Source organism: Escherichia sp. MOD1-EC5189, assembly GCF_002966045.1.
Classification (GTDB): Bacteria; Pseudomonadota; Gammaproteobacteria; order Enterobacterales; family Enterobacteriaceae; genus Escherichia; species Escherichia coli_F.
Genome location: NZ_PTRX01000006.1, coordinates 1 through 56216, shown reverse-complemented (window position 1 = coordinate 56216; position 56216 = coordinate 1). Strand labels below are relative to the sequence as shown.

63 protein-coding genes, 1 other RNA gene and 1 pseudogene (1 of these 65 running past the window's edge) are annotated in these 56216 nt (G+C 50.5%); 41 read left to right on the top strand and 24 right to left on the bottom strand.

The features are described 5' to 3' along the window. The 12 genes from exuR to ATB02_RS06735 form a co-directional block, all read left to right on the top strand. Nucleotides 1-368, top strand: partial view of a transcriptional regulator ExuR gene (gene exuR, locus ATB02_RS06785; protein ID WP_000406496.1) — the final stretch only. 409 nt of this gene lie to the left of the window's left edge; only the last 368 of its 777 coding nucleotides appear in the window; its start codon lies beyond the left edge, outside the window; it ends in the stop codon at nucleotides 366-368. A gap of 239 nt (nucleotides 369-607) precedes the next feature. Next, nucleotides 608-691 carry a protein YqiM gene (yqiM, locus tag ATB02_RS26630; protein ID WP_211180508.1) on the top strand — a complete coding sequence of 28 codons (84 nt, stop codon included), beginning with the start codon at nucleotides 608-610 and terminating at the stop codon, nucleotides 689-691. Nucleotides 692-712: 21 nt separating this feature from the next. Further along, entirely contained in the window at nucleotides 713-1375 is a 663-nt protein-coding gene (gene yqjA, locus ATB02_RS06780) for a DedA family general envelope maintenance protein YqjA (protein ID WP_000422149.1), read from the top strand. A 3-nt stretch (nucleotides 1376-1378) separates the two neighbouring features. Then, nucleotides 1379-1762, top strand: a complete 384-nt coding sequence (gene mzrA, locus ATB02_RS06775; RefSeq protein WP_001166773.1) for an EnvZ/OmpR regulon moderator MzrA — start codon at nucleotides 1379-1381, stop codon at nucleotides 1760-1762. 146 nt (nucleotides 1763-1908) lie between these two features. After that, nucleotides 1909-2277, top strand: a complete 369-nt coding sequence (gene yqjC, locus ATB02_RS06770; RefSeq protein WP_001352920.1) for a DUF1090 family protein YqjC — start codon at nucleotides 1909-1911, stop codon at nucleotides 2275-2277. 37 nt (nucleotides 2278-2314) lie between these two features. Continuing rightward, complete coding sequence (locus ATB02_RS06765) at nucleotides 2315-2620, top strand: DUF883 family protein (RefSeq protein WP_000031415.1); 306 nt, start codon at nucleotides 2315-2317, stop codon at nucleotides 2618-2620. A 2-nt stretch (nucleotides 2621-2622) separates the two neighbouring features. Next, on the top strand, nucleotides 2623-3027 hold the full coding sequence (locus ATB02_RS06760) for a phage holin family protein (RefSeq protein ID WP_000785722.1): 405 nt from the start codon (nucleotides 2623-2625) through the stop codon (nucleotides 3025-3027). Continuing rightward, nucleotides 3017-3316, top strand: a complete 300-nt coding sequence (locus ATB02_RS06755; protein ID WP_000096086.1) for a YqjK-like family protein — start codon at nucleotides 3017-3019, stop codon at nucleotides 3314-3316. The genes ATB02_RS06760 and ATB02_RS06755 overlap by 11 nt, the downstream gene beginning before the upstream one ends. Before the next feature lie 186 nt (nucleotides 3317-3502). Beyond that, nucleotides 3503-3895 (top strand): DoxX family protein, encoded by a 393-nt coding sequence (locus tag ATB02_RS06750; RefSeq protein WP_000732238.1) that lies wholly within the window; start codon nucleotides 3503-3505, stop codon nucleotides 3893-3895. A 247-nt stretch (nucleotides 3896-4142) separates the two neighbouring features. After that, nucleotides 4143-5129: a glutathionyl-hydroquinone reductase YqjG gene (gene yqjG, locus ATB02_RS06745; protein WP_000531180.1), complete on the top strand. Its 987-nt coding sequence runs from the start codon at nucleotides 4143-4145 to the stop codon at nucleotides 5127-5129. A 282-nt stretch (nucleotides 5130-5411) separates the two neighbouring features. Then, a complete protein-coding gene (locus tag ATB02_RS06740; protein WP_000384145.1) occupies nucleotides 5412-5777 on the top strand; it encodes a DUF805 domain-containing protein in 366 nt (121 codons plus the stop codon). Nucleotides 5778-6018: 241 nt separating this feature from the next. After that, nucleotides 6019-6375 carry a DUF805 domain-containing protein gene (locus ATB02_RS06735; RefSeq protein ID WP_001198783.1) on the top strand — a complete coding sequence of 119 codons (357 nt, stop codon included), beginning with the start codon at nucleotides 6019-6021 and terminating at the stop codon, nucleotides 6373-6375. Between the two features lie 50 nt (nucleotides 6376-6425). Here ATB02_RS06735 and yhaJ read toward each other — a convergent pair whose 3' ends face one another. Beyond that, nucleotides 6426-7322, bottom strand: coding sequence for a DNA-binding transcriptional regulator YhaJ (gene yhaJ / locus ATB02_RS06725; RefSeq protein WP_001041010.1), 897 nt, complete (start codon nucleotides 7320-7322; stop codon nucleotides 6426-6428). Nucleotides 7323-7426: 104 nt separating this feature from the next. Between yhaJ and ATB02_RS06720 the strand changes: the two genes are divergently transcribed. Together ATB02_RS06720 and yhaL are read left to right on the top strand one after the other, a co-directional pair. Continuing rightward, entirely contained in the window at nucleotides 7427-8128 is a 702-nt protein-coding gene (locus ATB02_RS06720; protein WP_000633563.1) for a pirin family protein, read from the top strand. A 22-nt stretch (nucleotides 8129-8150) separates the two neighbouring features. Further along, a complete protein-coding gene (gene yhaL, locus ATB02_RS06715) occupies nucleotides 8151-8315 on the top strand; it encodes a protein YhaL (RefSeq protein WP_001306007.1) in 165 nt (54 codons plus the stop codon). A 132-nt stretch (nucleotides 8316-8447) separates the two neighbouring features. On the opposite strand, the gene cyuA is transcribed toward yhaL, so the two are convergent. The 9 genes from cyuA to tdcA form a co-directional block, all read right to left on the bottom strand. Continuing rightward, complete coding sequence (gene cyuA / locus ATB02_RS06710; RefSeq protein WP_105271283.1) at nucleotides 8448-9758, bottom strand: cysteine desulfidase; 1311 nt, start codon at nucleotides 9756-9758, stop codon at nucleotides 8448-8450. 27 nt (nucleotides 9759-9785) lie between these two features. Further along, complete coding sequence (locus ATB02_RS06705; protein WP_000401598.1) at nucleotides 9786-11117, bottom strand: amino acid permease; 1332 nt, start codon at nucleotides 11115-11117, stop codon at nucleotides 9786-9788. Nucleotides 11118-11391: 274 nt separating this feature from the next. Next, a complete protein-coding gene (gene tdcG / locus ATB02_RS06700; protein WP_000622095.1) occupies nucleotides 11392-12756 on the bottom strand; it encodes an L-serine ammonia-lyase in 1365 nt (454 codons plus the stop codon). 71 nt (nucleotides 12757-12827) lie between these two features. Continuing rightward, nucleotides 12828-13217 (bottom strand): enamine/imine deaminase, encoded by a 390-nt coding sequence (locus ATB02_RS06695; protein WP_000719990.1) that lies wholly within the window; start codon nucleotides 13215-13217, stop codon nucleotides 12828-12830. A 13-nt stretch (nucleotides 13218-13230) separates the two neighbouring features. Next, nucleotides 13231-15525: a 2-ketobutyrate formate-lyase/pyruvate formate-lyase gene (gene tdcE / locus ATB02_RS06690; protein WP_105271282.1), complete on the bottom strand. Its 2295-nt coding sequence runs from the start codon at nucleotides 15523-15525 to the stop codon at nucleotides 13231-13233. A 33-nt stretch (nucleotides 15526-15558) separates the two neighbouring features. Continuing rightward, a complete protein-coding gene (gene tdcD / locus ATB02_RS06685) occupies nucleotides 15559-16767 on the bottom strand; it encodes a propionate kinase (protein WP_105271281.1) in 1209 nt (402 codons plus the stop codon). 25 nt (nucleotides 16768-16792) lie between these two features. Then, nucleotides 16793-18124 carry a threonine/serine transporter TdcC gene (gene tdcC, locus ATB02_RS06680; protein WP_000107721.1) on the bottom strand — a complete coding sequence of 444 codons (1332 nt, stop codon included), beginning with the start codon at nucleotides 18122-18124 and terminating at the stop codon, nucleotides 16793-16795. A gap of 21 nt (nucleotides 18125-18145) precedes the next feature. After that, on the bottom strand, nucleotides 18146-19135 hold the full coding sequence (gene tdcB / locus ATB02_RS06675) for a bifunctional threonine ammonia-lyase/L-serine ammonia-lyase TdcB (protein WP_000548345.1): 990 nt from the start codon (nucleotides 19133-19135) through the stop codon (nucleotides 18146-18148). A 96-nt stretch (nucleotides 19136-19231) separates the two neighbouring features. Further along, nucleotides 19232-20170 (bottom strand): transcriptional regulator TdcA, encoded by a 939-nt coding sequence (gene tdcA, locus ATB02_RS06665; protein ID WP_000104211.1) that lies wholly within the window; start codon nucleotides 20168-20170, stop codon nucleotides 19232-19234. A 314-nt stretch (nucleotides 20171-20484) separates the two neighbouring features. Here tdcA and tdcR point away from each other — a divergent pair, with 314 nt between their 5' ends. The 3 genes from tdcR to ATB02_RS06650 all read left to right on the top strand — a co-directional run bounded on the left by tdcR (nucleotide 20485) and on the right by ATB02_RS06650 (nucleotide 22690). Beyond that, on the top strand, nucleotides 20485-20721 hold the full coding sequence (tdcR, locus tag ATB02_RS06660; protein WP_050009867.1) for a transcriptional activator TdcR: 237 nt from the start codon (nucleotides 20485-20487) through the stop codon (nucleotides 20719-20721). Between the two features lie 238 nt (nucleotides 20722-20959). After that, complete coding sequence (locus ATB02_RS06655; RefSeq protein ID WP_001352916.1) at nucleotides 20960-21499, top strand: hypothetical protein; 540 nt, start codon at nucleotides 20960-20962, stop codon at nucleotides 21497-21499. A 21-nt stretch (nucleotides 21500-21520) separates the two neighbouring features. Continuing rightward, nucleotides 21521-22690, top strand: a complete 1170-nt coding sequence (locus tag ATB02_RS06650) for a hypothetical protein (RefSeq protein ID WP_105271280.1) — start codon at nucleotides 21521-21523, stop codon at nucleotides 22688-22690. A 272-nt stretch (nucleotides 22691-22962) separates the two neighbouring features. On the opposite strand, the gene rnpB is transcribed toward ATB02_RS06650, so the two are convergent. The 5 genes from rnpB to garP form a co-directional block, all read right to left on the bottom strand. Further along, nucleotides 22963-23339: RNase P RNA component class A (rnpB, locus tag ATB02_RS06645), an RNA gene on the bottom strand. A 32-nt stretch (nucleotides 23340-23371) separates the two neighbouring features. Then, the gene (gene garK, locus ATB02_RS06640; RefSeq protein WP_001352915.1) at nucleotides 23372-24517 is read right to left on the bottom strand and encodes a glycerate 2-kinase; all 1146 of its coding nucleotides are present in this window, start codon (nucleotides 24515-24517) and stop codon (nucleotides 23372-23374) included. Nucleotides 24518-24613: 96 nt separating this feature from the next. Then, on the bottom strand, nucleotides 24614-25504 hold the full coding sequence (garR, locus tag ATB02_RS06635) for a 2-hydroxy-3-oxopropionate reductase (RefSeq protein ID WP_088541784.1): 891 nt from the start codon (nucleotides 25502-25504) through the stop codon (nucleotides 24614-24616). Nucleotides 25505-25533: 29 nt separating this feature from the next. Then, nucleotides 25534-26304 (bottom strand): 2-dehydro-3-deoxyglucarate aldolase, encoded by a 771-nt coding sequence (garL, locus tag ATB02_RS06630; RefSeq protein ID WP_001058227.1) that lies wholly within the window; start codon nucleotides 26302-26304, stop codon nucleotides 25534-25536. Nucleotides 26305-26319: 15 nt separating this feature from the next. Further along, nucleotides 26320-27654 (bottom strand): galactarate/glucarate/glycerate transporter GarP, encoded by a 1335-nt coding sequence (gene garP / locus ATB02_RS06625; protein WP_000599651.1) that lies wholly within the window; start codon nucleotides 27652-27654, stop codon nucleotides 26320-26322. Nucleotides 27655-28028: 374 nt separating this feature from the next. Between garP and garD the strand changes: the two genes are divergently transcribed. The 3 genes from garD to yhaV all read left to right on the top strand — a co-directional run bounded on the left by garD (nucleotide 28029) and on the right by yhaV (nucleotide 30548). Continuing rightward, nucleotides 28029-29600, top strand: coding sequence for a galactarate dehydratase (gene garD, locus ATB02_RS06620; RefSeq protein WP_001273763.1), 1572 nt, complete (start codon nucleotides 28029-28031; stop codon nucleotides 29598-29600). Nucleotides 29601-29748: 148 nt separating this feature from the next. Then, nucleotides 29749-30084, top strand: coding sequence for a type II toxin-antitoxin system antitoxin PrlF (gene prlF, locus ATB02_RS06615; RefSeq protein ID WP_015953962.1), 336 nt, complete (start codon nucleotides 29749-29751; stop codon nucleotides 30082-30084). Beyond that, complete coding sequence (gene yhaV, locus ATB02_RS06610) at nucleotides 30084-30548, top strand: type II toxin-antitoxin system ribonuclease toxin YhaV (RefSeq protein ID WP_000347270.1); 465 nt, start codon at nucleotides 30084-30086, stop codon at nucleotides 30546-30548. Before prlF ends, yhaV begins: the two co-directional genes overlap by 1 nt. A 54-nt stretch (nucleotides 30549-30602) precedes the next feature. Here yhaV and agaR read toward each other — a convergent pair whose 3' ends face one another. Continuing rightward, nucleotides 30603-31412, bottom strand: a complete 810-nt coding sequence (gene agaR, locus ATB02_RS06605; RefSeq protein ID WP_000072187.1) for an aga operon transcriptional regulator AgaR — start codon at nucleotides 31410-31412, stop codon at nucleotides 30603-30605. A 247-nt stretch (nucleotides 31413-31659) separates the two neighbouring features. Between agaR and kbaZ the strand changes: the two genes are divergently transcribed. From kbaZ to ATB02_RS06540, 12 genes are all read left to right on the top strand, one after another. Beyond that, nucleotides 31660-32940, top strand: coding sequence for a tagatose-bisphosphate aldolase subunit KbaZ (gene kbaZ, locus ATB02_RS06595; protein WP_105271279.1), 1281 nt, complete (start codon nucleotides 31660-31662; stop codon nucleotides 32938-32940). Between the two features lie 22 nt (nucleotides 32941-32962). Beyond that, nucleotides 32963-33436, top strand: coding sequence for a PTS N-acetylgalactosamine transporter subunit IIB (gene agaV / locus ATB02_RS06590; protein WP_032303829.1), 474 nt, complete (start codon nucleotides 32963-32965; stop codon nucleotides 33434-33436). A 10-nt stretch (nucleotides 33437-33446) separates the two neighbouring features. Continuing rightward, nucleotides 33447-34226 (top strand): PTS N-acetylgalactosamine transporter subunit IIC, encoded by a 780-nt coding sequence (gene agaW / locus ATB02_RS06585; RefSeq protein WP_000406214.1) that lies wholly within the window; start codon nucleotides 33447-33449, stop codon nucleotides 34224-34226. Continuing rightward, on the top strand, nucleotides 34216-35094 hold the full coding sequence (gene agaE / locus ATB02_RS06580; protein WP_001295548.1) for a PTS N-acetylgalactosamine transporter subunit IID: 879 nt from the start codon (nucleotides 34216-34218) through the stop codon (nucleotides 35092-35094). Before agaW ends, agaE begins: the two co-directional genes overlap by 11 nt. 17 nt (nucleotides 35095-35111) lie before the next feature. Next, entirely contained in the window at nucleotides 35112-35546 is a 435-nt protein-coding gene (agaF, locus tag ATB02_RS06575; RefSeq protein ID WP_032303830.1) for a PTS galactosamine/N-acetylgalactosamine transporter subunit IIA, read from the top strand. Then, a complete protein-coding gene (gene nagA, locus ATB02_RS06570; RefSeq protein WP_105271278.1) occupies nucleotides 35543-36676 on the top strand; it encodes an N-acetylglucosamine-6-phosphate deacetylase in 1134 nt (377 codons plus the stop codon). Before agaF ends, nagA begins: the two co-directional genes overlap by 4 nt. A 350-nt stretch (nucleotides 36677-37026) precedes the next feature. Further along, a complete protein-coding gene (locus ATB02_RS06565) occupies nucleotides 37027-38181 on the top strand; it encodes an AgaS family sugar isomerase (RefSeq protein ID WP_105271277.1) in 1155 nt (384 codons plus the stop codon). A gap of 12 nt (nucleotides 38182-38193) precedes the next feature. After that, nucleotides 38194-39054, top strand: coding sequence for a tagatose-bisphosphate aldolase subunit KbaY (gene kbaY, locus ATB02_RS06560; protein ID WP_000022766.1), 861 nt, complete (start codon nucleotides 38194-38196; stop codon nucleotides 39052-39054). Between the two features lie 166 nt (nucleotides 39055-39220). Then, entirely contained in the window at nucleotides 39221-39697 is a 477-nt protein-coding gene (gene agaB, locus ATB02_RS06555; RefSeq protein WP_000098011.1) for a PTS galactosamine transporter subunit IIB, read from the top strand. 38 nt (nucleotides 39698-39735) lie between these two features. Next, nucleotides 39736-40539 carry a PTS galactosamine transporter subunit IIC gene (gene agaC / locus ATB02_RS06550; protein WP_104919914.1) on the top strand — a complete coding sequence of 268 codons (804 nt, stop codon included), beginning with the start codon at nucleotides 39736-39738 and terminating at the stop codon, nucleotides 40537-40539. Further along, the gene (agaD, locus tag ATB02_RS06545; RefSeq protein WP_000534360.1) at nucleotides 40529-41320 is read left to right on the top strand and encodes a PTS galactosamine transporter subunit IID; all 792 of its coding nucleotides are present in this window, start codon (nucleotides 40529-40531) and stop codon (nucleotides 41318-41320) included. Before agaC ends, agaD begins: the two co-directional genes overlap by 11 nt. Then, nucleotides 41321-42088: a galactosamine-6-phosphate isomerase gene (locus tag ATB02_RS06540; RefSeq protein ID WP_077782412.1), complete on the top strand. Its 768-nt coding sequence runs from the start codon at nucleotides 41321-41323 to the stop codon at nucleotides 42086-42088. 49 nt (nucleotides 42089-42137) lie between these two features. Here the strand turns inward: ATB02_RS06540 and rsmI are convergent, their stop codons facing one another. After that, entirely contained in the window at nucleotides 42138-43001 is an 864-nt protein-coding gene (gene rsmI / locus ATB02_RS06535) for a 16S rRNA (cytidine(1402)-2'-O)-methyltransferase (protein ID WP_000809263.1), read from the bottom strand. A 64-nt stretch (nucleotides 43002-43065) separates the two neighbouring features. On the opposite strand from rsmI, the gene lpoA reads away from it, so the two are divergent. The 4 genes from lpoA to dolP are packed head-to-tail and all read left to right on the top strand — an operon-like array spanning nucleotide 43066 to nucleotide 46650. Continuing rightward, on the top strand, nucleotides 43066-45102 hold the full coding sequence (gene lpoA / locus ATB02_RS06530; protein WP_105271276.1) for a penicillin-binding protein activator LpoA: 2037 nt from the start codon (nucleotides 43066-43068) through the stop codon (nucleotides 45100-45102). Beyond that, nucleotides 45060-45455 (top strand): YraN family protein, encoded by a 396-nt coding sequence (locus ATB02_RS06525; RefSeq protein WP_000246844.1) that lies wholly within the window; start codon nucleotides 45060-45062, stop codon nucleotides 45453-45455. Before lpoA ends, ATB02_RS06525 begins: the two co-directional genes overlap by 43 nt. Before the next feature lie 19 nt (nucleotides 45456-45474). Next, nucleotides 45475-46065 (top strand): DnaA initiator-associating protein DiaA, encoded by a 591-nt coding sequence (gene diaA, locus ATB02_RS06520; protein ID WP_001158035.1) that lies wholly within the window; start codon nucleotides 45475-45477, stop codon nucleotides 46063-46065. A 9-nt stretch (nucleotides 46066-46074) separates the two neighbouring features. Continuing rightward, nucleotides 46075-46650: a division/outer membrane stress-associated lipid-binding lipoprotein gene (dolP, locus tag ATB02_RS06515; RefSeq protein WP_000646033.1), complete on the top strand. Its 576-nt coding sequence runs from the start codon at nucleotides 46075-46077 to the stop codon at nucleotides 46648-46650. Nucleotides 46651-46853: 203 nt separating this feature from the next. Here the strand turns inward: dolP and ATB02_RS06510 are convergent, their stop codons facing one another. Then, nucleotides 46854-47894: a permease gene (locus tag ATB02_RS06510; RefSeq protein ID WP_105271275.1), complete on the bottom strand. Its 1041-nt coding sequence runs from the start codon at nucleotides 47892-47894 to the stop codon at nucleotides 46854-46856. Between the two features lie 72 nt (nucleotides 47895-47966). Next, nucleotides 47967-48602: an NAD(P)H-binding protein gene (locus ATB02_RS06505; RefSeq protein WP_001352912.1), complete on the bottom strand. Its 636-nt coding sequence runs from the start codon at nucleotides 48600-48602 to the stop codon at nucleotides 47967-47969. Between the two features lie 127 nt (nucleotides 48603-48729). Between ATB02_RS06505 and yhbO the strand changes: the two genes are divergently transcribed. After that, nucleotides 48730-49248 carry a protein/nucleic acid deglycase gene (gene yhbO / locus ATB02_RS06500; RefSeq protein WP_000037614.1) on the top strand — a complete coding sequence of 173 codons (519 nt, stop codon included), beginning with the start codon at nucleotides 48730-48732 and terminating at the stop codon, nucleotides 49246-49248. Here yhbO and ATB02_RS06495 read toward each other — a convergent pair. Further along, complete coding sequence (locus ATB02_RS06495) at nucleotides 49228-49671, bottom strand: YhbP family protein (protein ID WP_032303837.1); 444 nt, start codon at nucleotides 49669-49671, stop codon at nucleotides 49228-49230. The genes yhbO and ATB02_RS06495 overlap by 21 nt on opposite strands. Nucleotides 49672-49721: 50 nt before the next feature. On the opposite strand from ATB02_RS06495, the gene yhbQ reads away from it, so the two are divergent. Continuing rightward, entirely contained in the window at nucleotides 49722-50024 is a 303-nt protein-coding gene (gene yhbQ, locus ATB02_RS06490; protein WP_105271274.1) for a DNA damage response exodeoxyribonuclease YhbQ, read from the top strand. Here yhbQ and ATB02_RS06485 read toward each other — a convergent pair. Together ATB02_RS06485 and ubiT are read right to left on the bottom strand one after the other, a co-directional pair. Next, a complete protein-coding gene (locus tag ATB02_RS06485; RefSeq protein ID WP_000908554.1) occupies nucleotides 50011-50514 on the bottom strand; it encodes a GNAT family N-acetyltransferase in 504 nt (167 codons plus the stop codon). The two genes, yhbQ and ATB02_RS06485, sit on opposite strands and share 14 nt — an antisense overlap. Then, nucleotides 50508-51032 carry a ubiquinone anaerobic biosynthesis accessory factor UbiT gene (ubiT, locus tag ATB02_RS06480; protein WP_001517154.1) on the bottom strand — a complete coding sequence of 175 codons (525 nt, stop codon included), beginning with the start codon at nucleotides 51030-51032 and terminating at the stop codon, nucleotides 50508-50510. The genes ATB02_RS06485 and ubiT overlap by 7 nt, the downstream gene beginning before the upstream one ends. A 208-nt stretch (nucleotides 51033-51240) precedes the next feature. Between ubiT and ubiU the strand changes: the two genes are divergently transcribed. The 3 genes from ubiU to ATB02_RS06465 all read left to right on the top strand — a co-directional run bounded on the left by ubiU (nucleotide 51241) and on the right by ATB02_RS06465 (nucleotide 54211). Beyond that, nucleotides 51241-52236, top strand: a complete 996-nt coding sequence (gene ubiU / locus ATB02_RS06475; RefSeq protein ID WP_001309783.1) for a ubiquinone anaerobic biosynthesis protein UbiU — start codon at nucleotides 51241-51243, stop codon at nucleotides 52234-52236. Nucleotides 52237-52244: 8 nt separating this feature from the next. Next, nucleotides 52245-53123 (top strand): U32 family peptidase, encoded by an 879-nt coding sequence (locus ATB02_RS06470; RefSeq protein ID WP_001296442.1) that lies wholly within the window; start codon nucleotides 52245-52247, stop codon nucleotides 53121-53123. Between the two features lie 80 nt (nucleotides 53124-53203). After that, nucleotides 53204-54211 carry a luciferase-like monooxygenase gene (locus tag ATB02_RS06465; RefSeq protein WP_046081284.1) on the top strand — a complete coding sequence of 336 codons (1008 nt, stop codon included), beginning with the start codon at nucleotides 53204-53206 and terminating at the stop codon, nucleotides 54209-54211. A 117-nt stretch (nucleotides 54212-54328) separates the two neighbouring features. Here ATB02_RS06465 and mtr read toward each other — a convergent pair whose 3' ends face one another. Both mtr and deaD read right to left on the bottom strand, forming a co-directional pair. Next, nucleotides 54329-55573 carry a tryptophan permease gene (gene mtr / locus ATB02_RS06460; RefSeq protein WP_000224337.1) on the bottom strand — a complete coding sequence of 415 codons (1245 nt, stop codon included), beginning with the start codon at nucleotides 55571-55573 and terminating at the stop codon, nucleotides 54329-54331. Nucleotides 55574-55726: 153 nt separating this feature from the next. Next, nucleotides 55727-56216 (bottom strand): annotated as a pseudogene (gene deaD / locus ATB02_RS06455) (ATP-dependent RNA helicase DeaD); the annotation flags it as partial.

Here is a 56216-nt window from a genome sequence, read left to right as displayed (position 1 = left end):
TCCGTGATTCCGAGTGGGATTTGCAGTTCCATATTCAGGTTGCCCTGGCGACGCAGAACTCCGCCCTGGCAGCCATCGTTGAAAAAATGTGGACCCAACGTAGCCATAACCCATACTGGAAAAAACTGCACGAGCATATTGATGCCCGTACTGTCGATAACTGGTGCGATGACCACGATCAGATCCTCAAAGCGTTAATTCGCAAAGATCCCCATGCCGCGAAGCTGGCAATGTGGCAGCATCTGGAAAACACCAAGATCATGTTATTTAACGAAACCAGCGACGATTTCGAGTTCAATGCCGACCGCTATCTGTTCGCCGAAAATCCCGTTGTGCATCTTGATACGGCCACCAGCGGCAGCAAATGAAATCCCCATTCGGCAGGCGCAACGACGCGCCTGTTTGCCTCGTCGGTAAGCGAAAAGTATAAAGTGTCAGCCTGTGTAAATCCTCTCGCCTCCCTCCCCTGCATTCAGCAAAATCAGACTCCACGGACATGTAATTTTGATAACGAACAACGTTGACCTTTGTTACAATTAGATTCAATTTGAATTTATGCTTTTGAATGCTTTCTTATCTCACGATTTAACAGGGAATAGTTCAGGCTGTGTTGATGTATCAAACCCGCAGAACATACCAAAACAGCAATAACATTGCGGTAGTGCATCTTTTAAAACCAGCGTGGCGTTAACCGATTCACCAGGAATAATGAATGGAACTTTTGACCCAATTGCTGCAAGCCCTGTGGGCGCAGGATTTTGAAACCCTGGCCAATCCGTCGATGATTGGCATGCTCTATTTTGTTTTATTTGTAATTTTGTTCCTTGAAAACGGCTTGCTTCCGGCGGCCTTTTTACCGGGCGACAGTTTACTGGTGTTGGTCGGCGTATTGATTGCGAAAGGCGCGATGGGCTATCCGCAAACAATTCTGCTACTGACCGTTGCCGCCAGCCTCGGCTGCTGGGTCAGCTATATTCAGGGGCGATGGCTGGGCAATACCCGCACCGTACAAAACTGGCTATCTCATTTACCCGCGCATTATCATCAACGCGCACACCATCTTTTTCATAAACACGGTTTATCGGCGCTGTTAATTGGTCGCTTTATTGCGTTTGTCAGAACACTGCTGCCGACGATTGCCGGGTTATCAGGGCTGAATAACGCGCGCTTTCAGTTCTTCAACTGGATGAGCGGTCTGCTGTGGGTATTAATCCTGACAACTCTGGGTTACATGCTCGGCAAAACGCCGGTATTTTTAAAGTACGAGGACCAGCTGATGTCATGCCTGATGCTGCTCCCGGTGGTGCTGCTGGTGTTTGGCCTGGCAGGTTCTCTGGTCGTGTTATGGAAAAAGAAATATGGAAATCGGGGGTAAGGGATGCAAATACCTCGCATGTCGCTTCGCCAGCTAACCTGGTCCGGCGCTGTTTTACTTCTGGTCGGCACGCTGTTGCTGGCCTGGTCCGCGGTTCGCCAGCAAGAGTCTACGCTGGCGATTCGTGCCGTTCATCAAGGCACAACGATGCCAGACGGTTTTTCAATCTGGCATCACCTTGACGCTCACGGCATTCCTTTCAAAAGCATCACCCCTAAAAACGACACTCTGTTAATTACGTTTGACTCCAGCGACCAGAGTGCCGCAGCAAAAGCGGTTCTCGACAGAACATTGCCCCATGGCTACATCATTGCGCAGCAGGACAATAATAGTCAGGCTATGCAGTGGCTAACCCGATTGCGGGATAACTCTCATCGCTTCGGATAACTTCCTGTTATCCGAAACAGATCACTCACTTTGGTGATTTCACCGTAACTGTCTATGATTAATGAGGCGGTGGTCAACACTACCGCTTCGTTGTCTGGACAATCGTTCCTTTGTAATAGGTCCGAATCACAATGGAAGGTTCAAGAATGAAATACCGCATCGCTTTAGCTGTTTCTCTTTTTGCTCTTAGTACCGGTAGTTATGCCACTACCCTGTGTCAGGAAAAGGAGCAAAATATCCTTAAGGAGATCAGCTATGCCGAAAAACACCAAAACCAGAATCGTATTGACGGTCTGAATAAAGCCCTGAGTGAAGTCCGGGCCAACTGTTCAGATAGCCAGCTGCGTGCCGATCATCAGAAGAAAATCGCAAAGCAGAAAGATGAGGTGGCGGAACGCCAGCAAGATTTAGCCGAGGCGAAGCAAAAAGGCGATGCCGATAAGATTGCCAAACGCGAACGGAAACTGGCAGAAGCGCAGGAAGAGCTGAAAAAGCTGGAAGCGCGCGACTACTAACTCACAATAGTCACTACTTACTCACCTGGAGAAAACTATGTCGAAAGAACACACTACGGAACATCTGCGTGCTGAGTTGAAATCCCTTTCCGATACGCTGGAAGAGGTGCTTAGCTCATCTGGCGAGAAGTCGAAAGAAGAGTTGAGTAAGATTCGTAGCAAAGCGGAGCAGGCACTGAAACAGAGCCGTTATCGCCTGGGTGAAACCGGTGATGCCATTGCCAAACAAACCCGTGTCGCGGCGGCGCGTGCCGATGAGTATGTGCGTGAAAATCCGTGGACGGGCGTGGGCATTGGCGCTGCAATCGGTGTAGTGCTCGGCGTTCTGCTGTCGCGTCGTTAATTATGGCGGACACTCATCACGCGCAAGGGCCCGGTAAAAGCGTTCTGGGCATCGGGCAGCGAATTGTTTCCATCATGGTTGAAATGGTGGAGACACGTCTGCGGCTGGCGGTGGTGGAGCTGGAAGAGGAAAAAGCCAATCTCTTTCAGCTTTTACTGATGCTGGGCCTGACGATGCTTTTCGCTGCATTTGGTCTTATGAGCCTGATGGTGCTGATTATCTGGGCGGTTGATCCGCAATATCGCCTGAATGCGATGATTGCCACCACCGTGGTGTTGCTGCTACTGGCACTCATTGGCGGTATCTGGACGTTACGTAAATCGCGTAAATCCACCTTACTGCGCCATACGCGCCATGAGCTGGCAAACGATCGGCAACTGCTCGAGGAGGAGTCCCGTGAGCAGTAAAGTCGAACGTGAACGACGTAAGGCGCAACTGCTTAGCCAGATCCAGCAACAACGGCTGGATCTTTCCGCCAGTCGTCGTGAATGGCTGGAGGCGACAGGCGCTTATGATCGTCGCTGGAATATGCTGCTGAGTCTGCGCTCCTGGGCGCTGGTTGGCAGTAGTGTGATGGCTATCTGGACGATTCGTCATCCCAATATGCTGGTCCGCTGGGCCAGACGCGGTTTTGGTGTATGGAGCGCCTGGCGTCTGGTGAAAACAACCCTCAAGCAACAACAGCTTCGCGGTTAACTTCCTCTCTGGCCGGAGACATTCCGGCCTTATTCCTCAAATTTTTTGAAAATATTTGACAGTTTTCCTTGCTAACAATCACGCTTCGCCACGTTTATGATTCTCTCCATCGAAAGCAACGACGCTAATACCGCGCCCTTGCACAAAAAAACAATCAGCAGCCTGAGCGGCGCAGTGGAGAGTAAGATGAAAAAATTAGAAGATGTTGGGGTACTGGTCGCACGCATTTTAATGCCGATTCTGTTTATTACGGCAGGTTGGGGAAAAATTACTGGCTACGCGGGTACGCAACAATATATGGAAGCGATGGGTGTCCCTGGCTTTATGTTGCCACTGGTGATTCTGCTTGAGTTTGGTGGTGGTCTGGCAATCCTGTTCGGTTTCCTGACACGTACCACTGCCCTGTTTACTGCGGGCTTTACGCTGCTGACGGCATTTTTATTTCACAGCAATTTTGCAGAAGGCATGAACTCGCTGATGTTTATGAAAAACCTGACTATTTCTGGCGGATTCCTGCTGCTGGCGATTACCGGTCCGGGCGCGTATAGCATCGACCGTCTGTTGAATAAAAAGTGGTAAGTACGCGCTATACTTAACGATAAAAAACGAGGGGGAACACTCCTCGTTTCAGATTGTTGACAAAGTGCGCGTTGTTCATGCCGGATGCGGCGTGAACGCCTTATCCGGCCTACAAAAACATGCAAATTCAATACATTGCAGAAACCTCGTAGGCCTGATAAGCATAGCGCATCAGGCAGTTTTGCGTTTGCCATCAGTCTCAAACGAGGAGAAACGCTCCTCGTTTTTGCTATTGGAGGAGAGAAAAATGGGTCAACTGATTGACGGCGTCTGGCATGACACCTGGTACGACACCAAATCCACCGGCGGTAAATTTCAACGTTCAGCTTCCGCATTTCGTAACTGGCTCACTGCCGATGGCGCGCCAGGCCCCACTGGCAAAGGCGGTTTTGCCGCAGAGAAAGATCGTTATCATCTCTATGTTTCACTCGCCTGCCCGTGGGCGCACCGCACGCTGATCATGCGTAAGCTCAAAGGACTGGAACCGTTTATTTCCGTTTCCGTAGTGAACCCGCTGATGCTGGAAAACGGCTGGACCTTTGATGACAGTTTTCCGGGAGCAACCGGCGACACGCTCTATCAACATGAATTTCTGTATCAGCTTTATCTCCACGCCGATCCACACTACAGCGGACGAGTTACTGTTCCCGTACTGTGGGACAAAAAGAACCACACCATCGTCAGCAACGAATCAGCAGAAATCATACGCATGTTCAATACCGCGTTTGATGCGCTGGGTGCGAAAGCTGGAGATTACTACCCACCAGCCCTGCAACCGAAAATTGACGAACTTAACGGCTGGATTTACGACACCGTTAACAATGGCGTGTATAAAGCCGGTTTTGCCACCAGCCAGCAAGCCTACGACGAGGCGGTGGCGAAAGTGTTTGAATCGCTGGCGCGACTGGAACAGATTTTAGGTCAGCATCGTTACCTGACCGGCAACCAGCTAACCGAAGCCGATATTCGCCTGTGGACCACACTGGTCCGTTTTGATCCGGTGTATGTCACCCACTTCAAGTGCGATAAGCACCGTATCAGCGATTACCTTAACTTGTACGGCTTCCTGCGCGATATCTACCAGATGCCGGGAATTGCCGAAACCGTCAATTTCGATCACATCCGTAATCATTACTTCCGCAGCCATAAGACCATCAACCCTACGGGGATTATTTCAATTGGTCCGTGGCAGGATCTCGATGAACCGCATGGACGAGATGTTCGCTTCGGTTAAAAAAAGGCACCTTACGAGGTGCCTCTGATAATTAGCTAAGTGCGTGTTGTTCATGTCGGATGCGGCGTAAACGCCTTATCAAACCTACAAAACATTTATATTCAATATGTTGCAATGACCGCGCAGGCCAGATAAGCGTAGCGCATCTGGCAATTTTGCGCTTGCCCTTATCCTTCACAGCGCCTTATTAATTCATAGAGATAATATTTACTGCCATTTCATTCACGTCTATTCTTAATTTGCTGCTTTAAAAACAAGTGATTGAGCAAAATTGAGGCAAAAATGGACTGGTATCTGAAAGTACTAAAAAATTATGTCGGTTTCCGGGGGCGTGCGCGGCGCAAAGAGTACTGGATGTTTATTCTGGTCAACATCATCTTTACGTTCGTGCTGGGGCTGCTGGATAAAATGTTAGGCTGGCAACGCGCCGGTGGCGAAGGCATCCTGACGACAATCTACGGTATTCTGGTGTTTTTACCATGGTGGGCAGTTCAGTTCCGCCGCCTGCACGACACCGACCGCTCGGCGTGGTGGGCACTGCTGTTCTTAATTCCGTTTATCGGCTGGCTGATTATCATCGTCTTTAACTGCCAGGCAGGTACGCCAGGCGAAAACCGCTTTGGACCAGATCCGAAACTGGAACCTTAAAACAAATCTCCTCGCCGGATGTCTGACTCATCCGGCTTTTATCATCATGTTGATGAATAAATAATCTACTAATGTTTATTTAAATTATTTCAATGTCGTTATATAAATTACATATAAAAAACGGCCATGTATTTATCTTAAATATCAAAACCTTTATAACATCCGAAAAAGAAAGATACGAATAGCATTTACTCCATCCCCGGAATAGACTTTCGCAACTTTTAATTAAAGGGATGTTTTTATGCAGTGGTATTTAGCCGTATTAAAAAATTATGTTGGTTTCTCTGGTCGTGCACGTCGTAAAGAGTACTGGATGTTTACTCTGATTAACGCCATCGTCGGCGCTATTATCAATGTCATTCAATTGATTTTAGGTTTAGAGTTTCCATTCCTTTCTCTCATTTACCTGGCAGCAACAATCATTCCGGTCATTGCTCTGTGCGTTCGTCGTCTGCACGATACTGACCGTTCAGGTGCGTGGGCGCTTCTCTATCTGGTACCGGTCATTGGCTGGTTAGTTCTGTTTGTATTTGCCTGTTTAGAAGGCAATTCTGGCAGCAATCGTTACGGAAACGATCCGAAGTTTGGTTCAAATTAATCTTAGAATTGGGGCGATATTTCGCCCCTTTTTATTAAAAATAACAAATATTATTTTCCGCTAAAAAGTTTAGGAATTTCCCGCAGACACCAGGATTTCGCTTCCCCCATACTGTCACGACGCCAGGCCATAATAATATCGATCTCGCTGGTCGATTCCGGGCTGACGACACGCAACCGTCCTTCCGCAATATCTTTTTCAACCATCGGATACGGCATCGTCGCCACGCCAAGCCCCGCCAGTAACGCCTGACGTTTATCTTCAATTGTACTCACCGTTAAGCGCGGCTGTTTGTCCAGCAGCTGTACGGTCAATACCGGGCGCTCACGAGCGGTATCCGCCACCGCAATTCCACGATATTTCACGCGCGTCACTTCAGAGAGCGGTTCTGGCTCTTGATGAATCGGGTGATCTGGCGCGGCAACGTAGACGTTCATTAAGGTATAGAGCTTGCGCGAGTTAATCTCCGACGAGGAACGAAAATGCATATCCGGCGCGATAACAATATCCGCGCGCCCCTGCTCCAGCCGTTCCCACGCCCCCGCCAGCACTTCGGTGATGATTGCCAGTTGGGTATTGGCTTTTGCCGCCAGTTTGTCGATTAACGGGAAAAAGGCGGGTGTCGGTACCAGCGCCTCAGTCACAATGGTGAGATGCGTTTCCCAACCGCGCGCGAGGGCTTCCGCATCGGTAGTCAGTTTATCTGCGGCTTCCAGCAAAACGCGCCCTCGTTCCAGCAACATTCGCCCGACATTGGTGAATTTGGTGCGATGGCCCGAGCGGTCAAACAACACCACATCCAGCTCTTCTTCTAGTTTTTGCATGGTGTAGCTAAGTGCGGAAGGCACGCGTCCCAGCTCATCCGCCGCCGCCGCAAAACTGCCCCGGCGATCGATCGCATCCATAACCCGTAGTGCTTCCAGCGTTAATGCCCTTTCTTTGGCCATTTCGTTCTCATTCAGGAAATTTGAACATACCGGGCAGAATATCTGGCTAACAATGTAGCGTCCAGCCCCTTACCATAAAAGGAAGTAAAGAGAGGTCAAGAATTATGATTACTACCCGAACTGCCAGGCAGTGTGGACAAGCAGACTACGGATGGTTGCAGGCCCGGTATACTTTTTCCTTTGGACACTACTTCGACCCGAAATTGTTAGGTTATGCCTCCCTGCGTGTGCTTAACCAGGAAGTTCTGGCCCCAGGTGCCGCCTTCCAGCCGCGTACCTATCCTAAAGTCGATATTTTAAATGTGATTCTGGATGGAGAAGCTGAGTATCGTGACAGCGAAGGCAATCATATTCAGGCCTACGCAGGTGAAGCGTTGCTGCTCTCTACCCAGCCGGGTATCAGCTATAGCGAACACAATCTCAGCAAAGACAAACCGTTAACACGGATGCAGCTTTGGCTGGATGCCTGCCCGCAGCGAGAGAATCCGCTGATTCAAAAACTGGCGCTTGATATGGGCAAGCAGCAATTAATCGCCTCGCCAGAGGGGGCGATGGGAAGCCTGCAGTTGCGCCAGCAAGTGTGGCTGCATCATATCGTGCTAGACAAAGGCGAAAGTGCGAATTTCCAGTTGCATGGGCCACGCGCGTATTTGCAATCGATTCACGGGCAATTTCATGCGCTTACGCATCATGAAGAGAAAGCGGCGCTGACCTGCGGTGATGGGGCGTTTATTCGTGACGAGGCTAACATTACGCTGGTTGCCGATTCCCCACTGCGCGCTTTGCTGATAGATTTGCCTGTCTAGTTGTTTTTACAGGGAGATGATGATGAGTAAAAAATCGGCCAAAAAGCGTCAGCCGGTGAAGCCCGTGGTGGCGAAGGAACCGGCTCGCACCGCCAATAATTTTGGCTATGAAGAGATGTTGAGCGAACTGGAAGCCATTGTCGCGGATGCTGAAACGCGTTTAGCCGAGGATGAAGCTACCGCGTAAAGACAAGTTGCCGGATGCGGCGTAAACGCCTTATCCGGCCTACAAAACCAGCAACATCAACAAATTGCACAACTCGTAGGCCAAATAAGATGCACCAGCATCGCATCCGACACGATACCCAAAACCAGGTGTTTATCTGGCCTTGCTCGCCATAATCTCGATAATCTGCCGATCCGTTTGCTGCATCGAATGGCTTGCCAGCGCACACAGGTTGGCAATCGACTGCTCAACATCATGCGCCACAATACCTTCATTACCGGTCACAGCGGTATCATCCAGCGCCATTAACACTGCTTTCCACGCAGCCGAAGCACTGGTCGAAACCTTCATCGCGCAGCTGTTGGACGCACCATCGCAAATCATGCCGCTGACATCGCCGATCATACTACTGATCGCCATCGAGATGGTTTCATAACGCCCATCCACCAGCCATGCCATCCCGGCGGCGGCCCCCATTGCTGCGGTCGTTGCGGCACAAAGCGCAGACAAACGCGGTAACTGGTTATGGATGTAAATCGCGCTCAAATGCGAAAGCATCAGCGCACGCGCCAGCCGTTCATCATCGGCCCCGAAGTGTTCTGCGACCACCACCACAGGCATTGTTGCAGTGATCCCCTGGTTACCCGAGCCGGAGTTACTCATTGCCGGAAGCGTAGCGCCGCCCATACGCGCATCGGATGCCGCGCTGGTACGAATCACAATGGATGAAGAGAGATCTTTCGCCAGCAAACCGCGTGCACACTGTTTCTCCAGCGTCGCGCCAATATGCAGCCCCCAGTTACCGCTCAAACCTTCCTGCGATAACGCGCAATTTAACTTCGCGGAATCGAGAATAAAGCGGATCGCCGAAAACGGCACTTCATTGACGAACTTCAGGATCTCAGCCAGCGTCGTTCTGGAGAGCACTGCCAGCGGCGACTCTTGCTCACCTTCTGTAACACTTGCCTGCTGGGTAAAAACCACGCCATTGTGCGTTTCAATATGCACAATGTTGGTATGCCCGCCAACGATGGTGACACACGCCCACTTCTCACCGCTCCAGACTTTGGCGCGTGAGAAGAGGATTTCATCGCAAGGTTCCTGGATTTTAACCGAGACTTTCCCCGCCGCCAGCAACGCTTTGGCATCGGCAATTGCCTGCGCCGTTGCGTCTTTCAGCACCTCCAGCCCGGCATTGGCATTCCCACCTAACGCGCCCAGCGCCGCCGCAATCGGCAGCCCCACCATTCCCGTGCCAGGAACGGTGACGCCCAGACCGTTCTTCATCAGATTTGGCGAAACCCAGGCTTCTACTCGTTCAACCGGACCTTCCAGTTCTGCTGCAGCAACTGCCGCCGCCAGCGCCAGTGAAATTGGTTCAGTACATCCCAGCGCCGGTTTTACTTCCTCCTGAACGGCGAGGATGTAACGCTGCCATAACGGATTTAAAGTCGAATCAAACATAATAAAAACCTTAAAATTTCAGGTAAATCAAGAAAATGCCAGGAACGGAGATACACAAAGCAACAAACCAGTGACGATAATCAGGTACAGAGACATCCCTTTGTATTTGTGCAATGCCGGTACTTTGTAAACCAGCCACGCCGGGATCAAGCACCCTACCATGCCGAAAATCGGGCTACAGATAGAGGTGAAGCTCAACACCGGTGCGTTCAGTACGATGGCGCTCCAGGCCAGTAAAATGGCGAAAATCATGATGCCGCGCTGAACGAGATTTTCGTTAATCTTCTCGGCGGGCATCTTACGACGCAGGATGTTCATTACGATCCCTTGCGTTGCTTCGCGAAAACCTAAATAGACGCCAAAAAACGCGGTCATTACTGCAAAGATATTGAGAATGACGCTGACCACTTTCACCCACGCTGCGCCGTCACCGCTAATAAACTGTGCGGCAATTGCCAGCGCAGAAATATTCTGCTCGTAGGCTTTTACCGCTTCGTCATGTCCCATCGCCAGCGTGAACGACACGGCGTAGAAAAAGACGGTGACAAACAAAATGCCAAACGCGATATTCATTGCCCGCAATGCTTTATGCCGCGCCACTTCAATGGATTTTTCCCGCGAGCGATAAGAGATCACCATCGGGCTTAACGTCTGGATAAACAGAATCGACGTCAGGGTAAACGGCAGCGTAATAATGGCGTTTTTCACCAGCAGCCCCAGCGGCGGCAGCGAACCGACGTTGTACAGATGCCACATTCCGACCATCGACACGCCCAGCGCCGCGACCACCAGCAGCTTGGTCAGCACCATCCCCGTCGAAATTTTGAATAACAATTTCTCGCCGCGTGAGGAGATCGCCACCAGAATGCAAATCAGTACCAGACCATAAAAGGGACTGTCTGACAGCAACCCTTCCGTCACACCGAAGGTATGCAGGTAGGAAGCACTATCGTTGGTGATGGCAGTGGAATAGACGAACATCCAGATCACCAGCATCACGAAATAGAGCGCACCTAACAGGATGCCCCAGTTTTTACCTAAATAACCGCTGATGACGCTGGGGTAATCTTTACACTCTGGTGATTCTGCCAGCGTATTAATAAACAACCGCTGAAACAGATACATTGCTGGGTAACCAATCACCGATGAGAGCAAAAATACCCACAATCCCATCAAACCGACCTGCACCGGGAGAAAAACAATCCCTGCGCCAATCGCCATCCCGATACTCATAATCACCCAGCCGGTGTCAGTACTGTCGAATTTGATCGCTTCTCGCCACTCGCTCTCACTCATTCCAGCACGACCTGCCGGGGTCGAAGCGTCTGCAATGACGCCTTTATTCGATGCAATTTCCATAATTTCTCGCTCAATATTTTGTAGGGCTTATTATTTTTTTCCGAGCCGCATCAAGGCGATATGCGGTCTACATTTTTGCAGGCGAGTTATTAGAATAAGGAAATGATACGCGCGAGGTCAGAGAAAATCTTCACAATCAAGACTTTGAAATAACGGAGATGGATAAGAATTTTCTACTAAATTAACCGCAAGAGAATATTCATTCTCAATTTGCGGCAGATCACAAAAAAAAGGTGCACATTTGTGCACCCAAGGATGAAAGCTGACAGCAATGTCAGCCGCAGACCACTTTAATGGCCAGTCCTCCGCGTGATGTTTCGCGGTATTTATCGTTCATATCTTTGCCGGTTTCATACATCGTCTCGATAACTTTATCGAGTGAAACACGCGGTGCCGAGGTGCGGCGCATCGCCATCCGCGCAGCGTTTACTGCTTTCACGGCATTAATGGCATTACGTTCAATACATGGGATTTGCACCTGTCCGGCAACCGGATCGCAGGTCAGACCAAGGTTATGCTCCATAGCAATTTCCGCCGCATTGCATACCTGCGCAGGACTGCCGCCCAGTAGTTCAGTTAACCCTGCCGCCGCCATTGAACAGGCCACGCCAATTTCCCCCTGACAGCCGACTTCCGCGCCAGAGATGGAAGCGTTCATTTTATACAGCGCGCCAATAGCCCCCGCTGCCAGTAGATAGCGGGCAATCGACCGCTCATTTACTGGGCGACGGAACTTATCATAATAAGCCAGCACAGCCGGAATAATGCCGCACGCCCCATTGGTCGGCGCTGTTACTACGCGCCCACCGGCTGCGTTTTCTTCACTCACTGCCAGCGCGTACATGTTGATCCAGTCGATGACGTTCATCGGATCGTTAGAAATGTTATCGCTGGAAACCAGCTGGCGACGCAACGCAACGGCACGACGAGGCACATTAAGCGGTCCTGGCAGCACGCCTTCGGTATTCATCCCGCGTTCAATGCCGTCGTGCATCACTTGCCAGATACGGGCAAACCCGGCATCAATTTCCGCTTTGCTGCGCAGCGCCAGCTCGTTGTGCATCATTAGGCCAGAAATAGACAGGCCGTTGTAATCACACATTTTCAGCAGTTCACCTGCTGAGTGAAAATCGTAAGGTACGAGGGTTTCGACATCGTGCGACAGACCGAAGTGTTCTTCTTCAACGATAAATCCGCCACCGACTGAGTAGTAAGTTTTGCTTAATAGCTCTTTCTGCCCATTCCAGGCAGTAATCCGCATCCCGTTCTCATGACGAGGCAACATTTCAGGATGGAAAACAATGTTCTTTGCTACAGGAAAATCAACAACATGCGCCCCAGAAGCCACCGGCAACCGCCCGCTGCGCGTCACTAACTCAATAAATGCAGGGATCTCATCAATAACAACATCCTGCGGACTGTTTCCTGCTAGTCCCATGATGATGGCGACATCCGTGGCATGGCCTTTGCCCGTCAGTGACAACGACCCGTACAGATCGACCATAATATGGCTCGTCGCGGTTAATAAGCCGCTATTTTCCAGCCGATCAATAAAACTTTTTCCGGCATTCATCGGCCCCACGGTATGCGAACTGGAGGGTCCAATCCCAATTTTGAAAATATCGAATGCACTAATCATATCCACACCCTCGGATTGCCGTTCAGTGAAGTGGAGCGGAACGACCTTGCGACCGTCCCGCTCACGAGGCTTTACGCACTACGTACTGCGATGGCTTCAATTTCCAGCTTCACATCTTTCGGCAAACGCGCGACCTGCACACAGCTCCGGGTCGGGTAGGTCGCCTGATGCTCATCGAAGAACTGCTTATAGACTTCATTGATGGTGGCAAAATCATTCAGATCGGTGATGAACACGGTCATCTTGATGATATCGCCCACGCTCAGCCCGGCAGCAACCACGATCGCTTTGACGTTTTCGAGGCTTAAACGCGCCTGATCTTGCACATCAGCCGGGATCTCACCTGTCTGCGGGCAAACCGGAATTTGCCCGGAGGTGAAGACCATGCTGCCTAAATCAACACCCTGAACATAAGGGCCGATTGCGCCTGGGGCACGTTGCGTTTCGATAATCTTTTTCATACATCCTCCGGCGTCAGAGCGCCTGGGTAAAAGTACGTGAAATAACATCCTGTTGCTGTTCACGGGTCAGTGCGTTGAAGCGCACGGCGTAGCCAGAGACACGGATTGTCAGGTTAGGATATTTTTCCGGGTGCTCGATGGCATCCAGCAGCATTTCCCGATTCATTACGTTGACGTTGAGGTGTTGACCGCCTTCGACATCCGCTTCGTGGTGGAAATACCCATCCAGCAGGCCGACAAGGTTGGTTTTACGTACTGGATCTTCTTTGCCCAACGCCGCCGGGACAATTGAGAAGGTGTACGAGATACCGTCTTTGGCGTAAGTGAACGGCAGTTTCGCCACCGACGTCAGCGAGGCCACGGCACCTTTACGGTCACGACCGTGCATCGGGTTAGCGCCCGGTGCGAACGGTGTTCCGGCGCGACGGCCGTCCGGCGTGTTACCGGTTTTCTGCCCGTACACCACGTTAGAAGTGATAGTCAGAATCGACTGGGTAGGGACGGCGTTGCGATAGGTCGGCAGCGCTTTAATTTTCTTCATAAAACGTTCAACCAGGTCGCAGGCAATACTGTCTACGCGCTCGTCGTTGTTGCCGTACTGCGGATATTCACCGTCGATTTCGAAATCCACCGCCAGGCCGTTTTCGTCACGGATTGGTTTCACGCGGGCATATTTGATGGCAGACAGGGAGTCCGTCGCCACTGACAGGCCCGCGATGCCACACGCCATAGTGCGATAGACATCACGATCATGCAGCGCCATCAGCGAGGCTTCGTAGCTGTACTTGTCGTGCATGTAGTGGATGATGTTCAGCGCGCTGATGTACTGCACCGCCAGCCAGTCCATAAAGTGGTCGAGGCTGTCCATCACTTTGTCGTAGTCCAACACGTCGTCCATCAGCGGTGCTGTTTTTGGGCCGACCTGAATCTTCAGCTTCTCGTCCACCCCGCCGTTAATTGCGTAGAGCAGCGTTTTCGCCAGGTTAGCGCGTGCACCAAAGAACTGCATTTGCTTACCAATCACCATCGGGCTAACGCAGCAGGCAATCGCGTAATCGTCGCTGTTGAAGTCAGTACGCATCAGATCGTCGTTTTCATACTGCAAGGAAGAGGTGACGATAGACACCTGCGCGGCATATTTTTTGAAGGCGATCGGTAATTCTTCCGACCACAGAATGGTCAGGTTTGGTTCCGGTGCTGGCCCCATAGTGTGCAGGGTGTGCAGATAACGGAAAGAGTTTTTGGTCACCAGCGTACGACCGTCCAGCCCCATCCCACCGATCACTTCCGTCGCCCAGATCGGGTCGCCAGAGAACAGCGAATCAAATTCCGGCGTACGCAGGAAGCGCACCATACGGATCTTCATAATGAAGTGGTCGATCAGTTCTTGTGCCTGCTGCTCATTGAGCACGCCAGCTTTAAAGTCGCGCTCAATGTAGATATCGAGGAACGATGCCGTACGGCCAAGAGACATTGCGCCGCCGTTCTGTGATTTCACTGCCGCCAGGTAAGCGAAGTAGAGCCACTGCACCGCTTCCTGCGCATTCTGCGCCGGACGGGAGATATCAAAACCGTATTTCGCCGCCATTTCCTGAATCTGCAACAGCGCACGACGATGTTCCGCCAGCTCCTCACGCAGACGGATAGTGGCTTCGAGATCTTCGCCTTTTTCCAGACGAGACTGGAGATCGGCAAATTGCAGTTCGCGTTCACGTACCAGATAACTGATGCCGTAAAGCGCCACGCGGCGGTAGTCACCGATAATACGCCCACGACCATAACCGTCTGGCAAACCAGTCAGTACACCCGATTTACGGCAGCGCAGCATATCCGGTGAGTACGCATCAAATACGCCCTGATTATGGGTTTTACGCAGATCGGTAAAGATGTACTCAAATTCGCTGTCCATTTCACGGCCATATGCGTGGAATGAACTTTTAATCATATTAATACCGCCGAACGGATGCAGCGCGCGCTTTAATGGTGCATCTGTTTGCAGGCCAACAATTTTTTCCAGCGGCTGGTTAATATATCCCGCATCATGAGCGGTAATGGTGGTGGCAATATTAGTATCGAAATCCAATGGCGCGTGAGTCGCGTTTTCGATACGGATGCCTTCCATTACTTTTTCCCACAATTCCGTGGTGGCTGGCGTCGCTTCGGCGAGAAAAGATTCATCACCTTCATACGGTGTATAGTTATGTTGAATAAAATCGCGGACATTAATTTCGTTTTTCCAGTCCGTACCTTTAAAGCCAAGCCATGCGTCGGCGTACAGCTTATCGCTGGTATCAATATCTACCTTCATGAAAAATAATCTCTCTACAATACTTCAACTAAATTATGCAAATTCTGCGGGCGCGTTCACTTTGCCTAAATGAATGGCATCCAAAGCAATCATTTTTTCTTCGTTAGTCGGAATAACGGCGCAAATGACACGCGCATTTTCACTAGAAACAATTCGCTCACCAAAGGAGTTAGAGCGGTTATTCATTTCTGTATCAATCTCTACACCTAATACAGCCAAATGCTCCATGACCAAACGACGAATTAAACTTGAGTTCTCTCCTATTCCGCCGGTGAATATAATTCCATCCAGGCGACGTAATGAAGCTGCGTGTCCGGCAATATGACGGGCAATTCGGTGAACAAAGGTTTTAATTGCCAGTTGCGCGCGTTCATGTCCTTCATGCCATGCTTTTTCCAGAACACGTAAATCCGAAGAAAGACCGGAAATACCTAATAATCCCGACTCTTTATTCACTACGCGTTCCAGGTCACTCAGGCTCTGGTTGGTTTGACTGGCGACCCAGGACATCGCCCCAAAGTCGACATCGCCACTGCGGGTACCCATCATCAAGCCTTCCAGCGGCGTCATTCCCATTGAAGTGTCAACACTCTGACCGTTGCGAACTGCGCAGATTGACGCGCCATTGCCAAGATGCGCCACGACCAGGCCGGAGTCATCTTCCGCCAGATTCAGCAAAGAATGCGCGCGCTGGGAAACGTAGCGGTGCGACGTGCCGTGGAAACCATAACGGCGTACACCTAACTCTTCATAATATTTCCACGGCAGGCCGTATAAATAAGCTTCCGGCGCCATCGTCTGGTGGAAACTGGTATCAAATACCGCCACCTGAGTTACGCCCGGGAATAATTGCTGCGCCGATTCAATACCACTTAAATTGGCGTAATTATGCAGGGGTGCCAGTGGAGAAACGCGACGGATATTATCAATGACTTCATCGGTGATAATGGCAGACTCGGTAAAAATACTGCCGCCGTGGGCGATACGGTGGCCGATTAAGGCCACACTGTCATTTAAATTCCGTTTTTCCAGTTCAAATGCAATTGCCTTCAATGCACCTTCGTAGCTGTGGTGAGCCAGCGGTGCTGGCTCACCCCCATTTACGGATAAGAATGCATTTTCCGAGTTAATACCGTCGGCAATACCTGACATTAATACTTCACAGTCGCTGGCATCGAGCACGGAAAACTTAATCGAAGACGAACCACAGTTAATAACCAAAACAACCGGAAATTCATTCATCTCTTTTCTCATCCTGAGTTACGGATTAAAACAGTTTGTATACGATGTTCAGGATGGTCAGCAGACCAATCACGGTAACAAACACGTTATCCAGACGACCACGGTATTTCGCCAGAGACGGCGCTTTACGGATGGCATACATCGGCAACAGGCACAGCAGGGATGCGATAATCGGCGCGCCCATGGCTTCAATCAGGTCGAGGATGTTCGGGTTGGCGTAGGCAACAACCCAGGTGGAGCCCATGATGAAAATCATGCTGAGAGTATTCAGTTTACCCAGCGACACTTTGGTTTTGTCACCTTTATAACCGAACTTCAGAATCAAACCATTCAGACCTTCCAGCGTCCCCAGATAGTGACCGAAGAAAGATTTGAAAATAGCCACGAGTGCGATGATGGAAGCGGCATATTCCAGTGTAATCGCAAACGTTGTTTTGGTACCGGTCATGGACGCAAAGTGGTTAGCCAGATAAGAAAGCACTGGAATATTCTGCGCTTTCGCTTCAGCCATATTCGCCGGAGACAGCGTAAACAGGCAGCTAAAGGCAAAGAACATCACCACTGCAACCATCAGCATACTGGCGCGAGAGATGATTTGTGAACATTTACGCTCGGTGAAATCGCGACCAAAATCTTTCTCATACTCTTCACGTTTAGAAACCACGAAGGAAGAGACGATTGGCGAGAAGTTAAAGGAGAAAACCATGATGGAAATCCCCAGCCAGACAGTTATCAGGATACCGTCATGGCCGGTTAACGACAGCGAACCGAGGTCAACCTGGTCGATAACTGCAGAGTTCCAGTAAGGGATCAGCGATAGAGAAATCAGCACCAGGCTGGCGATAAACGGCCATACCAGGTAGCTCATCACTTTAACCATCAGATCCTTACCAAACCAGATGACGAAAGCCATCAGCAGCAACAGGAACAGCGCCACAAAGCCGCGATTCAGCGGTGCAAAGCCGAGCTGGTTTTCCCAGAACGTCATAAAGGTATTGGTAATAGTAACGCCATAAATCCACAGCAGTGGGCAAATCGCGAAGAAGTACAGGAACGTGATAACCACGCCGCCAGTTTTACCAAAATGCTCTTCCACCGTTTCCGTAATGTTGCCGGAAGGGTTAGAGCCAGAAAGACACAGACGCGCCAGCGCCCGGTGGCAATAAAATGCGATGGGGTATGCCAATACCAACATCAGAAGAATCGGGATCAGTCCGCCAAAACCTGCGCGGATAGGGAAGAACAGCACCCCGGCGCCGATTGCCGTACCAAACAAGCCTAACGTCCATGTGGTATCTGATTTACGCCAGGACGATTGTTTTGTCTGGCTGGATACAATGCTATCTGAAGTACTCATATCCTATCCTCAACGAATTAATTAAGCGTCAACGAAACCGGTGATTTGAGAGACGCGAGAAAGATCGATATTGCCGCCGGAAATAATACTGACGGTTTTTCTGTTTTGAATATATTGGTCTAATTTACCGCTTAATAATGCAGCACATGCCAGAGCGCCTGCGCCTTCGGTGACGACTTTATTGCGCTGAATTAAGGCAATCATACTGTTTCTGATTTCGTCTTCGCTGACCAGCACGATGTCATCGACTAATTCACGAACGATTTCGTAAGTTAAATTACCCGGGCGGGCGACATCACAACCATCCGCCAGGGTGCCGGTAGTTCGGTGCGTGGTTATTTCTCCGGAGTGGAAAGAAGCCGCCATGCCGTGAACGTTTTCTGACTGTACACCAATAACACGAATAGTCGGGTTAATTGATTTAATCGCTACCGCAATACCAGCAATTAAACCGCCACCGCCAATTGGCACAATCACGTTATCGACATCATAGAGATCTTCCATAATTTCCAGACCAATCGTTCCCTGACCGGCAATCACTTTCGGATCATCATAAGGTGGGATAAAAATACGGCCTTCCATTTCGACAATTTCGCTCACTTTAGCGATAGTGTCGTTGAAGTTATCACCATGCAAAACAACTTCAGCGGAGTAGTCGCACGTTGCCGCTACTTTGGATTTCGGCGCGCCTTTTGGCATCACCACTTTACCGTCGATACCCAGCATCGCGCAGGAGAGCGAAACCCCTTGCGCATGGTTGCCCGCAGAGCAGGCCACTACACCTTTACGTTTTTCCGCATCGGTCAGTGAACTTAATTTATTAAATGCGCCACGAATTTTAAATGAACCGGTACGCTGCATGTTTTCGAATTTGAGGAATATTTCACCTTTGCAACGTTCACTAAAATAGTTGGAGCGAGGCATGCCTGTTTTATAAATTCGCCCAGCCAGTCGTTGTTTTGCTTCAATGATGTCATCAATAGCAACCGGGAGATCGTATGTAATATGCATTATAAAACCTCTTAGCCTGAATTAAATATGTAGGTAACCGTAACCGACACCTGCAAAACAGACAGGTGGATTATTTATGTTTAAATAAAAAAATAACTAACCAACTTCTATTAATTGCCTTCGTCTACACCCATTATAAGATGAATACTCTTTGGCTAATTCCACCAAAACCGATGCTGCTTTTTTAATACGATAATTTTTCGACCATACCGCGGCATATTGTGCCACAGGTAATGTTTCTTCAACCGGAATAGTAATAAATTGATTAGAACCAAAAGGTGAAGTCATATCACAAGGAATTACAGTTAAGAAATCAGCATTGAGAACAAGATTATAAATTGTCACGACTGAGTCGGTTTTAACGATGTTTTCAATACTGATGCCATTTCTTTGTAACGTGGTGAGCAGCTCGCTGTAGTACCCCATATTGGTTTGTGGCAACACCCACTGTTCGTTCTTCAACGACTCCAGCGTGGTGGTGCCGGTGCATGTTCGGGACTTACTGGCTACCAACACAAACTCGGACTCGAACAGCGGCTCAACATGTAAATCCTGAAGCTTCATTTCTGCACTTAACGTACCAATCGCAAAATCCAGTCGACCGTCGCGGATTGCCGGTAAGAACGAAGACAGTTGCGCTTCATACATAGAAACCTGCGCTTTCGGAAACACCTCTTTGAACTTGTTGATCATCCCGGACATAAAAGTAAAACCAATCAATGAAGGAAAACCGAATGAGACTTCCACCACCGCCTCAGAAGACATACCGCTTATCTCATTAACCATATTTTTCATTTCACGGGTAATGGATTCGGAACGGGAGAGTAACAATTGACCGGCAGGTGTTAATGTTACACCGGTATTTTTCCGCACCACTAATTCCACACCAAAATAGTCTTCAATATCGTTAATGATTTTACTGACGGCGGGTTGAGTTAACCCTAATTCTTTTGCAGCCGAGCCGATAGAGCCACTTCTAATGACTTCCTGAAAGACTACCAGATGCTGCGTTTTCGGAAGAAGAATAGTGCTCATAACTACCTACGTTAATAACCTCATTGACGGCATGAAGTGTATCAAAATGAAATGAACAGGATATGTGCGACCACTCACAAATTAACTTTCAATACTTTTCTGGATATCACTGTATCAATTAAATGCTTTTATATATCAATAAGTTAAAGTATATAAATCAGCATAAACCCTGATTTTTGTCAAAAAAAATGACAGGGATAACCATATTTTATGGCGATAACATCATTCGTTATGTGGTTAATAAAAAAAAGCAGCTGCGACCATATTTCAAGCAATTAGCGGATAATTACCAGGCAAATTTTGAGTTAAATTTTATGAGCAAGTTATCAAATTTTATTATAAATAAATCATTTTCAGCGATAAATAATGCGGCACGTCACATTTTTTCTCGCTATTTGTTGGAGGGCAAACATTTATTTTATCAATGTTTTAAAATTTCGAATACAGATATTGATCATCTCGAACAATTGATTAACATCAACTTTCACCCTTCTTACAGGACGTCATTTTGTGAATGCAATCGTTTCCCCTCGTTTCTACTGTCACCATAGTTACTAAATAGCATTTTGTGTTGAGGATCACAAAACGAATAATTGATGTTCATCGCTATACGATCAGAATAAGAGAACAAGGAGGATTTTCGTTGTGCTTTACATCGTTGTAGACCACAGAATTTTGCTTCGTTGACTGTAATGCCGGGTAATTGAGCGTTTTTTGATAGTTGTGAGCGAACCGTGCAAGGAAAATAAGCATTGATTATTGTTTGTCATGATGACAAGGCAGGCATCAATGAAAGGTTATTCGGTTTCACATTTTTTACCCCCTTCGATACCACCAATGTACGAAACTGTTAACACTTATAATAGAAACATTGATTATTGGAAGGTAAAAATAAAATTTGCCGAGATTATATCGACAAATGACGTTAATGAAATTTACAGCATAAGCAATGAATTGCGGAGAATATTATCTGCGATTACTGCATTGAATGTCTATAAAGGTGATGTTTCTTCTGTAATGATCCGAATCCAACCGGAAAATAGAAGTCCATTCATCATAGATATTTCTACAGGAGTAAATGATGATTATATAATACAAACTTTAGATGTAGGCACATTTTCACCTTTTGGCGAAAAATGTACTTGTTCAGCCATCAATAGAAAAGATTTGGAGTGTATCAAGGAGACAATTTTTAAGTTTTGCGCAAAGTTCACGCAAAAAGAAGTTATCTTAACGGAATTTAATCATTTTAATAAAACTGACAATGTTTCAGATTGTTGGCAAATTCTCTTTTTTTCACCAGATCATTTTAATCATGATTCTCATTGATTATTTAAAAAGGATAAAATAATGTTCCCGGTTTCATCAATAGGTAATGACTTAGGTAATGATTTAGTACGTATAAAAATGAATGACATTCCTGAACCCCCCATAATAAATGACCTCAAAGCACTAGCACCAGGTGTAGTAAAACTAAAACAGACTTCTAATCAAATGCTCACGTTAATCTGCGCGTTGCAACCTGGTGGAACATGTATTATCGATGGTGATTTTCAACAAGAATTAGCATACTTAAAAAATGTAATACTTTATAATAACTCGTCTCTTCGCATAGACTTTTTAGGTTATAATGCCCAAATAACGCAACGATCAGACAATACCTGCAAGCTTATAATTTGTGAACCGTTAAATAACATAAAAATTTCAGCAGACATCATGAACACAAATTGTTCATTAGAGGAAATTTACAATGAAATCAGAAGATTAAATGTAATCTTTAGCTCTGGAGCAGGCGACGTAATAGATTTATCCTATCTGGACTTGCATAACGTCGATTTAACTGGTTATGATTTTTCAAATAAACATATGGCTTACGCGACTTTAGATCCCTTTACATTGTTTGCAACAAAGTTTACTAAAACCAATATGTACAATATAAATTTTATGCGTTCGACACACAATGGTACTATCTCATGGAATTCTTTATTAAAAATCACCCCAGCGTTAACAAGTATCAGCGATGATTATTCCAGAGAAAAAATCAACTTTGTCGAAAGTTGTTTAAATGAGCTTGGAGATTTAACCGAAGATCAATTAAAAATCATGAGATATGCGATTATAAAATCCATACCAACAGCAAATATAACAGACAAATTAGAAAAAGAATTAACAAAAAGCATATATAAAAACTCCTCAAAAATTAATAATTATTTGAGCAAAGTTAAATTACCAGAGATGAAAAACTTCTCATTAGAAAAAGCATATGATTATATCGACAAAATTATTGAAGAATATGATTGCGTCAAAAAAAATGATTACCAAACCGATCCAGAAATTAATTATACTGTCGATTACAACCTAGATTACACTAACTCAAACGACTTGCTTTCAGATAATAGCCTAGAGGAAGAGAGAGATTCTGTTGACAATTCCTTTTCAGACGATGAATTTAGCTTCAACGAGTGTCGTTTTATTATCAAAGAATATACGTATGATTACGATCTTTTAAATGAAATATAAATGTAATGATTTCTTGCAAAGTCTATTATTAATAGCTTAGATATTCGTTCATCTTTCCGTCTGCACCAAAAGTAAAAGCTTGCCGAAGCAGGTTCGAGACTGATGATAAACACAAAATTGCCTGAGGCGCTACGCTTATCAGGCCTACATTGCCTCTGTGCAATATATTGAATTTTCGTTGTTTTGTAGGCCAGATAAGACATTCATCTTTCCGACCACCCTCCTCAAAAGCAAAAACCCGCCAGTTTACGCTGGCGGGTTTTCGTTAAAATAGGTGAAACTGACCGATAAGCCGGGTTCTGTCGTGGACAGTCATTCATCTAGGCCAGCAATCGCTCACTGGCTCAAGCAGCCTACCCGGGTTCAGTACGGGCCGTACCTTATGAACCCCTATTTGGCCTTGCTCCGGGTGGAGTTTACCGTGCCACGGACTGTTACCAGCCGCGCGGTGCGCTCTTACCGCACCCTTTCACCCTTACCTGATCCCGCTTGCACGGGCCATCGGCGGTTTGCTCTCTGTTGCACTGGTCGTGGGTTTCCCCCCCAGGCGTTACCTGGCACCCTGCCCTATGGAGCCCGGACTTTCCTCCCCTCCGCCCGTCTCCCCCGAAGAGGACGACGACGAAGCGGCGACTGTCTGGTCAGCTTCGGCGCGCAGTATAGAGGGTTTGCGCGCCCTTGTCACCCCGCGTTGCGCATTCCAATCGCCAGTGTCGCGGCGATATTACGTGAAGCACGGTAAATATTGTCATAAGCCCCGCGGAATGCTTCGTCCAACGTACCAATACTGGTCAATACGCTGAAGACCGCATCAATGCCATGCTGATGTACAACGCCAACATCATTGGTCAGGCTACCCGCAATGCCAATCACCGGTTTATGGTACTTTTTCGCCACGTTTGCGACGCCAATCGGAACCTTGCCGTGTATACTCTGGCTGTCAATACGCCCTTCACCGGTGATCACCAGCGTACAATCGTGAATATGTTCCTCCAGATTCAGCGCCGTCGTGACGATTTCAATACCACTTTTCAGTTCCGCACCAAGAAACGCCATCAGCGCCGCGCCCATACCGCCCGCAGCTCCTGCGCCGGGGACATCTTTCACATCAACATGCAGCGCTTTTTTAATGACATCGGCATAGTGAGAGAGGTTATTGTCCAGCTCGACAATCATCGCTTCACTGGCTCCCTTTTGTGGGCCAAAGATGCGCGATGCGCCGTTATCGCCCACCAGCGGATTGGTGACATCACAAGCGACGCGAATAGCACAATCTTTTAAGCGCGGATCGAGGCCGGAAATATCAATATCATTCAGAGTATTAAGGCTACCGCCGCCAAAACCAATTTCATTGCCGTTGGCATCGCATAATTTCGCCCCCAGCGCCTGCACCATGCCTGCGCCGCCGTCGTTGGTGGCGCTGCCGCCAATGCCGATAATAATGTTTGTCGCGCCGCTCTCCAGCGCCTGCAGGATTAACTCGCCAGTACCGCGTGAAGTGGTCACAAGTGGATCGCGTTTTTCCGCAGGTACCAGTTCCAGCCCACTGGCCGCCGCCATTTCGATAAACGCGGTTTTGCCATCGCCGGAGATCCCCCAACTGGCATTCACTTTCTCGCCCAGCGGCCCTGTAACCCAGGCGTGACGTTCAGCCCCCTGGGTGGCTGCAATCATGGCTTCCACCGTTCCTTCACCACCGTCGGCAACCGGAACGGAAACATACTGTGCATCAGGAAAAATTTCCCGAAATCCTTTTTCTATCGCCTGCGCAACCTCGCTGGCAGATAAACTTTCTTTATAAGAGTCTGGGGCGATTACGATTTTCATACCTATGCCTGTTACCACATGACGCCGGAGGGCGTTTCTCTTATTCGGCCTGGATTCCAGGCCCGGATTGCAATACGCCATCCGGGCACGACGTCATTAGCGAGTAACTTCGACTTTCGCCAGTTTTTCGTAGTAGCACGCCAGGGCGCTATGATCCGCCGTTCCTAAACCATCGGCACGCAGTGCCTGCATCATCTCCATAACCGCAGCTGTGAGCGGCAGTTGCGCGCCGACGCCGTGGGAAGTATCCAGCGCATTTGCCAGATCCTTAATATGCAGATCAATACGGAAGCCCGGCTTGAAGTTGCGGTCCATCACCATCGGCGCTTTGGCATCCAGCACGGTACTGCCCGCCAGTCCACCGCGAATTGCCTGATACACCAGATCCGGGTTAACGCCCGCTTTGGTTGCCAGCGTTAACGCTTCTGACATCGCGGCAATATTCAGCGCCACAATGACCTGATTTGCCAGTTTGGTGACGTTACCTGCACCGATTTCCCCGGTATGCACCACGGAACCCGCCATCGCTTTCATCAAATCATAGTATTTGTCGAAAATAGCCTTGTCGCCGCCCACCATCACTGACAGCGTACCGTCGATGGCTTTCGGTTCACCGCCGCTCACCGGGGCGTCCAGCATATCAATGCCTTTCGCTTTCAGCGCTTCGCTTATTTCACGGCTTGCCAGCGGTGCAATAGAACTCATATCGATCAATACCGTACCAGGCTTCGCGCCTTCAATAACGCCATTCTCACCCAGCGCCACCTCTTTCACATGAGGGGAGTTTGGCAGCATGGTTATGATGACGTCGCACTGTTCAGCGATCGCTTTAGCCGTAGAAGCTGTTTCTGCACCTGCAGCAATCACGTCAGCAATAGCTTCTGGGTTACGGTCAGCAACCACCAGCGAGTAACCTGCTTTCAGAAGGTTTTTACTCATTGGTTTACCCATAATCCCCAGGCCAATAAAACCAACTTTCATAGTCATATCAATCATCTCTCTTGTTGCGGTGGTGGTTATTTTTTAAAGGTATCAGCCAGTTTCTGAGTGGCAGAGCGGAAGACGCCGAGATCGCTGCCGACAGCCACAAACGTCGCGCCCCATTCCAGATAACGACGCGCATCGGCTTCGACCGGCGCGAGGATACCGCTGGGTTTGCCGTGCGCACTGGCACGGTTAAAAATATGCTGGATTGCTTTTTGTACATCCGGGTGCGAGGCATTGCCGAGATGGCCTAATGCCGCAGCCAGATCGCTGGGGCCGACGAAGATACCGTCTACACCTTCGGTAGCGGCAATGGCATCGACGTTATCTACGCCCTGCTGACTTTCTATCTGGACCAGAATGGTGATGTTCTTGTTCGACTGAGCGAAATAATCCGCCACGGTGCCAAACATATTGGCGCGGTGAGAAACGGAGACGCCGCGAATGCCTTCCGGTGGGTAACGGGTTGATGCCACCGCCTGCTCTGCTTCCTCTTTTGTTTCTACAAAAGGAATCAGGAAGTTATAGAAACCGATATCCAGAAGACGCTTTATAATTACCGGCTCGTTGGTCGGCACTCGCACTACTGGCGCGCTGGCGCTGCCTTTCAGGGCCATTAACTGCGGAATAAACGTGGAGATATCGTTTGGCGCATGTTCGCCATCCAGCACCAGCCAGTCAAACCCAGCCAAACCAAGAACTTCAGTGCTAATCGGGTTAGAGAGTGCTGACCAGCAACCAATTTGTACCTGTTTCGCAGCCAGTGCGGCTTTGAATTTATTCGGGAAAACATCGTTATTCATCGCTTATACCTTTGCTTATTTCTGCAATTCCATACGTTTAATGTCGCCAACTACGAAGAGGTAGCAGACCATCGCCATCAGCGCCGAACATCCCACGAAGACCAGTGCCGCATTGAAGGAGTGCAGTTCACTCACCAGGTAGCCAATCACCAGTGGAGTGACAATGGAGGCAACATTTCCAAAGACGTTAAAGACGCCGCCGCAGAGGCCAACAATCTCTTTCGGCGCGGTGTCAGAAATCACCGGCCAGCCCAGAGCACCAAATCCTTTGCCAAAAAAAGCCAGCGCCATCAGCATGACCACCAGCGTGGTGTTGTTGGTGTAGTTACATAAGATGATGGTGGAAGCCAGCAACATTCCCAGCACAATCGGTAGCTTACGTGCCAGGGTCAGGGACAAACCGCGTTTGATCAGATAATCCGAGAAGACACCTCCCAGCACGCCGCCCGCAAAACCACACAGTGCCGGAATCGAGGCGACCAGACCCACTTTCAGAATCGACATGCCTTTTTCCTGCACCAGATAAATCGGGAACCAGGTGAGGAAGAACCAGGTGATGGTGTTGATAAAATATTGTCCGAAAAATACGCCCAACATCATGCGGTTAGAGAGCAATTGCTTGATGTAATGCAGTTTGGGACCGCTTGCTGCCGCGCTGCCCGGCTTTTTGTGGTCCATATCGACCACCGCGCCATTTTCAGATATAAACTTCAGCTCTTCCGCAGACATACGTGGGTGATCTGTCGGGTTATGAATCAACTTGATCCACAGCGCCGTCAGCACAAAACCAATCACCCCCATAACGGTAAAGACGTGCTCCCATCCCCAGGCGAAAGTCAGCCAGCCAAGCAGAGGCGAAAAGAGCGCCAGCGAGAAATATTGCGCCGAGTTAAAGATGGCGGAGGCAGTACCACGTTCTTTCGTCGGGAACCAGGCGGCGACAATACGGGCGTTCGCCGGGAATGATGGCGCTTCCGAGAAGCCGAGCATAAAGCGCATAAAGAACATGGAGATCCCTGCCCAGGCCAGCGGGAACATATCAACAAAGCCTTGCAGGAAGGTGAATAGCGACCAGAAAAAGAGGCTGTAGGTGTAAACTTTTTTCGAGCCAAACTTATCAAGCAGCCAGCCGCCGGGGATTTGCATCAGCAAGTAGGCCCAGCCAAAAGCAGAAAAGATATAACCCATCGAAACCGCACTTAACTGCAACTCTTTTGCCACTTCGGTACCAGCAATAGACAGCGTTGCACGATCGGCGTAGTTAACGGCGGTAACAATAAAAATAATCAGTAATATTAAATAGCGGGTATGCACGCCTTTCTTTTTTACGTCAACGGTGTCCAGAATCATTTTATTTACCTCGGGTACTTATGCTGATTTTTATTATTATGGGGAAGGTGTTATTTATGAGTTTTATTTATGCCGTTACGACAATGAACTCAGGAATTAGTATAAGCAGCGAGAGAATAATAATCATTGTGCAAATGCTAATTTAATTATTACTATTTAAATATTATTTTGAGCATATGCACATAAGGTTGCGCGCTAAAGCACAGATTTGCGCTTTACCCTGCCGGGCGGCACTGCAATCCCTGAAATGATTGACATTGATCACATTTCTGCGTTTAAACTCCTGACATTCTTATTTCACCCAATGAAGTCATTTATTTTTAAATGAGACCAGGTCCTCATTTTAATAATCCCTGGCTGGAGAATATTGCACAATGGCCAACATCGAAATCAGACAAGAAACGCCAACTGCGTTTTATATAAAAGTTCACGACACAGATAATGTGGCAATTATTGTTAATGATAATGGCCTGAAAGCAGGAACGCGTTTTCCGGATGGGCTGGAATTAATTGAACATATTCCCCAGGGGCATAAAGTCGCATTGCTGGACATTCCGGCTAATGGTGAAATTATTCGTTATGGCGAAGTGATTGGTTACGCCGTGCGCGCAATCCCACGCGGAAGCTGGATCGACGAATCAATGGTTGTACTACCGGAAGCGCCGCCGTTACACACGCTGCCACTGGCAACCAAAGTCCCGGAACCCTTACCGCCGCTGGAAGGATACACCTTTGAGGGCTATCGCAATGCTGATGGCAGCGTGGGCACCAAAAACCTGCTCGGCATCACCACCAGCGTCCACTGTGTGGCAGGCGTGGTGGACTATGTAGTAAAAATCATTGAACGCGATCTGCTACCGAAATACCCGAATGTCGATGGCGTGGTGGGGCTGAATCATTTGTACGGTTGTGGCGTGGCGATTAACGCACCGGCGGCAGTTGTGCCTATTCGTACCATTCACAATATTTCGCTGAACCCTAACTTTGGCGGCGAAGTAATGGTGATTGGTCTGGGTTGTGAAAAGTTGCAGCCTGAACGCCTGCTGACTGGAACGGATGATGTGCAAGCTATTCCAGTAGAAAGCGCCAGCATTGTCAGTTTGCAGGATGAAAAGCATGTCGGTTTTCAGTCCATGGTCGAGGATATTTTGCAGGTCGCCGAACGCCATCTACAAAAACTGAATCAACGTCAGCGAGAAACCTGTCCGGCTTCAGAACTGGTTGTCGGCATGCAGTGCGGTGGCAGCGATGCGTTTTCTGGTGTAACGGCAAATCCGGCCGTGGGTTATGCATCTGATCTACTGGTGCGCTGCGGTGCAACGGTGATGTTCTCGGAAGTAACGGAAGTGCGTGACGCGATCCATCTGCTGACGCCGCGCGCAGTGAACGAAGAGGTCGGCAAACGTCTGCTGGAAGAGATGGAGTGGTACGATAACTATCTCAATATGGGAAAAACCGACCGCAGCGCCAACCCTTCTCCGGGCAACAAGAAAGGCGGTCTGGCAAACGTAGTGGAGAAGGCACTCGGCTCCATTGCTAAATCGGGTAAAAGTGCAATTGTTGAAGTGCTGTCGCCCGGTCAACGCCCGACTAAACGCGGATTAATTTACGCCGCGACGCCAGCCAGCGATTTTGTCTGTGGCACACAACAGGTGGCTTCAGGGATTACCGTGCAAGTGTTTACGACCGGTCGCGGTACGCCGTATGGCCTGATGGCAGTACCCGTCATTAAAATGGCGACCCGCACCGAACTGGCAAACCGTTGGTTTGACTTAATGGATATCAACGCAGGCACCATCGCCACCGGCGAAGAAACCATTGAAGAGGTGGGCTGGAAGTTGTTCCACTTTATTCTCGACGTCGCCAGCGGGAAGAAGAAAACCTTCTCAGATCAATGGGGATTGCATAACCAACTGGCAGTGTTTAACCCGGCACCTGTGACCTGATCTTTTCTGGAAAGCGCCTCGCAAAACATGGCCTTAGTGCCATGTTTTTATTGTTTAAAGTCCCCACATCCATTAATAATGCATTTGCATTACCGTAGTTCAAGCTTATAATTTGAGCAGAAAACAGGCTGTAAAAGGACAGTGAATAATGCCCGCTAATGCTCGCTCTAACGCTGTACTGACCACTGAATCAAAGGTCACGATACGCGGACAAACAACTATCCCCGCGCCAGTGCGTGAGGCCTTAAAACTGAAGCCAGGCCTGGACAGCATTCATTACGAAATTCTGCCTGGTGGGCAAGTATTTATGTGCCGATTGGGAGATGAACAGGAGGATCCTACTATGAATGCATTTTTGCGTTTTCTGGATGCAGATATCCAGAACAACCCGCAAAAAACTCGTCCATTCGACATTCAACAAGGAAAGAAACTTGTCGCTGGCATGGACGTCAACATTGATGATGAGATTGGCGACGACGAATAATGGATTTTCCACAAAGGGTTAATGGTTGGGCGCTATATGCTCATCCCTGTTTTCAGGAAACCTACGACGCTTTAGTTGCCGAAGTCGAGACATTAAAGGGAAAAGATCCTGAAAATTATCAGAGAAAAGCCGCCACAAAGTTATTGGCGGTAGTCCATAAAGTGATTGAGGAGCATATCACGGTCAATCCATCATCACCGGCATTCCGTCATGGCAAGTCGTTAGGCTCTGGGAAAAATAAAGACTGGTCACGGGTAAAATTTGGTGCTGGTCGTTATCGTCTCTTCTTTCGTTACAGCGAAAAAGAGAAAGTCATCATTCTGGGATGGATGAACGATGAAAACACTCTGCGCACCTACGGTAAAAAAACAGATGCCTATACCGTATTCAGCAAAATGTTAAAAAGAGGACATCCTCCTGCCGACTGGGAAACCCTCACCCGAGAGACAGAAGAAGCCCATTGATAATATTCACAATGCCCGCCGAACGCATTCGTGTTGACCAGCGGGCACCCTTTCTCACTCCCCGACCAGAATCACTTCAACCCCAGCCTTTCGCAGGCCTTCCAGACTATCCGCAGGAATGCCTTCATCAACAATGATCATGTCGATACGTTGAGTATCAATGATCTTATGTAAACTGGAACGGTTGAACTTACTGGAATCGGTGACCACGATGATCCGTTCCGCAACTTCGCACATCCGGCGATTTAAACGAGCTTCATCTTCATTATGCGTGCTGACGCCGCGCTCCAGATCAATAGCATCTACCCCGAGAAACAGCATGTCGAAGTGGTAATTTTGCAGCGATTGTTCAGCCTGATCGCCATAAAAAGATTGTGACTGACGCCGCAGATGCCCGCCGGTCATCAGCAGCTCAACGCCTTCCGCTTCCAGCAAGGCATTGGCCACGTTCATACCGTTGGTCATTGCAATCACGTCGGTGTGCTTGCGCATCAGACGGGCAATCTCAAAGGTGGTGGTCCCGGAGTCGAGGATCACGCGATGACCCGGCTGAATCAGCTCAACGGCAGCTTTCGCAACGCTGCGTTTCATCGCCGTGTTGAGCGCACTTTTATCTTCCACCGATGGTTCGACTGATGGCGTCGTGCTATCGCAGATCAATGCGCCACCATAGGCACGCACAGCGATCCCCTGTTTTTCAAGAAACGCCAGATCGTTGCGGATAGTCACAGTAGATACGCCATACAATGCCGATAGATCATTAACCTGCACACTTCCTTGCTGGCGCAGGCGTTGAATGATCTGCTCTCGTCGCTCACTGGTGCCTGTCACTCGCTTCTCGCCTGAAGCGTCGGTATTACTCATAGTAAGTCCTTTCGTAAAACTTTCGTTTCATTTCGTTTTGCCTATTAACGCCTTTCTATTAAGTAAATGCAAGCCCACATTGCCCCTGCCGCAAGCTACCCTCGTTTCAGAGACTTTCATTATGTTTCTTTTGTGAATCAGATCAGAAAACTATTATCTTTCGTTTTATTTTTATCTCACCATGACGCAGTATCAATTGAAACAAAACGAAAGATTAAAGTTGCAGTAATCTGAACTGGAGAGGAAAGTGAAACATCTGACAGAAATGGTGAGACGGCACAAAGAGGGCAAAACAAATGGGATTTATGCCGTTTGTTCCGCGCACCCGCTGGTGCTGGAAGCCGCAATCCGCTACGCCTGCGCTAACCAAACGCCATTACTGATTGAAGCAACATCCAATCAGGTGGACCAGTTCGGCGGTTATACCGGAATGACGCCCGCCGATTTTCGCGGCTTTGTTTGCCAGCTTGCTGAGTCGCTGAATTTCCCACAGGACGCGTTGATTTTGGGTGGCGACCATCTGGGGCCAAACCGCTGGCAAAAACTGTCTGCCGTTCAGGCGATGGCCAATGCTGATGATTTGATTAAAAGCTACGTCACGGCGGGATTCAAAAAAATTCACCTTGATTGCAGCATGTCCTGTCAGGACGATCCGGTTCCCTTAACCGATGGCATCGTTGCCGAACGTGCCGCCCGCCTAGCGAAAGTGGCGGAAGAAACCTGCCGTGAACATTTTGGCGAAGCCGATCTGGTGTATGTCATTGGTACCGAAGTGCCGGTACCTGGCGGCGCACATGAAACCTTAAGCGAACTGGCGGTCACTACGCCAGATGCTGCCCGCGCCACGCTGGAAGCCCATCGTCACGCCTTTGAAAAGCAGGGGCTGAACGCCATCTGGCCGCGCATCATTGCGCTGGTAGTTCAGCCAGGCGTCGAATTCGATCACACCAACGTTATTGATTATCAGCCCACCAAAGCGACCGCCTTAAGCCAGATGGTCGAAAGATACGAAACGCTGATTTTCGAAGCTCACTCTACGGATTATCAAACGCCGCACTCGTTACGTCAGTTGGTTATTGACCACTTTGCCATTCTGAAAGTTGGACCGGCGCTGACCTTCGCCCTGCGTGAAGCTCTGTTTTCACTGGCAGCGATTGAAGAAGAACTGGTGCCAGCGAAAGCCTGTTCCGGTCTGCGTCAGGTACTGGAAAACGTGATGCTCGACCGCCCGGAATACTGGCAAAGCCACTACCACGGTGACGGCAACGCACGTCGCCTGGCGCGTGGTTATAGCTACTCGGATCGCGTGCGCTACTACTGGCCGGACAGCCAGATTGATGACGCTTTCGCCCATCTGGTTCGTAATCTGGCGGATTCACCGATTCCGCTACCGCTCATCAGTCAGTATCTGCCGCTGCAGTACGTGAAAGTTCGCTCCGGCGAGCTGCAGCCAACGCCACGGGAACTCATTATCAACCATATTCAGGACATCCTGGCGCAGTACCACACAGCCTGTGAAGGCCAATAACCAAAACAAAGAGGAACACGCTATGCCAAATATTGTTTTAAGCCGGATTGATGAACGCTTGATTCACGGTCAGGTCGGCGTTCAGTGGGTCGGATTTGCGGGGGCAAATCTGGTGCTAGTAGCCAATGATGAGGTTGCCGAAGATCCGGTACAACAAAACCTGATGGAAATGGTACTGGCTGAAGGGATCGCCGTACGTTTCTGGACGCTGCAAAAAGTGATCGACAACATCCACCGCGCCGCCGATCGGCAGAAAATTCTGCTGGTTTGTAAAACACCTGCCGATTTCCTGACGCTGGTTAAAGGTGGGGTCCCGGTGAGTCGCATTAACGTTGGCAACATGCACTATGCCAATGGCAAGCAGCAAATTGCCAAAACGGTTTCTGTGGATGCGAGCGATATCGCGGCATTTAACGACCTGAAAGCCGCTGGGGTGGAATGCTTCGTTCAGGGCGTTCCGACAGAACCTGCTGTGGACCTCTTTAAATTACTTTGAGGGATTCATTATGGAAATCAGTCTGTTGCAGGCATTTGCGTTGGGCATTATCGCCTTTATCGCTGGCCTGGATATGTTTAACGGCTTGACCCATATGCACCGCCCGGTGGTCCTCGGCCCGTTAGTTGGGTTGGTGCTTGGCGATCTGCATACCGGTATTTTAACCGGCGGTACGCTGGAACTGGTGTGGATGGGGCTGGCACCGCTGGCGGGCGCACAGCCGCCTAACGTGATTATCGGAACTATCGTCGGCACGGCGTTTGCCATTACTACTGGCGTGAAACCGGATGTCGCGGTCGGTGTCGCCGTACCTTTCGCTGTCGCAGTACAGATGGGGATTACCTTCCTGTTCTCGGTGATGTCTGGCGTGATGTCCCGCTGCGACCGGATGGCGGAGAACGCCGATACTCGCGGCATTGAACGCGTGAACTATCTGGCATTGCTGGCACTCGGCACGTTCTATTTTCTCTGCGCTTTCCTGCCTATCTATTTCGGCGCGGAACATGCAAAAACCATCATTGATGTCCTGCCACAACGGTTAATCGACGGCCTTGGCGTCGCGGGCGGCATCATGCCAGCAATCGGTTTTGCCGTGCTGCTGAAAATCATGATGAAAAACGTCTATATCCCCTACTTCATCCTGGGCTTCGTTGCCGCAGCCTGGCTCAAGTTACCGGTGCTGGCTATTGCTGCCGCCGCGCTGGCGATGGCGCTGATCGACCTGCTGCGTAAATCTCCTGAACCGACTCAACCTGCGGCACAGAAAGAGGAATTTGAAGATGGCATCTAATCAAACCACCCTGCCGAACGTCAGCGAAAATGAAGAGACACTACTGACAGGCGTCAATGAAAACGTATACGAAGATCAGAGCATTGGCGCGGAGCTAACAAAAAAAGATATCAACCGCGTCGCCTGGCGTTCCATGCTGTTACAAGCGTCTTTTAACTACGAGCGTATGCAGGCTTCCGGCTGGTTGTACGGTCTGCTGCCTGCTCTGAAAAAGATCCACACTAATAAACGCGACCTGGCGCGCGCCATGAAGGGGCATATGGGTTTCTTCAATACCCATCCGTTTCTGGTGACGTTTGTTATTGGCATTATCCTCGCGATGGAGCGTTCTAAGCAGGACGTTAACAGTATTCAGAGCACCAAAATTGCCGTCGGTGCGCCGCTCGGCGGGATTGGCGATGCGATGTTCTGGCTAACGTTACTGCCGATTTGTGGCGGGATTGGTGCCAGTCTGGCATTGCAAGGCTCCATTCTTGGCGCAGTCGTGTTTATTGTGCTGTTTAACGTGGTACACCTGGGGCTGCGTTTTGGTCTGGCGCATTATGCTTACCGCATGGGCGTGGCGGCGATCCCACTCATTAAAGCGAATACCAAAAAAGTCGGCCATGCAGCGTCTATCGTTGGGATGACGGTGATCGGCGCGCTGGTGGCAACCTATGTTCGTTTAAGCACCACGCTGGAAATCACGGCGGGCGACGCAGTGGTTAAGCTGCAGGCTGACGTTATCGACAAACTGATGCCTGCCTTCTTACCGCTGGTCTATACCCTGACCATGTTCTGGCTGGTACGCCGCGGCTGGAGTCCGCTGCGCCTGATTGCAGTGACCGTGGTTCTCGGCATCGTCGGTAAATTCTGCCATTTCCTTTAAATACAATGAGGTATTAGATGTTAAGTATTATTTTGACAGGGCATGGCGGATTTGCCAGCGGCATGGAAAAAGCAATGAAGCAAATTCTCGGTGAGCAATCGCAGTTTATCGCCATCGATTTTCCGGAAACCTCAAGCACCGCGCTGCTTACATCGCAGCTTGAAGAGGCCATCGCCCAACTGGATTGTGAAGACGGCATTGTTTTTCTGACAGATTTGCTGGGCGGCACACCGTTTCGCGTGGCTTCAACGCTGGCGATGCAAAAACCGGGCTATGAAGTGATCACCGGCACCAATTTGCAACTGTTACTGGAAATGGTGCTGGAGCGCGAAGGGTTAAGCGGTGAAGAATTCCGTGTACAGGCGCTGGAGTGTGGACACCGTGGGCTGACCAGTCTGGTGGATGAATTAGGCCGCTGCCATGAAGAATGTCCGGTCGAGGAAGGAATATGACACACGTTCTTCGCGCCAGAAGACTGCTGACTGAGGAGGGCTGGCTTGATGATCATCAGTTGCATATTGCTGACGGTGTAATTGCAGCAATCGAACCGATTCCAGTGGGCGTGGCTGAACGCGATGCGGAACTGCTCTGCCCCGCTTATATCGATACCCATGTACACGGTGGTGCGGGCGTTGATGTTATGGATGACGCGCCGGATGTGCTCGACAAGCTGGCAATGCACAAGGCACGGGAAGGTGTCGGCAGTTGGTTGCCGACTACCGTAACCGCGCCGCTTAATACCATTCATGCGGCGCTGGAACGTATTGCTCTACGCTGCCAGCGCGGTGGACCTGGTGCGCAAGTGCTGGGGAGTTATCTCGAAGGGCCGTACTTCACGCCGCAGAATAAAGGCGCACATCCGCCGGAGCTGTTTCGCGAACTTGAAATTGCCGAGCTGGATCAATTGATTGCTGTTTCACGGCATACCTTGCGCATGGTGGCGCTGGCACCAGAGAAAACGGGCGCGTTACAAGCCATTCGTCATCTTAAACAGCAGAACGTGCGGGTAATGCTGGGACATAGCGCAGCAACCTGGCAACAAACCCGCGCCGCATTTGATGCTGGCGCAGACGGCCTGGTGCATTGCTATAACGGGATGACAGGATTACATCACCGCGAACCGGGAATGGTTGGCGCGGGTTTAACGGACAAGCGCGCCTGGCTGGAATTGATAGCCGATGGGCATCATGTTCATCCGGCGGCGATGTCACTGTGTTGTTGCTGTGCGAAAGAGAGGATAGTTCTGATCACCGACGCGATGCAGGCAGCCGGGATGCCGGATGGTCACTATACGTTATGTGGTGAAGAAGTGCAGATGCGCGGTGGCGTTGTCCGTACCGCGTCCGGTGGGCTGGCGGGCAGTACGCTGTCTGTTGATGCGGCTGTTCGCAATATGGTCGAGCTGACGGGCGTAACGCCAGCGGAAGCCATCCATATGGCGTCGCTGCATCCGGCGCGAATGCTGGGTGTTGATGGTGTTCTGGGATCACTTAAACCGGGCAAACGCGCCAGCGTCGTTGCGCTGAATAGCGGACTGCATGTGCAACAAATCTGGATTCAGGGTCAATTAGCTTCGTTTTGATGGTTTGCTCCTTTATTGGGCCTTCACTTCCCCCGTAAGGCCTTTCTTTTTCTTTCGTTTTAATCTGTGCAGTGGTGTCGAATGCGACGCTGGCGCGTCTTATCCGCTCTACGGTACGCCGCTTCCAGCAATCGGTACACATAGCGACGTCATCACGCAATCCTTTAATCTTCCCTTGTCTTTTCTTTCAATGATCACAAATTTCGTTTTATTTCTTTTTTCTCCATTGAACTTTCGATTTCTTTTCTATAGATTTTAATCAACGAAACGAATCACCAAGTGAAATGAAACGAAAGGCAAGCAAAGCCTGCAATGCCGGAAGTCAAGTTCATCAGACTAAGGATTGAGTTATGCCAGAAAATTACACCCCAGCGGCCGCCACCACCGGCACATGGACTGAAGAAGAGATCCGCCATCAGCCTCGCGCATGGATCCGTTCACTCACCAACATCGACGCGTTACGTACAGCGCTCAATAACTTCCTTGAACCGTTACTGCGCAAAGAGAATCTGCGGATCATCCTGACCGGAGCCGGAACCTCGGCATTTATCGGTGACATCATCGCGCCGTGGCTTGCCAGCCATACCGGCAAAAACGTCAGCGCCGTACCGACCACCGATCTGGTCACCAATCCAATGGAATACCTGAACCCAGCGCATCCACTGCTGTTGATCTCCTTCGGTCGATCCGGCAACAGCCCGGAAAGCGTCGCCGCCGTGGAACTGGCGAATCAGTTTGTACCGGAATGCTATCACCTGCCGATCACATGCAACGAAGCGGGCGCTCTTTACCAAAACGCGATCAACAGCGACAACGCGTTTGCCCTGCTGATGCCCGCAGAAACGCACGATCGCGGCTTTGCGATGACAAGCAGCATTACCACTATGATGGCCAGCTGCCTCGCGGTTTTCGCACCTGAGACAATCAATAGCCAGACCTTCCGCGACGTAGCGGATCGTTGCCAGGCGATCCTGACCTCACTGGGCGATTTCAGCGAAGGTGTGTTTGGTTACGCACCGTGGAAACGGATCGTTTATCTCGGCAGCGGTGGCTTACAGGGCGCAGCACGCGAGTCGGCGCTGAAAGTACTGGAACTGACGGCGGGTAAACTGGCGGCCTTTTATGATTCCCCGACCGGATTCCGTCATGGCCCGAAATCGCTGGTCGATAACGAAACGCTGGTGGTGGTGTTTGTCTCCAGCCACCCCTATACGCGTCAGTATGATCTTGATCTGCTGGCAGAACTCCGCCGTGACAACCAGGCAATGCGCGTAATCGCCATCGCCGCGGAAGGCAACGACGTTATTACCGCCGGTCCACATATCATCCTGCCGCCGTCACGTCACTTTATCGACGTTGAGCAGGCATTTTGCTTCCTGATGTACGCCCAGACGTTTGCACTGATGCAGTCGCTGCACATGGGCAATACGCCGGATACCCCATCAGCCAGCGGCACCGTTAACCGTGTGGTGCAAGGCGTAATCATTCATCCGTGGCAGGCATAAGAGGATCGCATTATGAGCATTATCTCCACCAAATATCTGTTACAGGACGCCCAGGCCAATGGCTACGCGGTGCCTGCTTTTAACATTCATAACGCCGAGACGATCCAGGCGATCCTCGAAGTGTGCAGTGAAATGCGATCGCCGGTGATCCTCGCCGGAACGCCGGGGACCTTTAAACATATCGCGCTGGAAGAGATCTACGCCCTGTGTAGCGCCTATTCCACAACCTACAACATGCCACTGGCGCTGCATCTCGACCACCACGAATCACTCGATGATATTCGCCGTAAAGTCCACGCAGGCGTGCGCAGTGCGATGATCGACGGCAGTCACTTCCCGTTTGCTGAGAACGTGAAGCTGGTGAAATCGGTTGTCGACTTCTGCCACTCACAGGATTGCAGCGTGGAAGCAGAACTGGGCCGCCTGGGCGGTGTTGAAGATGACATGAGCGTTGACGCCGAAAGTGCATTCCTGACCGATCCACAAGAAGCTAAACGCTTTGTCGAACTGACTGGCGTCGACAGCCTGGCGGTAGCGATTGGTACGGCGCACGGCTTATACAGCAAAACGCCGAAGATTGATTTCCAGCGACTGGCGGAAATTCGTGAAGTGGTGGATGTTCCTCTGGTGCTGCATGGTGCCAGCGATGTCCCGGATGAATTTGTCCGTCGCACTATTGAACTTGGCGTCACAAAAGTGAACGTTGCCACAGAATTAAAAATAGCCTTCGCTGGCGCGGTTAAAGCCTGGTTTGCGGAAAATCCGCAGGGTAATGATCCTCGTTATTATATGCGCGTCGGTATGGATGCGATGAAAGAAGTTGTCAGAAATAAAATTAATGTCTGTGGTTCAGCAAATCGAATTTCAGCATAATCATTAGTTTTTTATGATTTATCCCAATGTACTTCCCGATTAATATCGGGGAGTGCCTTAATGGTAAAGGAGATAACTAAACCTTAATAAATACATCAGTAAAATATCGCAACAATAATATATTTAAAAAAATTATATTATTCAACTTTATGGTGAGGATTACACAATGAGCAGTCCAAATATTCTCTTAACCCGTATTGATAACCGTCTGGTTCACGGTCAGGTTGGTGTGACCTGGACATCTACCATCGGTGCAAATCTGCTGGTAGTCGTGGATGATGTTGTCGCTAACGATGATATTCAACAAAAATTAATGGGTATTACCGCGGAAACCTACGGCTTTGGCATTCGTTTCTTTACTATCGAAAAAACCATTAACGTCATCGGCAAAGCTGCACCGCATCAGAAGATCTTCCTGATTTGCCGCACGCCACAAACGGTACGTAAATTGATAGAAGGTGGCATTGACCTGAAAGATGTCAACGTCGGCAATATGCATTTCTCGGAAGGTAAAAAGCAAATCAGCAGTAAAGTTTATATCGACGATCAAGATCTCGCGGACTTACGCTTTATTAAACAACGCGGTGTGAATATTTTTATTCAGGACGTCCCCGGCGATCAAAAAGAACAAATCCCTGACTAAATTTAAAATCGCCTTAATACTGGTTTGAGGTAATAAAAATGCATGAAATAACCCTAATTCAGGGATTATCCCTGGCGGCGTTAGTTTTCGTTCTGGGGATTGATTTTTGGCTGGAAGCCTTATTTTTATTCCGCCCGATAATCGTTTGTACCCTAACTGGCGCTATTCTCGGTGATATTCAGACTGGCTTAATTACCGGTGGTCTGACTGAGCTGGCTTTCGCCGGATTAACCCCTGCCGGTGGTGTTCAGCCGCCCAACCCGATTATGGCGGGTCTGATGACTACCGTCATTGCGTGGTCTACGGGCGTTGATGCCAAAACGGCAATTGGTCTTGGCCTGCCGTTTAGTTTGTTAATGCAGTACGTCATTCTGTTCTTCTATTCCGCTTTCTCATTATTTATGACCAAAGCCGATAAATGCGCGAAAGATGCGGATACGGCAGCGTTTTCCCGACTTAACTGGACAACGATGCTCATCGTCGCTTCAGCGTACGCGGTGATTGCTTTCCTCTGTACTTACCTGGCACAGGGGGCGATGCAGGCGCTGGTGAAAGCGATGCCCGCCTGGCTGACCCACGGCTTTGAAGTCGCTGGCGGTATTCTGCCTGCCGTTGGTTTTGGCTTGCTGCTACGCGTAATGTTCAAAGCGCAATATATCCCTTACCTGATCGCCGGTTTCCTGTTTGTTTGCTACATCCAGGTCAGCAACCTGTTGCCAGTTGCCGTACTGGGTGCAGGCTTTGCGGTGTATGAGTTTTTCAATGCGAAATCCCGGCAGCAAGCGCAACCGCAGCCCGTTGCCAGTAAAAATGAAGAAGAGGACTACAGCAATGGGATCTGAAATCAGTAAAAAAGATATCACCCGTCTGGGCTTTCGTTCGTCACTCCTGCAAGCGAGCTTTAACTACGAAAGGATGCAGGCGGGCGGTTTTACCTGGGCGATGTTGCCACTCCTGAAAAAGATTTATAAGGACGACAAACCGGGCCTAAGCGCGGCGATGAAAGATAACCTCGAATTTATTAATACCCACCCGAATCTGGTCGGATTCCTGATGGGGTTATTAATTTCGATGGAAGAAAAAGGAGAAAACCGCGACACCATTAAAGGCCTCAAAGTGGCACTGTTTGGCCCAATCGCCGGGATTGGCGATGCGATTTTCTGGTTTACCTTATTGCCGATTATGGCGGGAATTTGCTCATCATTTGCCAGCCAGGGAAACTTGCTGGGGCCGATTCTATTTTTCGCCGTTTACCTGCTTATCTTCTTCCTGCGCGTCGGCTGGACCCACGTCGGTTATTCAGTCGGCGTGAAGGCGATCGATAAAGTGCGAGAGAACTCGCAGATGATTGCTCGTTCGGCAACCATCCTCGGGATCACGGTAATCGGCGGGCTGATCGCTTCGTATGTGCATATTAACGTGGTGACATCGTTTGCCATCGACAGTACCCACAGCGTCGCGCTGCAGCAGGATTTCTTCGATAAAGTCTTCCCGAACATTTTACCGATGGCCTACACCCTGTTGATGTATTACTTCCTGCGGGTGAAAAAAGCGCATCCGGTGCTGTTAATCGGCGTGACTTTTGTGCTCTCTATTGTTTGTTCCGCATTCGGCATTTTGTAAATGGAACGAGGCACTGCGTCTGGTGGTGCCTCTTTACTAAAGGAATTTCATCCTGTGCAAACCCTTCAACAAGTTGAAAACTATACGGCGTTAAGTGAACGTGCCAGCGAATATTTATTGGCCGTGATCCGTAGCAAACCGGATGCCGTGATTTGCCTGGCGACCGGAGCCACACCATTACTGACGTATCATTATCTGGTAGAAAAAATCCACCAGCAGCAGGTTGATGTCAGCCAACTCACCTTCGTGAAGCTCGACGAATGGGTGGATCTGCCATTAACAATGCCTGGCACCTGCGAAACTTTCCTTCAACAGCATATCGTGCAGCCGCTGGGGCTACGTGAAGACCAGCTCATCAGCTTTCGCTCTGAAGAGATAAATGAGACAGAGTGCGAACGGGTAACGAACCTGATTGCGCGCAAAGGCGGTCTGGATTTATGCGTTCTCGGATTGGGAAAAAACGGCCATCTTGGGCTGAACGAACCGGGAGAAAGCCTGCAACCGGCCTGCCATATCAGTCAACTTGATGCCAGAACACAGCAACATGAGATGTTAAAAACCGCGGGTCGCCCCGTGACTCGTGGGATCACCTTAGGCCTGAAGGATATTCTCAATACCCGCGAAGTTTTGCTACTGGTGACTGGCGAAGGAAAGCAGGATGCGACAGAACGTTTTCTCACGGCTAAAGTCTCTACCGCTATCCCGGCTTCGTTTTTATGGCTGCATAACTATTTCACATGCATGATTGATGAGATGTGTCGTCGTTAAATCGCCCGGTGTAGGCGTTGCAGCTCTATTCTTGCTGCGACGCCTGTAATCACTCCCCCTGCTGTTCCAGCGCATACTTATACAGCGCGTTTTTTTTCACGCCGTGAATCTCTGCCGCCAGCGCCGCCGCTTTCTTCAGCGGAAGCTCAGCCTGTAACAACGCCAGCGTGCGCAGGGCATCGGCGGGTAAGTCTTCTTCCTGCGCTTTATGGCCTTCAACAATCAGCACCATTTCGCCTTTGCGACGGTTTTCATCTTCTTTTACCCACGCCAGCAGCTCGCCAACGGGCGCGCCGTGAATGGTTTCCCAGGTTTTGGTCAGCTCACGCGCCAGCACCACGTAACGGGACTCACCCAGCACAGCAACGATATCTTCCAGGCTATCTAACAGACGGTGGGTGGATTCATAAAAAATCAGCGTACGCGGCTCCGCTTCAATGGCTTTTAGCGCATCACGACGGCCTTTTGATTTGGCAGGTAAAAAGCCTTCATAACAAAAACGATCGGATGGTAAACCCGCAGCACTTAATGCAGTGATAGCAGCACACGGTCCAGGTAGCGGCACCACGCGAATGCCCGCTTCCCGGCAGGTACGCACCAGATGGTAGCCAGGATCGTTAATTAGCGGCGTTCCGGCATCGGAAACCAGCGCAATGTTTTGCCCCTCTTGCAGCTTCGCCAGCAGCGTTTCGGCTTTTTGTTGTTCGTTATGGTCGTGCAGCGCAAACAACCGAGCATTAATCCCAAAATGTTGCAGCAATAAACCGGTGTGACGCGTATCCTCGGCGGCAATCAGATCAACGGCCTGTAATACCTCCAACGCACGCTGGGTGATATCCGCCAGATTGCCGATTGGCGTCGGTACAATGTAAAGCTGGCCCTGAGAATTATCCGCCGATTGGTGTTGTTTCATTGTGTCGTCCGTATTGCCGATTTAATATTGAGCATTGCGTAAAAAAAATATCACTGGATACATTATGGTACCCTCAACATTTTCTCGTTTGAAAGCCGCGCGTTGTCTGCCGGTTGTTCTGGCAGCCCTGATTTTCGCCGGTTGTGGCACCCATACTCCCGATCAGTCCACTGCCTATATGCAGGGCACGGCGCAGGCTGATTCTGCCTTTTATCTTCAGCAGATGCAGCAAAGCGCTGATGATACCAGGATCAACTGGCAATTACTCGCCATTCGTGCACTGGTGAAAGAAGGTAAAACCGGGCAGGCGGTGGAGCTGTTTAACCAACTGCCGCAGGAACTGGACGATTACCAGCGTCGCGAGAAAACTCTTCTGGCAGTAGAAATTAAGCTGGCGCAGAAAGATTTTGCTGGCGCACAAACCCTGCTGGCGAAAATCACACCTGCCGATTTAGATCAATACCAGCAGGCGCGTTACTGGCAGGCAAAAATCGATGCCAGTCAGGGGCGTCCTTCCATTGATTTACTGCGCGCCTTAATTGCTCAGGAACCCCTGCTCGGCGCGAAAGAAAAGCAACAGAATATTGATGCTACATGGCAGGCACTCTCCTCCATGACTCAGGACCAGGCGAATACGCTGGTGATCAACGCCGACGAAAATATTCTGCAAGGCTGGCTGGATCTGCAGCGCGTCTGGTTTGATAACCGTAACGATCCCGACATGATGAAAGCTGGGATCGCCGACTGGCAGAAACGTTATCCGAACAACCCGGGCGCGAAAATGCTGCCTACGCAGTTGGTAAACGTAAAAGCATTTAAACCAGCGTCAACCAACAAAATAGCCCTGTTATTGCCGTTGAATGGTCAGGCCGCAGTATTTGGCCGCACTATTCAGCAAGGCTTTGAAGCGGCGAAAAATATCGGCACTCAGCCAGTGGCGGCACAGGCAACTGCCGCACCAATTGCAGACGTTGCAGAACAACCCCAGCAGCAAACTGTTGACGGCGTTGCCAGCCCGGCACAAGCCTCGGTTAGCGATCTGACAGGCGAAGAAACCGCGGCTCAACCAGTGCCTGTAAGCGCCCCGGCGGCAAGCACTGCGGCGGTAAGCGCCCCCGCGAATCCATCCGCAGAGCTGAAAATTTATGATACCTCATCACAACCGCTTAGCCAGATCCTCAACCAGGTTCAGCAGGATGGCGCGAGTATTGTGGTCGGTCCGTTGCTGAAAAATAACGTTGAAGAGTTACTGAAAAGCAACACCCCGCTGAACGTGCTGGCACTGAACCAGCCGGAAAATATCGAAAACCGCGTCAATATTTGTTACTTCGCGCTTTCACCGGAAGACGAAGCGCGCGATGCAGCGCGTCATATTCGTGACCAGGGTAAACAAGCGCCACTGGTGCTGATCCCTCGCAGTTCGCTGGGCGATCGCGTAGCCAATGCGTTTGCGCAAGAGTGGCAGAAACTGGGCGGCGGCACCGTTCTGCAACAAAAATTTGGTTCCACCAGCGAATTACGCGCGGGTGTTAACGGCGGTTCGGGTATCGCTTTAACGGGTAGCCCGATTACTCCCAGAGCGACAACCGACTCAGGCATAACGACCAACAATCCAACGCTGCAAACCACGCCAACCGATGACCAGTTCACCAATAATGGCGGCCGTGTCGATGCGGTGTACATTGTGGCAACGCCGGGCGAAATCGCTTTTATCAAACCGATGATCGCCATGCGTAACGGTAGCCAGAGCGGTGCAACGCTGTACGCAAGCTCCCGAAGCGCACAAGGCACCGCGGGTCCGGATTTCCGTCTGGAAATGGAAGGTTTGCAATATAGCGAAATCCCGATGCTGGCGGGCGGTAATCTGCCATTAATGCAGCAGGCGCTCAGTGCGGTGAATAACGATTATTCGCTGGCTCGCATGTATGCGATGGGCGTTGATGCCTGGTCGTTGGCAAATCATTTCTCACAAATGCGCCAGGTTCAGGGTTTCGAAATCAACGGTAATACCGGAAGTCTGACGGCTAACCCGGATTGCGTAATTAACAGGAAGTTATCATGGCTACAGTACCAACAAGGTCAGGTAGTCCCCGCCAGTTAACCACTAAACAGACCGGCGATGCGTGGGAGGCACAAGCGCGTCGCTGGCTGGAGAGCAAAGGACTGCGGTTTGTCGCCGCTAACGTGAACGAGCGTGGCGGCGAGATCGATCTGATAATGCGTGAAGGCAGGACCACCGTTTTTGTCGAGGTGCGTTACCGCCGCTCAGCCCTTTACGGTGGTGCGGCAGCCAGTGTGACCCGCAGCAAACAACACAAATTATTACAGACTGCCCGCTTGTGGCTCGCGCGTCATAATGGGAGTTTTGATACTGTGGATTGCCGGTTCGATGTGGTAGCCTTCACCGGGAATGAAGTTGAGTGGATTAAGGATGCCTTTAATGACCACTCATAATTAAGGTTTAAGGATTAGCGTGCAAGAACGAATTAAAGCTTGCTTCACTGAAAGCATTCAAACTCAAATTGCGGCAGCAGAGGCGCTTCCGGATGCCATCTCCCGTGCAGCCATGACGCTGGTTCAGTCTCTGCTCAATGGCAACAAAATCCTCTGTTGTGGTAATGGAACTTCCGCTGCCAACGCACAGCATTTTGCTGCCAGCATGATCAACCGATTCGAAACGGAGCGGCCCAGCTTACCTGCCATTGCACTAAATACTGATAATGTTGTCTTAACGGCGATTGCCAACGATCGCTTACATGATGAAGTGTATGCAAAACAAGTGCGGGCGCTGGGGCATGCGGGAGATGTGTTGTTAGCCATTTCCACCCGTGGCAACAGCCGCGATATCGTAAAAGCAGTAGAAGCTGCTGTTACGCGTGATATGACCATTGTGGCATTGACTGGCTATGACGGCGGTGAACTTGCAGGGTTGTTAGGGCCACAGGATGTGGAGATCCGCATTCCTTCGCATCGTAGTGCTCGCATTCAGGAAATGCATATGCTGACGGTAAATTGCTTGTGCGATCTGATCGATAACACGCTTTTCCCTCACCAGGATGTTTAAGGAGAATACATGAAGGCATTATCGCCAATCGCAGTCCTTATTTCCGCACTGCTGTTGCAAGGTTGCGTTGCTGCCGCCGTAGTGGGCACCGCGGCTGTGGGTACAAAAGCCGCAACTGACCCACGCAGTGTCGGCACCCAGGTGGATGATGGAACCCTGGAAGTGCGCGTGAACAGCGCATTGTCGAAAGACGAACAAATCAAGAAAGAAGCACGCATTAATGTCACGGCCTATCAGGGCAAAGTGCTGCTGGTTGGGCAGTCACCAAATGCTGAACTTTCGGCTCGCGCCAAACAGATTGCTATGGGCGTAGACGGTGCCAACGAAGTGTATAACGAGATTCGTCAGGGCCAGCCGATTGGTCTGGGCGAAGCGTCTAACGATACGTGGATCACCACCAAAGTGCGTTCGCAGCTCTTAACCAGCGACCTGGTGAAATCGTCCAACGTGAAAGTGACCACCGAAAACGGTGAAGTGTTCCTGATGGGACTAGTGACTGAACGTGAAGCGAAAGCGGCGGCAGATATTGCCAGCCGGGTAAGCGGCGTGAAGCGGGTAACCACGGCGTTTACGTTCATTAAATAACAACGCCTTGTAATGCCTGATGCGACGCTTGCCGCGTCTTATCAGGCCTACACGACACAAACCGTAGGTCGAATAAGGCGCCTGCGCCGCATCCGACTGCCGTTGCCTGATGCGACGCTTGCCGCGTCTTATCAGGCCTGCAACGATGCAAACCGTAGGTCGGATAAGGCGTTTACGCCGCATCCGACATGTTTTCCCTCAAATCAGAACAACAGCGCCAGCCCGCCGACAATCACACCAGACACCGCCACCATCGCCCCCGTCAGCCATAAGGCTTTCGCCGGGAACGCTTTACGTAACATTATCAGCGACGGCAAACTTACAGCAGGAAGCGTCATCAACAATGCCAGCGCCGGAGCGCTTCCCATACCTGCCAGCATCATCGTTTGTACAATCGGAATTTCTGCTGCCGTGGGAATGACAAACAAGCATCCCGCTACCGCCATCGCAATCACCCACATCAGGCTGTTATCGACAGCACCATCGGCATGGGGGAATAACCAGACGCGTGCGGCACCCAACGCCAGCACCGCCAGGATATAAACCGGGATCGTACTCCAGAAAAGCGTCCATAGCGCCCTGCCCCAGCGGCTAAAAAATCCGCCCTGCACTTCCGGCATGTCAATTTCGACCGGTGCCTGTGTTTGCGGTGTTTCACGCACCCATTTTTGCACCAGCGTCGCAATCAGCAACACCATCACCAGCCCCGCCACCAGACGAATCGCGGCAAAGCCCCAGCCGAGGACAAACCCCATAAACACCAGCGTCGCCGGGTTTAACAACGGATTCCCCATCCAGAATGCCAGCGCACCGCCCATCGACACCTGTTGGCGACGCATTCCCGCCGCGACCGGAGCCGCACAGCAGGTACACATCATGCCCGGCAGCGAAAACAGCGTTCCCAGCAGCGTGCCGCGAAAGCGCGATTGCCCAAGCGTACGCAATAACCAGTCACGCGGGATCAGCACCTGAATCAACGAACCGAGTATCACCCCCAGCACCGCCGCTTTCCATACCGCGAGGAAATAGATCATCGCGTAATCCAACGCCGCCTGCCACGGATTAGCATCCGCCTGCGCAAGGATAGACTTACCGATACTGTGGGTTTCGGCAGCAGTAAACGCTTTGCCGTAGTAAGGTTGCCATTTCACATACCAGAGACCAGCAATGACAACGAGAAAGAAAAGCGCGGGTTTCCACCACTGAATGGGCGTTGCCGCCTGAGATGAAGACTGACCAGTCATAGCATTCCCCAGGAATAAGTTATGATAATTGAGCGCGTGAATATTACGCTCACTATCAATTCTTGGGAATAATTATTCAGCTCTTTTGCGTAATTCTGAAGAGCTTAAAATAGTCACACCTTCATGCTCAGGCCGCATCGCCTCTGCCAGCATGACCCGCGCCACGTCTCGCGCATCAATGGATTTCCAGTTACCCGGTAGCAGACGAAACAACGGTGCAAAAAGCGTTTCGTTCATCCGCTGCTTGCTGCGATCGCCCAGCAACATCGACGGACGGGCAATGGTCAGTTTCGGCCAGTTCTGGGCGATTAACGCTTCTTCCATCTCCCCTTTGACGCGGTTATAGAAAAACGGCGAGTGGGGATTGGCCCCCATAGCACTGACTACCAGCATATGCTGAGCACCCAGTCGCCGTCCGGTTAATGCGGTATCCACAACCAGCGTGTAATCGGCATGAATAAACGCTTCTTTGCTCCCCGCTTCCCGCCGCGTGGTGCCGAGACAACAAAACACAATGTCGATGGGATCGGTGACCTGTGCCAGCGCGTCGGTCAGTTGCGGATCATGGGGATTGAACACTCCTGGCATATCTCCCAACGGACGTCGCGTCGGTGCAGCAATAGCGTTAACTTTCGGTTCGTTAATCAACATCCGCAGCAGGTGACCGCCCACCAGCCCCGTTGCGCCTGTAATCAGTACCTGACTCATCTTCGCTCCTTTACAGAATTGTCTGCCTTGCGCTCCCCGGCTCATGCACCAGGCTTAATAGACCATGAGGTAATTATCCCCGATTGTGAGAAATTCGCCTCATCCAATGCAACAACGCGGAGGAAGCATGAGTAAGAAAATTGCCGTTTTAATCACTGATGAATTTGAGGATTCAGAATTTACTTCACCCGCAGACGAGTTCCGTAAAGCCGGACACGAAGTGATTACCATTGAAAAACAAGCGGGTAAAACGGTGAAAGGGAAAAAAGGAGAAGCCAGCGTGACCATCGATAAATCCATCGATGAAGTGACGCCAGCCGAGTTTGATGCCCTGCTGCTACCGGGCGGCCATTCACCGGATTATCTGCGTGGCGACAACCGTTTTGTCACCTTTACCCGTGATTTTGTGAATAGTGGCAAACCGGTGTTTGCCATTTGCCACGGTCCGCAGCTGCTGATCAGCGCCGATGTGATTCGGGGGCGCAAACTGACCGCCGTTAAACCGATTGTGATTGATGTTAAAAACGCGGGCGCGGAATTTTACGATCAGGAAGTGGTGGTCGATAAAGATCAGCTGGTTACCAGTCGGACACCGGACGATTTGCCCGCGTTTAACCGCGAGGCGTTACGCCTGCTCGGTGCCTGAGCTACGTAGCCAAATCATTTTTTTACCAAAGCCCAGCGTGTTGTCAGTGAATTTGATTTCATCAAGCCGGATTTCCCACACCGGCGCCGACAGCATTCTGGCAACCGGAAAGCGACGATTATACGCCTTGCGCGCAAAGTCGCTTTCCTCACCTTCCAGTCTGCGGATCTCACCTTTAAACTGCACGCCGCGAATTAACGCTACCGTTTTCGGCTGACCGTTTACCGTTCCAGCAACTGCCGCCTGCGGCCCACTCATCTGCGCGTGACGCGTTTTTTCCTCCGTCAAAATGTAGAAGGCAACTTTCTGTGCATCAAAAAGATAAAAGGCATTGGCGCACCACAATTCCCCTTCCTGCTGCACACACCAGGTGACAACATGTTGTTTTGCCAGCCAACGGCTGATGGCGGTGAGTGTTTCCATAGCTGTTCTCTTTTATACTGTGGGCCTGACCTTAACATGTGACGCAGACGATGACACCCTGGTTTCTTTACTTGATCCGTACCGCCGACAATAAGCTTTATACCGGGATCACCACGGATGTTGAACGCCGCTATCAGCAGCACCAAAGCGGAAAAGGGGCGAAAGCACTGCGCGGGAAAGGAGAACTGACGCTGGCGTTTTCCGCGCCAGTGGGCGACCGCTCGCTGGCGTTACGGATGGAATATCGCATCAAGCAACTGACCAAACGGCAAAAAGAGCGTCTGGTAGCAGAAGGCGCAGGGTTTGCAGAACTGTTGAGCAGCCTGCAAACCCCAAAGATTAAAAGCGATTGAAGTGTTCGTGATACTCAACCAAACCGGTTACGCCATTCAGCGCATCATCCGCTAAACGATGTACCTGGAAGGCGCTTTCAGTGCCCGGCCAGCGGCAACGCAGATCGTGATGTGCCGCCAGTTCAAAGCCGAAACGGCTGTACAGCGCCGGATCGCCCAGCGTCACCACTGCGGCATAGCCGAACTCATTAAGCGAATCGAGTCCTTCATAGACCAGTTGGCGTGCCAGTCCCTGTCCACGGTATTTTTCATCTACCGCCAGCGGTGCCATGCCGACCCATTGCAGGTCTTCGCCCTGCACATCAACCGGACTGAATGCCACATAGCCAATGACCTGACCTTCGTCATCTGTCGCCACCAGCCCCAGCGTCAGAAAGCCATCTTCACGCAGATCGTGAACCAGCTTCGCTTCCGCATCGCTTTCGAATGAACGACGCAGCAGGGCATCAATACCCGGCGCATCAATTGGAATTTCTACTCGAATTAGCATGGTTCACCTACCGATGTCTGTTTGGTTTCAGGCGTGGTTTTCATTCCCGCCTCAACAAAATCCGCCAGTTGCAGCAGCATCATGCGTAAGGCTTTCGGCATTTGCTCCAGTTCAATGGCGTCCATCAGGTTTTTCACATATAACCCCAGCTCCGTATCGCCTTCAATCACCAGCCGACGCTGGAAGAAGAGCGTGTCCGGATCCTGTTTACGCGCCGCAATCATCAGCAGATCGCTGGCGTCGGCACTAAAACTCACATCAGCTTGCGCGTTCTGGCTAACGACCAGTTTGCCATTCACCACCGAGGTAAACCATTGCAGGTCAATATCACGCACATGAATACTTAACCAGCGGCCTTCAAGAAACTCCAGCTCGCCATCATCCAGCGCCTGACGGAATTGCCAGCTTAAGACCTGCTCAAGAACCTGGCGTTTTAGCGCAAATGGCGTCAGTTTTACCGGTACACTCAACAGAGATGGCCCCAAATGCACAATACGGGAACGCAGTTTATCCAACACGAGTTTTACTCCCTGTTTCAACAATCATCCTATTTTGCCATATCAGAAAAATAACATAGCGGTATAAATCAACAATTCCATATGAAATTGCTGCTACCACCAATACAACTTTAACTGCCTTAAATCAAAAATTGTCGCAGCAAGGTTAACTAAAATCCCAGTTCGTTAACATTTTTGCGCTTTGATAGCGCACCCTTCAGGAAAAATTATGGAGCTGCTCTGCCCTGCCGGAAATCTCCCGGCGCTTAAGGCGGCCATCGAAAACGGCGCAGATGCTGTTTATATCGGGCTAAAAGATGATACCAATGCCCGTCACTTCGCCGGCCTTAACTTTACCGAGAAAAAATTGCAGGAAGCGGTGAGTTTTGTCCATCAACATCGCCGCAAACTTCACATCGCGATTAACACTTTTGCGCATCCGGACGGTTACGCCCGCTGGCAGCGCGCCGTGGATATGGCGGCGCAGCTGGGTGCCGACGCGCTGATTCTCGCCGACCTCGCCATGCTGGAGTACGCCGCCGAGCGTTACCCGCATATTGAGCGTCATGTGTCAGTGCAGGCTTCGGCGACCAATGAAGAGGCGATTCACTTTTATCATCGCCATTTTGACGTTGCCCGCGTGGTGCTGCCGCGCGTGTTGTCGATTCATCAGGTGAAACAACTGGCGCGGGTCACGCCTGTACCGCTGGAAGTGTTCGCTTTCGGCAGTCTGTGCATTATGTCGGAAGGTCGTTGCTATCTGTCGTCGTATCTGACGGGTGAGTCGCCCAACACCGTGGGGGCATGTTCTCCGGCCCGTTTCGTGCGCTGGCAGCAAACGCCACAGGGGCTGGAATCCCGCCTGAACGAAGTGCTGATCGACCGTTATCAGGACGGCGAAAACGCAGGTTATCCGACGCTGTGTAAAGGGCGTTATCTGGTGGACGGCGAGCGCTATCATGCGCTGGAAGAACCAACCAGTCTCAATACCCTTGAGCTACTGCCAGAGTTAATGGCGGCGAATATCGCTTCGGTGAAAATTGAAGGCCGCCAGCGTAGCCCTGCGTATGTCAGCCAGGTAGCGAAAGTCTGGCGTCAGGCTATCGACCGTTGTAAGGCCGATCCGCAAAACTTCGTGCCGCAAAGCGCGTGGATGGAGACGCTCGGGTCGATGTCCGAAGGCACACAAACCACTCTTGGCGCGTATCACCGTAAATGGCAGTGAGAAAAGTAATGAAATATTCCTTAGGGCCGGTGCTGTGGTACTGGCCAAAAGAGACGCTGGAAGATTTTTATCAGCAGGCCGCCGCCAGCAGCGCAGACGTGATTTATCTCGGTGAAGCGGTCTGTAGCAAACGCCGGGCAACCAAAGTTGGCGACTGGCTGGAGATGGCAAAATCGCTCGCCGGAAGTGGCAAGCAGATTGTGCTCTCCACGCTGGCGCTGGTGCAGGCATCCTCCGAACTGGGCGAACTGAAACGCTATGTTGAGAACGGTGAGTTTCTGATTGAAGCCAGCGATCTCGGCGTGGTGAATATGTGCGCTGAGCGCAAACTGCCGTTCGTCGCCGGACACGCTCTGAACTGCTACAACGCGGTGACGCTGAAAATATTGCTCAAACAGGGAATGATGCGCTGGTGTATGCCGGTGGAACTTTCCCGCGACTGGCTGGTGAATCTGCTTAATCAGTGCGATGAGCTGGGCATTCGCAACCAGTTTGAAGTGGAAGTCTTGAGCTACGGTCATCTGCCGCTGGCCTACTCCGCCCGCTGCTTTACCGCGCGTTCGGAAGACCGCCCAAAAGATGAGTGTGAAACCTGCTGCATTAAGTATCCGAACGGGCGCAACGTGCTGTCGCAGGAAAACCAACAAGTGTTTGTGCTCAATGGCATTCAGACCATGAGCGGCTACGTGTACAACCTCGGTAACGAGCTGGCATCCATGCAGGGGCTGGTTGATGTGGTCCGCCTGTCACCGCAGGGTACTGACACTTTCGCTATGCTCGACGCCTTCCGCGCTAATGAAAATGGTGCTGCACCACTCCCGTTGACGGCAAACAGCGACTGTAACGGCTACTGGAGACGGCTGGCTGGGCTGGAACTGCAAGCCTAAGCAAATAGCTCACTTTGTTAACAACTTTAACTACCCTTTAATGCAGTATTAAAGATTAATCGGTAACAAAGTGAGCTGTTATGACTGATAAAACCATTGCGTTTTCGCTACTCGATCTGGCCCCCATCCCCGAAGGTTCTTCAGCGCGAGAAGCGTTCTCCCACTCTCTCGATCTCGCCCGTCTGGCTGAAAAGCACGGCTATCATCGCTACTGGCTGGCAGAACACCACAATATGACCGGTATTGCCAGTGCTGCAACATCAGTTTTGATTGGCTATCTGGCGGCGAATACCACTACGCTGCATCTGGGGTCTGGCGGCGTGATGTTACCAAACCACTCACCGTTGGTGATCGCCGAACAGTTCGGCACGCTCAATACGCTCTATCCGGGGCGAATCGATTTGGGGCTGGGCCGTGCTCCGGGTAGTGACCAGCGAACCATGATGGCTCTACGTCGTCATATGAGCGGCGATATTGATAATTTCCCCCGCGATGTCGCGGAGCTGGTGGACTGGTTTGACGCCCGCGATCCCAATCCGCATGTGCGCCCGGTACCAGGCTATGGCGAGAAAATCCCCGTGTGGTTGTTAGGCTCCAGCCTTTACAGTGCGCAACTGGCGGCGCAGCTTGGTCTGCCGTTTGCGTTTGCCTCACACTTCGCGCCGGATATGCTGTTCCAGGCGCTGCATCTTTATCGCAGCAACTTCAAACCGTCGGCACGACTGGAAAAACCGTATGCGATGGTGTGCATCAATATTATCGCCGCCGACAGCAACCGCGACGCTGAATTTCTGTTTACCTCAATGCAGCAAGCCTTTGTGAAGCTGCGCCGCGGTGAAACCGGGCAACTGCCGCCACCGATTCAAAATATGGATCAGTTCTGGTCACCGTCTGAGCAGTATGGCGTGCAGCAGGCGCTGAGTATGTCGCTGGTGGGTGATAAAGCGAAAGTGCGTCATGGTTTGCAGTCGATCCTGCGCGAAACCGACGCGGATGAGATTATGGTTAACGGGCAGATTTTCGATCACCAGGCGCGCCTGCATTCGTTTGAGCTGGCGATGGATGTTAAGGAAGAGTTATTGGGATAGTGTGTTTTAACGTGGGAAGCCTTATCCGAGCTGGCAACGCTGTCCTACGTAGGCCTGATAAGCGAAGCACATCAGGCATTGTGTAGGCAGCAGAAATGTCGGATAAGGCACCGCTAATTACTGATACACCGGCAGCAAATTAAAGCTCGATAAAATATGCACCAGTGCGTTGCCAACACCAAACACCAGAATCAGTGCAATCATCGGCTTGCCGCCCCAGACACGGAATTTCGGGCTGCCAAAGCGTTTACGCGATGCGCGGGCCAACAGCGCCGGAACAATTGCAGCCCAGATGGTAGCCGCTAAGCCAGCATAACCAATGGCGTACAGGAATCCGTTCGGGAACAGCAGGCCACCCACGACAGGCGGTGCAAAGGTCAGCAACGCCGTTTTAAAGCGGCCTAGGGCAGAGTCGTCAAAACCAAACAGATCTGCCAGATAGTCAAACAAACCCAGCGTTACGCCGAGGAACGAACTCGCTACCGCAAAGTTTGAGAACACGACCAGTAGCAGATCCAGACTACGGCTGTTCAGCACGCCGCTTAACGCCTGTACCAGCACATCAATATTACCGCCCTTCTCGGCGATTCCGATAAACTCCGGACGAGGGATGTTGCCCATCGTCGCCAGCAACCAGATGGTATACAGCGCCAGCGCCATCAGCGTACCGTAGACCAGGCATTTCACGATAGTTTTCGGATCTTTGCCGTAATACTTCATCAGGCTCGGCACGTTACCGTGATAACCAAATGAGGCCAGACAGAACGGCAGGGTCATCAACAGATACGGTGCATAAGACGCATTGCTTTCCGCGACGTTAAACAATGTCGCAGGCTGCACATGCCCCAGCAAACTGCCGAAAGTGAGGAAGAAGGTAATAACTTTCGCCCCCAGCACAATCGCCGTCATCCGGCTTACGGCTTTGGTGCTCAACCACACCACAAACGCCACCAGTAGCGCAAAACCAAAACCTGCAGCTCGTGCCGGAACATTCAGCGACATCTCCGCGAAGGTGTGATGCAGAATCGAACCGCTGGCAGAAATATAGGCGTAAGTCAGGATGTAGAGCACAAAGGCAATGGAAATGCCGTTGACCACGTTCCAGCCTTTGCCTAGCAAATCTTTGGTTATGGTGTCAAAACTCGAACCGATTCGATAATTCAGGTTAGCTTCCAGAATCATCAAGCCGGAATGCAGCATACAAAACCAGGTAAAGATCAGCGCCGCCATTGACCAGAAGAACCACGCACCGGACATGACCACTGGCAGAGAAAACATCCCTGCGCCAATAATGGTGCCGCCGATAATCACCACTCCGCCAAGCAGCGACGGTGACGTTTGGGTGGTGGTTAGTGTTGCCATGAGGGCTTCTCTCCAGTGAAAAATAGTGCGACTGCGTTGTTATGCATTGCACTGTACCAGTACACGAGTACAAAAGACAGAAAAAAAGCCCCGATGGTTAAAATCGGGGCTGTATATATTATTTTACAGATTGTGTTCGCTGTTCAGCGTTGATTACGCATCACCACCGAAACGACGACGACCAGTAGAGTCATCACGACGCGGTGCGCGGCCTTCACGACGTTCGCCGCTAAAACGACGACCATCACCACGACCACCTTCACGGCGTTCACCGCTGAAGTTACGACCGCCTTCACGACGTTCGCCACCGAAACCACGACCACCACCACGACGCTCACCACCAGTATGCGGCTGTGCATCGCCCAGCAGCTGCATGTTCATCGGCTTGTTGAGAATGCGAGTACGCGTAAAGTGTTGCAGCACTTCACCCGGCATACCTTTCGGCAGTTCGATGGTGGAGTGAGAAGCAAACAGCTTGATGTTACCGATGTAACGGCTGCTGATGTCGCCTTCGTTAGCAATCGCGCCAACGATATGACGAACTTCAACACCATCATCGCGGCCCACTTCAATACGGTACAGCTGCATATCGCCAACATCACGACGTTCACGACGCGGACGATCTTCACGGTCGCCACGCGGG

Bases quoted from the DNA above. Each gene is read 5' to 3' on its own strand.
- yqjA (WP_000422149.1), top strand. From the start codon at position 713: ATGGAACTTTTGACCCAATTGCTGCAAGCCCTGTGGGCGCAGGATTTT.
- mzrA (WP_001166773.1), top strand. From the start codon at position 1,379: ATGCAAATACCTCGCATGTCGCTTCGCCAGCTAACCTGGTCCGGCGCT.
- yqjC (WP_001352920.1), top strand. From the start codon at position 1,909: ATGAAATACCGCATCGCTTTAGCTGTTTCTCTTTTTGCTCTTAGTACC.
- ATB02_RS06765 (WP_000031415.1), top strand. From the start codon at position 2,315: ATGTCGAAAGAACACACTACGGAACATCTGCGTGCTGAGTTGAAATCC.
- ATB02_RS06760 (WP_000785722.1), top strand. From the start codon at position 2,623: ATGGCGGACACTCATCACGCGCAAGGGCCCGGTAAAAGCGTTCTGGGC.
- ATB02_RS06750 (WP_000732238.1), top strand. From the start codon at position 3,503: ATGAAAAAATTAGAAGATGTTGGGGTACTGGTCGCACGCATTTTAATG.
- yqjG (WP_000531180.1), top strand. From the start codon at position 4,143: ATGGGTCAACTGATTGACGGCGTCTGGCATGACACCTGGTACGACACC.
- ATB02_RS06740 (WP_000384145.1), top strand. From the start codon at position 5,412: ATGGACTGGTATCTGAAAGTACTAAAAAATTATGTCGGTTTCCGGGGG.
- ATB02_RS06735 (WP_001198783.1), top strand. From the start codon at position 6,019: ATGCAGTGGTATTTAGCCGTATTAAAAAATTATGTTGGTTTCTCTGGT.
- yhaJ (WP_001041010.1), bottom strand. From the start codon at position 7,322: ATGGCCAAAGAAAGGGCATTAACGCTGGAAGCACTACGGGTTATGGAT.
- ATB02_RS06720 (WP_000633563.1), top strand. From the start codon at position 7,427: ATGATTACTACCCGAACTGCCAGGCAGTGTGGACAAGCAGACTACGGA.
- yhaL (WP_001306007.1), top strand. From the start codon at position 8,151: ATGAGTAAAAAATCGGCCAAAAAGCGTCAGCCGGTGAAGCCCGTGGTG.
- cyuA (WP_105271283.1), bottom strand. From the start codon at position 9,758: ATGTTTGATTCGACTTTAAATCCGTTATGGCAGCGTTACATCCTCGCC.
- ATB02_RS06705 (WP_000401598.1), bottom strand. From the start codon at position 11,117: ATGGAAATTGCATCGAATAAAGGCGTCATTGCAGACGCTTCGACCCCG.
- tdcG (WP_000622095.1), bottom strand. From the start codon at position 12,756: ATGATTAGTGCATTCGATATTTTCAAAATTGGGATTGGACCCTCCAGT.
- ATB02_RS06695 (WP_000719990.1), bottom strand. From the start codon at position 13,217: ATGAAAAAGATTATCGAAACGCAACGTGCCCCAGGCGCAATCGGCCCT.
- tdcE (WP_105271282.1), bottom strand. From the start codon at position 15,525: ATGAAGGTAGATATTGATACCAGCGATAAGCTGTACGCCGACGCATGG.
- tdcD (WP_105271281.1), bottom strand. From the start codon at position 16,767: ATGAATGAATTTCCGGTTGTTTTGGTTATTAACTGTGGTTCGTCTTCG.
- tdcC (WP_000107721.1), bottom strand. From the start codon at position 18,124: ATGAGTACTTCAGATAGCATTGTATCCAGCCAGACAAAACAATCGTCC.
- tdcB (WP_000548345.1), bottom strand. From the start codon at position 19,135: ATGCATATTACATACGATCTCCCGGTTGCTATTGATGACATCATTGAA.
- tdcA (WP_000104211.1), bottom strand. From the start codon at position 20,170: ATGAGCACTATTCTTCTTCCGAAAACGCAGCATCTGGTAGTCTTTCAG.
- tdcR (WP_050009867.1), top strand. From the start codon at position 20,485: ATGAGCAAGTTATCAAATTTTATTATAAATAAATCATTTTCAGCGATA.
- ATB02_RS06655 (WP_001352916.1), top strand. From the start codon at position 20,960: ATGAAAGGTTATTCGGTTTCACATTTTTTACCCCCTTCGATACCACCA.
- ATB02_RS06650 (WP_105271280.1), top strand. From the start codon at position 21,521: ATGTTCCCGGTTTCATCAATAGGTAATGACTTAGGTAATGATTTAGTA.
- garK (WP_001352915.1), bottom strand. From the start codon at position 24,517: ATGAAAATCGTAATCGCCCCAGACTCTTATAAAGAAAGTTTATCTGCC.
- garR (WP_088541784.1), bottom strand. From the start codon at position 25,504: ATGACTATGAAAGTTGGTTTTATTGGCCTGGGGATTATGGGTAAACCA.
- garL (WP_001058227.1), bottom strand. From the start codon at position 26,304: ATGAATAACGATGTTTTCCCGAATAAATTCAAAGCCGCACTGGCTGCG.
- garP (WP_000599651.1), bottom strand. From the start codon at position 27,654: ATGATTCTGGACACCGTTGACGTAAAAAAGAAAGGCGTGCATACCCGC.
- garD (WP_001273763.1), top strand. From the start codon at position 28,029: ATGGCCAACATCGAAATCAGACAAGAAACGCCAACTGCGTTTTATATA.
- prlF (WP_015953962.1), top strand. From the start codon at position 29,749: ATGCCCGCTAATGCTCGCTCTAACGCTGTACTGACCACTGAATCAAAG.
- yhaV (WP_000347270.1), top strand. From the start codon at position 30,084: ATGGATTTTCCACAAAGGGTTAATGGTTGGGCGCTATATGCTCATCCC.
- agaR (WP_000072187.1), bottom strand. From the start codon at position 31,412: ATGAGTAATACCGACGCTTCAGGCGAGAAGCGAGTGACAGGCACCAGT.
- agaV (WP_032303829.1), top strand. From the start codon at position 32,963: ATGCCAAATATTGTTTTAAGCCGGATTGATGAACGCTTGATTCACGGT.
- agaW (WP_000406214.1), top strand. From the start codon at position 33,447: ATGGAAATCAGTCTGTTGCAGGCATTTGCGTTGGGCATTATCGCCTTT.
- agaE (WP_001295548.1), top strand. From the start codon at position 34,216: ATGGCATCTAATCAAACCACCCTGCCGAACGTCAGCGAAAATGAAGAG.
- agaF (WP_032303830.1), top strand. From the start codon at position 35,112: ATGTTAAGTATTATTTTGACAGGGCATGGCGGATTTGCCAGCGGCATG.
- nagA (WP_105271278.1), top strand. From the start codon at position 35,543: ATGACACACGTTCTTCGCGCCAGAAGACTGCTGACTGAGGAGGGCTGG.
- ATB02_RS06565 (WP_105271277.1), top strand. From the start codon at position 37,027: ATGCCAGAAAATTACACCCCAGCGGCCGCCACCACCGGCACATGGACT.
- kbaY (WP_000022766.1), top strand. From the start codon at position 38,194: ATGAGCATTATCTCCACCAAATATCTGTTACAGGACGCCCAGGCCAAT.
- agaB (WP_000098011.1), top strand. From the start codon at position 39,221: ATGAGCAGTCCAAATATTCTCTTAACCCGTATTGATAACCGTCTGGTT.
- agaC (WP_104919914.1), top strand. From the start codon at position 39,736: ATGCATGAAATAACCCTAATTCAGGGATTATCCCTGGCGGCGTTAGTT.
- agaD (WP_000534360.1), top strand. From the start codon at position 40,529: ATGGGATCTGAAATCAGTAAAAAAGATATCACCCGTCTGGGCTTTCGT.
- ATB02_RS06540 (WP_077782412.1), top strand. From the start codon at position 41,321: ATGGAACGAGGCACTGCGTCTGGTGGTGCCTCTTTACTAAAGGAATTT.
- rsmI (WP_000809263.1), bottom strand. From the start codon at position 43,001: ATGAAACAACACCAATCGGCGGATAATTCTCAGGGCCAGCTTTACATT.
- lpoA (WP_105271276.1), top strand. From the start codon at position 43,066: ATGGTACCCTCAACATTTTCTCGTTTGAAAGCCGCGCGTTGTCTGCCG.
- ATB02_RS06525 (WP_000246844.1), top strand. From the start codon at position 45,060: ATGGCTACAGTACCAACAAGGTCAGGTAGTCCCCGCCAGTTAACCACT.
- dolP (WP_000646033.1), top strand. From the start codon at position 46,075: ATGAAGGCATTATCGCCAATCGCAGTCCTTATTTCCGCACTGCTGTTG.
- ATB02_RS06510 (WP_105271275.1), bottom strand. From the start codon at position 47,894: ATGACTGGTCAGTCTTCATCTCAGGCGGCAACGCCCATTCAGTGGTGG.
- ATB02_RS06505 (WP_001352912.1), bottom strand. From the start codon at position 48,602: ATGAGTCAGGTACTGATTACAGGCGCAACGGGGCTGGTGGGCGGTCAC.
- yhbO (WP_000037614.1), top strand. From the start codon at position 48,730: ATGAGTAAGAAAATTGCCGTTTTAATCACTGATGAATTTGAGGATTCA.
- ATB02_RS06495 (WP_032303837.1), bottom strand. From the start codon at position 49,671: ATGGAAACACTCACCGCCATCAGCCGTTGGCTGGCAAAACAACATGTT.
- yhbQ (WP_105271274.1), top strand. From the start codon at position 49,722: ATGACACCCTGGTTTCTTTACTTGATCCGTACCGCCGACAATAAGCTT.
- ATB02_RS06485 (WP_000908554.1), bottom strand. From the start codon at position 50,514: ATGCTAATTCGAGTAGAAATTCCAATTGATGCGCCGGGTATTGATGCC.
- ubiU (WP_001309783.1), top strand. From the start codon at position 51,241: ATGGAGCTGCTCTGCCCTGCCGGAAATCTCCCGGCGCTTAAGGCGGCC.
- ATB02_RS06470 (WP_001296442.1), top strand. From the start codon at position 52,245: ATGAAATATTCCTTAGGGCCGGTGCTGTGGTACTGGCCAAAAGAGACG.
- ATB02_RS06465 (WP_046081284.1), top strand. From the start codon at position 53,204: ATGACTGATAAAACCATTGCGTTTTCGCTACTCGATCTGGCCCCCATC.
- mtr (WP_000224337.1), bottom strand. From the start codon at position 55,573: ATGGCAACACTAACCACCACCCAAACGTCACCGTCGCTGCTTGGCGGA.